Source organism: Streptomyces sp. NPDC056161, assembly GCF_042268025.1.
GTDB lineage: Bacteria > Actinomycetota > Actinomycetes > Streptomycetales > Streptomycetaceae > Streptomyces.
The window spans coordinates 113,484-169,623 of sequence record NZ_JBHJUV010000013.1 but is presented as its reverse complement, the minus strand read 5'-3'; the positions used below and the strand labels follow the sequence as shown (position 1 = coordinate 169,623).

Here is a 56,140-nt window from a genome sequence, read left to right as displayed (position 1 = left end):
AGGGAGGTGACGTCGCCGCGGTGACGGGCGGCCAGCTGATAGCCGATCACCGCTCCCCAGTCCTCGCCCACCACGGCGTACGTCTCGTGGCCGAGGCGGCTCATCAGCTCGGCGATGTCGTCGCTCATCGTCGCGGAGTCGTAGCCGTCCGCGGGGCGGGCGGAGTCGCCGAGACCGCGGAGGTCCGGTACGACGACGGTGTGGTGGGGCGTCAGCCGCGGGAGGAGGTGGCGCCAGTGGTAGCCGGTCTTGGGCACGCCGTGCAGCAGCACCACCGCGGGGCCGGACCCGGCCGTCCGGTAGTGCAGACTCGTTCCGTTGACGGGGGCACGGCCCGTGCGGACGGGCGTTCCGTCATGGTCGTACATCATGTTCTCTCCGGTTTGCCGGTGTCTTTCTGGAACGTTCGATACAGATTGCGGGCATGGAAAAGTCAGCCGAGGGCGGCCAGCGCGACCTCCACGAGGGGTTCGAGGGTGCGGGGGTCGGGTGTGATCTTCGACGAGACCAGAAGTCCGTTGAGGAAGGTGACGAGGAAGGCGGCGGTGGTGTGCGGGTCGTGGCGGGCCGCGATCTCGCCCCGCTCCACCGCGGCGCGCAGTATCTCGGTGAGTGCGTCCCGGCCGGCGTCCTGCATGTCCCGCACGATGCGCCGGATCGACGGGTCGTGCGGCAGCCGTTCGCACGCGGCGTTGACCGCGAGGCAGCCCCGGCCGCCCTGCCCGACGGCGATGCGGACGCGTTCCGTCAGCAGCGCGCGGATCGCGGAGCGGGCGTCCGTCCCCTCCTCCAGGCTGCGCAGGGCCGCCGCCGCGAGGGTGGCGCGGTAGTGCTCCAGTGCGGCCCGGTACAGGCCGTCCTTGTCGCCGAACGCGGCGTACAACGACCCCTGTCCGATCCCCAGGTGCTGGGTCAGGTCGCGTACCGAGGTCGCCTCGTAGCCGTTCGCCCAGAACAGGTCCATGGCGCGGCTCACCGCCGCCTCGGTGTCGAATTCCCGGGTCCTTGCCATGACCTCACCGTACCTTATCTGGATCGATCGCTCAAGAAATGTAGGTCGCGGACCGACGGGGCGTTGAGCCGCAGGTGTGTCTCACGGGCCTCGTCGCCGGTTTCCTCCTCGGGCCGCCGTGGCGGATCGCGCGGGCGTGGCGCCGACGGAACTCCTGCACGGTGAGCTGCCGGTTCGTCGAACGCCGGTAGCTGTCGTGGACCGGGTCGGCCGGCGGGAGCACGTGTGCAGGTGCGCGAGTGCGCACACCTCGGCGCGCCTCGGGCTCCCTTCCTGGCCCGGGGGGACTACGAGGGCGTCGACGCCGCGGGCAGGGCCGCCGTCGTCCGCTGGGACTCCGACGACGAGGACACCGCCGACGAACAGATCAGAGCCGCACAGCGGGCCGGTGTGAAGCTGCTGCTGTTCGTCAACGACCTCGACGTCGTGCGGCCCCGCATCAACGACGCCGTGGCGCCCCCGGTCCGCACCGGTGACGAGATCGACGTGACCCTGCCGTCCTGGGGCGACTCCGGCGGCAACCACGCCAACTGGACGCCCTTCGGCAGCGGCGGCACCACCCAGGAGACCCGTCTCTGCCGTGACCGGACCTTGGTCGCCGAGGGCGGCAGCGCACTGACCGCGACCGTACCGTCCCCGAAGGAAACCTACCGTCTGGTGCACGAGGCGACCCGCACCGCCACGGCCGCCTTCCCCTGTTCGACGGCCACCCGCACGGAGTGGACCTTCACCTCGGCCCGGCCCCGCACCGTGCAGGACAGCGAGCAACTTCCCCTGGTCCAGCTCGACTACACCCTGCCCACGTCCGACGACGGCAAGGCGGCCGCCGACGCGCCACTGCTCGTCCCGCCGGCGCACCTGACCGGCGGCCCGGACTCCGCGCCGCGCGTCGCCAAGGTCGAGGTGTCCTACGACGACGGCGCCACCTGGACCACCGCACGGTTGCAGGACCGGGGCCACGGCACAGCGGGCGTCGCACTGCACGCCCCCGCCTCGGCCCAGTACCTCACGCTGCGCGTGCAGGCCGGTGACGGCCGCGGCAACACGGTCACGCAGACCGTCGTACACGCCGTGGGAATCACCGGATGACCCGGCCCTGACGGCAGCCGACCGCCCGACCGCCCGGCGATCCTCCAAGGTCGCCGGGCATCCTGCGGGCCGCCGGACGGCTGGTCGGGGGAGTGGCCGCCGCGACTCCGGCGGCCGGTGATCCGGAGTCCGCGGGCTACGAACTGGTGGCCGAGACCGTGGCCAGCCTGCCCCCGCTGATCGAACGCGGCACCATCGCCACCCGGGCGGAGATCGACCCGGACACGCTGCTCGACCGGATGCGTGCGGAGGCCCGTCGCACCGGCGGCGTGTACACCTCCCGTGCAGGTGGTAACACCTGCTACCATCACCGTATGCCGAAGACTCAATGGGGTGCCCGCGTCGACGATTCGGTCAAGGAACTCGCCGCGATCCGGGCGAAGGAGCGCGGTCTGAGCATCGGCGACTACATCGCCGAGCTGGTCCGGGAGGACGTCGCCGGACTGCGCGGGCGCGGCCTGGACGCGGCCCGGACCTTCCTCGACGAGTACCAGAGCGTCTTCGACGAGGCCGAGGAAGCCGACCGGCGGGCGGAGCCCAGGGGGGCGCACGCCGCGTAATGGATCTGCACATCGACGTCCCCTGGATCCTTCAGGTCGCGGAGATCGCCGGCGCCGCGGACCCCGCCCCCGAGGACTACGGCATCCCGGTCGCCGCGGTCGCCTGCCACCGGGCGGAACTGCTCGAACAACGCGTCTACGACGGCGCCTACGAGCGGGCCGCCGCCCTGGTCCACGTACTCGGCCGGTGCCGCTGGCTGGAGCGGTCCAACCTGGCCGTCGCCGCGGCGACGGGTGTGATGTACCTGGAGGCGTCCGGCATCCCGGTCAAACCCGGTTACCACGACGCCGTCGCCCTGCGCGACCTGCTGCGTGACCCCTCCTGCACCGCGGCGCGCATCGCCGCACTGCTGCGCGGCTGGCCGCGCTCCGCCTGACCGGCGGCCCGTCCGGCGGTCAGGTGCCGCCGTGGTCCGGGGTCTTCATGAAGTCGCCGGGTTTGTACTTGCGGTCGAAGAACGCCTGTTCCGGGCCGTACCAGCGGATGAGGGCGAACCAGCCGCGGCCCGGGACGGTCCTGATCCAGTTCCCGGCGCCGTGGGGCGCTTCGGGTCCGGTGTGGATGGTGATCGATCCGTCCTGGTTGAGGGCGATGTCGTTCATGCCGTTGAGGGAGGGGCCTGGATGAAGGCGTCGAGGGTGCGGAAGTAGGACAGATCGCGCGGGTACAGGGCGTCGGCCGGGATGTCGGAGGCGTGCACGAAGCGCATCGGGGCGGCGTCGCCGTGCAGCGGGCGGATGCGGATGCCCTCGATCGCCGCGACACCCGGTGACAGGTCGTCGACCGAGTGGAAGAAGCCGCGCAGCAGGAAGAAGATGCCGTCGGTGCGGCTGCGGTAGACGAAGTGGCCGTCGTACTCGCCTGCTCGCTCCGGCCGATGGCCGTCGGGGACGATGAGGTAGGTGCCGCCCTGCCCCCGGTCGGGGCCGGGCAGGCCGATGTCCCCGCGGTACTGCACGCCGTTGATGACCGGTCCCTCAAGAGGCCGGTGCCAGAAGTCGTCCACCAGGCCCTGGATGCCCGGCGGGGCCTCGACGACGAGCGGACCGGTCCGGCTCAGGTCGGCGAACGCCAGCCCGTAGATCACGTCGCAGTTCGGGGTGGTGATGAGGGTCCTGGGTTTCAGTCGTTTCTCGAACACCGCCACCACCTGGTAGCCGTGGCCGAACTCGGCGCCGAGGCCGTCCCGCATCGCGCACATGTTCACCGTCGGCAGCGCCCACAGGTACGCCTGCACGGCACGCTGGAAGAACAACTCGTCCCGCAGTGTGCGTGCGCTCTCATCCGTGGGGTGCCCGCCGGTGAACGGCAGTGAGGCGAGGTCCTGGTAGTGCTCGACGGCGGACGGCATGGGTGTGCACCTCCGGTGCTGGTGGGAAGCCGGGCAAACCGGGCAGGCGGGGCATGGGCGAGCAGTCGGCACAGGCGGGGGAGAGAGACGGTGGGGTCAGTGCGGTGTTCTGACGACTGCCGGGGGCTGCCAAGTCCCGTCCAGGGCCGCCGGGCCGGGCCAGTACGCGCGCAGGTACAGCGAGAAGCGGCCGGCGGGGGCCGGAAGCCAGTTGGGCAGATCGTCGCGCGCGGGCGGGCGGGCCCCGGCATGCAGGGTCAGGGAGCCGTCGTCGGCCCGGCGCAGGTTCGTGTTCTTGGTGCCCAGCGAGTAGCGGTGCAACTCGTTGGGGTGGAAGAAGTGGTGCTCGTCGTAGAGCGTCACCGACCAGAAGCCCCGCACCGGGGGAAGCGCGTCGGCGGGGAAGGTGAGCGTATAGCTGTGTTCCCCGATGAGAAGTTCCCCGGTGTCGTCCTGGTCCTGATAGAAGTACGCGGTCTCGGAGGGCGGGTTGACGAAGATGTTGGCCTTGCCCATGGCGGTACGGCTGAGGTAGTCGCCGCCGAAGGCCGCGCCGTTGCGCTGGGTGCTCCAGTGGTGGTCGAGAGGCACGCCGATGTTGCGGAACTCGAACAGCTTCCGTACCAGCGTGGCGTCCGCGTCGGCCGCGGTCTCCCGCAGCACCGTGGCTGCCCGAGGGCTGCGGCCGGCCTCGTCCAGGAGCGAGCGGAGCACCCCGTACAGGGCCTCTTCGCCGGGGCGTGGCGGGACCTCGTCCAGGACCACCGGGAGGGTGTCGAAGAAGACGGCCGGGTCCACCCACCGGGTCTCCCGCTGCCCCGTGGTGGCATCCCCCGCCGGGTGGACCGGAGCCTGCGACCAGTCGGTCGTGCGCAGTTCACCGGTGTACTCGTCGAGGGGGTAGGCCATGATCCGGTTCACCAGTGGCTGGATCGCGGCACGGTCCTCTTCGGTGTCGTTCATGAAGACCCGCGGGATGCACGCGGCGATCCGGGTGTCGAACCGGAAGACCGCTTGGACACCGTCCGGCACCAGGCCGTCCCACCCGGTGGGCGCGAGCAGGTAGCAGCCCGGCTTCGTGTCGTACATCGCGCCGAGCCGCGCGAACGCCTCCGTACGCTGGTCGACTGCCTGGTAGACCCAGAACCGGCCGCCGAAGTCCGGGACCTGTACCACCGACGGCCCGCGCCGCGCGTCCAGGATGCCCAGACCGTAGACCACGTCCTGGTTCGGGCAGGCCACGACCCGTTCCTGCGGCAGGATGTAGTCGTGCAGCATCCCCAGCGAGCCCGGCGGGGCGGCCGGGACCACACCGCCCAACAGCCCGGGAGCGGGCACCCGCTCCATGACGGCGAGCCGGTTGTGCATGTTCACCAGTGGCCAGCCCCACAGGTAGGCGACCTGGCCCAGGGCGCGCAGGTACTCACCGGTCATCCGTGACCCCGGGACCGGAGGCGCGAGGCCGGCAGGGTCGGCGGAGGTGAAGGGTGGCATGTGCCGACCATAAGGACGCCGGACCGTCGGCACCCCGCGAGCTACGCCATCCGGCTCCCCCGCACTCACGTTCCGGCCGGTCCCCCGCGCATCCGGGTGTCCGGCGGTTCGGTGGTCGCGCACGGGCACGAACATCCCGACGACGTCTCAGGCGAGCCAACAGGGCCGCAGCGGATTCGCCGGGCGAGTACGTGGGTTCGCCGGGCGAGTACCGGCGACGGGCTCGGTGGCTCAGTGATGCCGTGGTCCTCGCCCCTGCCGTGCAACCGTGCAACCGAACAACAATGCGTTGTCCGGTTGCACGGCGGGGATAGAGTGACGACATGGCTCACGACGCGCAGGACGACGCCCGCGGGCGGCTGTCCGCACTGGAGGACGGGCCCGTCGCCGAGCGGGGCGCGGCCCGCCGGCTGGAGGAGGACGTGGCGCTGCTGGGGCGGCTGCTGACGGCCGCCGCCGGACACCGGCGGCACGACGGCCCGCCCGCCGACGTCACGGTCGACGACATCGGCGCCGGGCTGAGCCTGTTCGAGGACATGCGCGTGGCGCTGGACCGGCTGGAGACGCAGGTGGTCATCGAGGCCCGGCGGCGCAGCATGGACTGGCGGCAGATCGCCCGGCACCAGGGGCTGAACTCCTCCCAGGCCGCGTCGCAGCGCTACCAGCGACTGATGACCCGCCTGGAAGAGATCCGCCAGGGCGTCCGGTAGGGAAGGGGAACACCGGTGACGGACCAGCCGCAGGAGTTGTTCGCCGCGGTCGACTCGCTGCTCGCCGCGGTCGACGGTGGCACCGTGCTGCCCGCCCCGGCCGAGCGGGTCAGGCTGCGTGAGGCGGCCGGGCTGACCGAGGCGGCCGTCGCACAGGCCCTCGGGGTGCGGGTGCCGAGCATCCAGGCGTGGGAGGCGGGCCGCGCCGAGCCCAGGGGCGAGCGCCGCGACGCGTATCGACGGCTCCTCGAAGGGCTCGCCCGGCGCTATCCCGCGCCTTCCGCCACTCCTTCCGCCGAGCCTCCCGCCACTCCTCCTGCCACTCCTTCCGACGCGCTTTCCGACGCGCCTCGCCCCGCGCCGCAGTGGAACACGTATGCGCCGGTGGTCGGCGGGGCCGGGCCGCAGACGGCCGACGGAGCCGTCGCCCGCCCGGCGGCGCGCACCACCGGAACCTCCCCGCACCCCGGGCACTCGGTGGCGGCGGACGCCGTCCCGACGCACTCCGTCCCGCGCCCCGGCGGCGATCCCGCCGCCCCGGGTGCGGCCGACGCCGACCCGGACCCCGCCCGGACGCACGCCACCGCGCCGCACTCCGGCGGGAAGCAGCTTGCCGAGAGGCCCACGGCCCCGGGTTCGGCGGCCGCCGGTTCGGCCGGCTCGCACTCCGCCCGGACGAGGCCCGCGCCGCGTCCCGGTGCGAAGAAGACCGCGGCGAAGTACACGGCGAAGTACACGGAGAAGTACACGGAGAAGGCCGCCGCCCCGGGTGCGGCCGACGCCGATCCGCGGTTCGAGAACGGGCCGCTCGCGGTCGTGGACGCCGACGCGGACGGGAAGGTCGTGGCGTACTGCGTAGGCGGCCTGATCCTGGACGTACCCGCGAAGTCCCTCCCGGCCCTGGTCGACTGGACGCTGAAGGAGGCGCGGCTGGGCCAGCCGAAGCTGTCCGGTCCGGGCAAGGACGCCGACCCCCTGCTCGTGCTCACCGACACCGCGCTCCAGCGCTACGGCCTGCCGGTGACCCTCACCGAGGAGGAACGGCTCGCCGGCCGGCTGCCCGAGAACCACCGGGCCGTCAGGCAACTGGCGCGCGCCGAGTGGAAGTTGACGAAGCGCGGGTTCGGGCCGTGGGCGCGGATCTACCGCCCGGCACGTGGCGCGGAGCGTTCGTGCGTGCAGTTGTGCGTCCCGTCCTGGCACGCGCTGGACGCCCGGCACTGGGACGGCGCCGCCGGGCTTCCGCCGGCCGACCTCGCCCGGCTCCTGGGCGTGTACGCGACGCGGGTCATGACGCCGCGCGGCTCGACCGCGGTGACCGGCCTGGAGCTGATGACGGCCCTGCACCCGCCGACCCGTGCGTCCGAACCGGACGCGGACGGCAAGCGGCACAGCGAGCACAACCCCGGCTCGCTGGGCACGGACCCGGTCGACCCGGCGCCCTGCGAGGTCCCCGACGGCCACCCGCTGCTGGCCGGCCTGCCCCGCTTCCACCGCCGTACCCCGGCGGAGGTCCTGGCGGAGGAGGCGTACGACTGGGCGCGTCCGCTCACCGACGCCGAATGCATGAAGCGGTTCCTGGTCGGCATCGACGTCAACATGGCCTTCGCCGCGGGTGCCAACGGCGTGATCGTCGGTCTCGGCGCGCCGGCACACGTCCGACAGCCGGTCTTCGACGCGAAGCTGCCCGGTTCGTGGCTGGTCGACCTGTCCCACGTCGACCTGTCCCGGGTGAAGGCCGGCAAGGAGTGGGCGGACCTGGACTCGGGCCTGCTGCCCAGCCCGTTCACCCCGTCCGGTGAACGGCCGACGGGACCTGCCTGGTACGCGACGCCGACGGTGGCGTACGCGGTGGAGCTGGGGTTCGACGTCGATCCCGTCGAGGCGTACGTCCGCGAGGAGAACGGCCGTTACCTGGACGCCTGGTACAACCGGCTGCGTGACGCGTACGTGGCGACGATGGCCGACCTCGGGGTGCCGGCCGACGTGCCGCCGGAGGAGTTCCTGAAGGCGATGGACGGCCACAGACTGCGCGACCCGCACCTGGCGGTCGTGGTGGCCGCGGTCAAGGCGACGGTTAAGGGCGGCATCGGCAAGCTGCGCGAGCGGCCCCGCGGCGAGGGCTGGAAGCCGGGGCAGCCGTGGCGGGCCCTGGCACGCCCGACCTGGCGCCCGGACATCCGGGCCGCGGTCATCTCCCGCACCCGGGTCAACATGCACCGCAAGATCGTCAAGCATGCGGCGTTCACCGGCCAGTACCCGGTGGCGGTCCTGTCCGACTGCGCGGTGTACGCCGCCGACGGGCCGGGTCCGCTGGACTTCCTGCCGTACCGGGCGGGCAAACCGCTGCCGGGCGGCTGGCGGCTCGGTGTCTCACCCGGCATGGTCAAGCACGAGGGCACCCAGACCGTGCTGTGGGGCGAGGGGGTCCGGGAGCAGTTCGAGTCACCGGAACTCAATCTCGCCCGGTACATCAAGACCGGCGAGGTCACCACCAAGGACACCGGGGAGTAGACCGCGATGACCATGTTCGGGGACGGCCTGGACCAGGCGGTGCAGCGCTCGTTCACCCGCCCCGTCCCCAAGTCGGCCGGTGCGCAGATGCGTTACCTGGTCAAGCAGCTCAAGGGCACGAGGGCGGTCGCCCGACTGCTGGGGATCTCCCAGCGCACCGTCGAACGGTACGTGAAGAACCAGATCAAGAAGCCGCGCCCGGACCTCGCCGCACGCCTGGAGAACGAGGTGCGGAAGAGGTGGCAGCCGCAGGTCCGGGCGAGGGCGCGGCAGCGGGCGGTGACGACCGACGGCATCGTCATCGACACCCGGGCCCGGATCGGCTACACCGCGCCGATCGGCTCCACCGACGACGCCCGCATCCGGCACCTGACCGTCGCGCTGCCACCGCGGTACGCGGCCCGCCTCTTCGACGCCCAGCAGACCGGTGCCGGCGACCAGCAGTTGCAGCAGATCGCGGCCGAAGGGCTCAAGGAGGTCTACTTCCAGGACAGCGGCCGCCGCGCCGGCAGCCTGGAGGAGGTCCGCTTCACGGATGTGGAGCACGTGGAGTTCGACCTGTAGGGGGTCCTTGCGGTCGCGTACGCCTGAGTCGTGTGAGGCGTCGCGTGCAGGGCCGCATGCTGCGACGGCGTGCAGGGCCGCATGCCGTGGTCTGCTCGGTGAGCGTCCTGGCGAGGCCGTCGCGCGACACTCCGGCGTGAACAGCCGTAGTCCTCCAGCCACTTGCGCGGCCCTTAATCGCCTTTCGCGCCTCGCAGAGCGGGAGGTACTGTTCGCGCAGCGAGGACTCACGAGGAGCGAAGACATGGTCGGTCGTCCGAGCACGCGTTGACGTTCGAGGCCGTGCGCGGCCTGTCATCGCGTGCTGCCCTTGACGCGGCACAGCGAGCCTTCCCTTCCCGCTGCCCGAATGGGCCGGTGCGCCTGTCGTGCGCCGGTTGGCGGGTCTCGTCCTAGGTCGTCCCAGGGGTCCCCGTGCCGTCTTCGTCCACCGCTGTGTCCGATTCCGGTCGGCCTTTTCCGTCAAGCCTGTGGCGGGACGGCGACTTCCGCCGGCTCTGGGTGGGCCAGACCGCCTCCCAACTGGGCGAACACGCGAGTCTGGTGGTTCTGCCGCTCTTCGCCGTCCTGACGCTCGACGCCGGCGCCGGCCAGTTGGGCGCCCTGCGTGCGGTGGGGCAGGCGCCGATCCTGCTGCTGTCCCTCTTCGCCGGCGCGTGGGTGGACAGGTGGCGGACCCGCACGCTGATGGTGCTGTCGGACGCCGGTCGGGCCCTGGCACTGGGCGCCGCCGCCGTGGCCGGCCTCCTCGGTGGGCTCGGCCTGCCGGCGCTGCTCGTGGTCGCCTTCGCCGTCGGGGCCCTGTCCGTGTTCTTCGACGTGGCGTACCAGGCGTCCTCGGTACGGCTGGTGAGACGCGATCAGTTGGTGCGGGCCAACAGCGCGCTCGAAGGCAGTCGGTCCGCTGCGCAGATCGGCGGTCCCGCCCTCGGCGGCGCGTTGGTGTCCGTGCTGTCGGCGCCGGTCGCCGCCGCCTCCGCCGCGGTGTTCTTCGCGCTGTCGTTCCTGTCGATCCGACGGATCGGTCGCCGCGAATCCATCCCGGAACACCCGGAACACCCGGAACACCCGGAACGTGCTCCCCGGGTCTGGCGGCGGATCCACGAGGGCCTCCGTTTCGTCGCCGGCGACACCTCGTTGCGTACCGTGTGCCTCGCGTCAGCCGCCTTCCAGTTCTTCTTCGCGGCGGTGATGACCGTCTATCTGCTGTTCCTGCCGCGGGACCTGCACCTGTCGGGCACCGCCGTCGGGCTGGCGCTCGCGGCGACCGGGCCGGGCGCGCTCCTCGGCTCGCTGCTGGCCGCTCGCCTGCCGGGCCGCTTCGGACACGGCGCTGTGCTCGTGACCGCGGCGGTACTCGGCGACGGCGTGTTCCTGTTCGTGCCCGCACTGCACGGCTCCTCCGCGGTGACCGTTCCCGCGCTTCTCACGGTCAACTTCGTCTTCGGGACCTTCAGCCAACTGGTGAACGTCACGATCATGGCCGTCCGGCAGACCGTCACTCCGGACGGGATGCAGGGCCGCGCGGCCGCGACGATCAACTTCGTCGGCATGGGGCTGACCCCGCTCGGCTCGCTGCTCGGCGGCTTCGTCGCGGAAGCGTGGGGGACACGCACCAGCCTCCTGGTGACGGCCGTCGGCATGCTGCTGTCGCCGGCGCTGATGGCCCTGTCCCCGCTCGCCCGCCTGGGACGGACGCTTCCCGCCCCGCGGCAGACCCCGGTCCCGTCGGCGGCCGTCACCCGCCTCGGCCAAGGGGATCCGCGTCGGCTCAGCCTGCGCTGCCCGCGCCGAACCGCAGGCCGTCGAAGAGGATCGCCGTGATCTGCACGGCTTCGTCCTGCCAGCCCTCCGTGGTGTGCATCCCGCAGATGCCCCCCAGCGCGCGCAGCACCGTGCGGCCGCTGACGTCGCCGCGGATGGTGCCGGCCGCCGTGCCCGCCTTGAGCAGGCGATCGAGGGCCGCTGCCATCTGCGTACGGGCGTCGTCGAAGATCGGTGAGTCCGTCGCCATGATGCTCTCCAGCGCGACCGCCATCCCCTTGCTCACGGCCGCGTGCTCCACGAGCAGCAGCAGGAAGTGCCGCAGTGCCTCGTCCGGGGCGTTCTGGTCGAGGAGCTGCGCGGGTGCGGCGCACAGTTCGTCGGCCTCCTGGCGATAGACCTCCTCGACCAGGGCTTCACGGGTCTCGAAGTGCCGGTAGAGCGTCCCGACCGCCACTCCGGCCCGCCGGGCGATCTCTTCCACGTGGGCGTCGGCCTCGCCGGTGAGGAACGCCTCCCGGGCCGCGGCCAGCAGCGCCTCGCGGTTGCGCCGCGCGTCAGCGCGCAGCGGACGTGACGATGGCAACAGTCCTCCATAAGGTGAATCGGACTCCGTTTATGTATGGTTTCCGGAGTCGGGTTCACCTTACTTGAGGAGCACTTCCATGACGGTTCCGGAAGAGGGGCTCAGCGGCCTCCGTGTGCTGGTCACCGGCGGCAGCCGCGGCCTGGGCGAGGCGACCGCCCGCCGCTTCGCCGCCGCGGGCGCGACGGTGCTGACCGCCTCGCGCAGCACACCTCCGGAGGATCTGCCGGCCACCTTCATCCCCGCGGACCTCGCCACGGAACAAGGAGTGGCGGAGCTCGGCCGACGGGTCCTCGACAGCGTGGGCGGGGTGGACGTCCTGGTCGACAACGCGGGCGCCGCGACCGCCCAGGCGCCGACCCTGGAGCGGTCCGACGAGTCGTGGCGTGCGGACCTGGAGATGAACCTGCTCAGCGCCGTGCGGCTGGACCGGGTTCTGGTCCCGGGGATGGTCGAGCGCGGCTCGGGCGTGGTCGTGCACGTCTCGTCGATCGCGAGCCGTCTGCCGCAGCGCACCGAAGTGTCCTACGCGGCGGCGAAGTCGGCGCTCAACACCTACAGCCGGGAACTGGCGACCGAGGTGGGCGAGCACGGGGTGCGTGTGGTGTGTGTCCTGCCGGGCTTCGTGGCCACCCAGGGCGCCGTCGAGCACCTTCGGCGTGTCGCCGACCGGCAGGGCGTCGGTGTGGCCGAGGTGCGGCAGCAGATCCTGGATCACCTGCAAGTGCCGATGGGCCGGCCCGGCGATCCCGAGGACGTGGCCGAGATGATCGCGTTCCTCGCGTCCAGCCGTGCGAAGTGGCTCACGGGAGCCGAGTTCCGGGTCGACGGCGGCATCATCCCGGTGGTGTGACGTCGATGGCGACGCCGATGTCGATACCGGGCAGGGGAGAACGGAGAACCAGCATGAACGTCAACCTCGGAGCGGTGGTCGTCGACGCTGCGGAACTGGAACCCGAGAGCGCGTTCTGGCACCGGCTGCTGGGCGGCACGATCGCGAAGACCGCGACCCATCACTTCCTGCGGACCGACGGGTTCCCGGTGTTCGTGATCCAACTGGCCGACGGGCAGGTGCCGCCGCGATGGCCGGAGGACGCCTCGCAGCAGATGCACGTCGATCTGACGACGGACGACCTCGTGGCCGCGGACCGGCTGGCGCTTGCGGCAGGTGCGCGTCGGCTGCGGCCCACGGACGACGTCGACCCTGCCGCGCACAAGGGCGGCCGGGTCTATGCCAGCCCGGCCGGACACCCCTTCTGCCTGCGATCGGCCTGAGCCGCATCGCGTACCGGTGCCGGTACCGGTACCGGCACCGGGACCGGTGAGGGTACCGGGCACCGGTTCTTGTGCTCGTACCTGCACCTGCACCTGCACCTGTGCCGGTGCCTGTGCCTGTGCCTGTGCCTGCCGCGGCGCAGGCGGGCGCCCGGCAACTGCTCATCCTCAACGACGGCTTCGGGAAACTGGACGCCTGGGCCGACCTCGCCGGCGCCGCCCCGCTGCCGGTCGCCTCGCTCGGCACCGACGACAGCACCCGGCTGCTCAGCCGGATCAGCAAGCCCGGCCAGGCGACGCTGACAGTGGTGTCCCACCCGCACCCGCGCTACCTGTACGACCTTCTCCAGCACCACGAAGGCGCCGTCCCGCGCGATCCGTCCTACCGCCCCGACACCGGTGAACTGGCGCGGATCGACGAGTCGTTCCGCGACACCCGGCAGTCGGAGGCCCGCGAAGTCCGCGCGGACCTGGCCGTCGGCTCCGACGTCGCGCTGGCCGCCCTGTCGACACCGGTCCCGGCCCAGGGGAGCCTCACCTCGTGGGTCACGGCGGATCCCGGCGCGCGGTGGGCGGCACAGACATCCGTCGCCGACCTCGGCGAGCGTGGCGCGGTCCGCTCGTACGCGCCGCGCAGCGTCACGGCGGAGACCTGGCTGTCTCCCCTCCACCACCCGCGGATGCTCAACGACGGTGCCCACCAGGCTCCCTTCAGGACCGGCGACATCATCAGCACCTCCACGATGGCCGCCTGGGGCGACTCGGGCGGCCACGCGGGCGTGGTGTGGGCCGACGGCGACACCTCGAAGATCTCCCTCTACCAGGGTGACGAACTCCTCGGCGAGGACGCCAACGAACGGATCGTCACCGTGGAGGGACTGTCCCCGCAACCGCGGCCGTACCGGCTCGTCGTGGCGGGCGAGCGGGATCTGCCGGGCAGGCCGTACTCGACGCGGACCCGCACCGAATGGGGATTCACCTCCGGCACCACCGACTGCACCACCCTCGCGCCGCTGCCGCTCATCCAGCTCGACTACGCGGCGGCGACCGACCTGTCCGGCCGGGCGCACCGGCGGACCGAGCTGACCGTCACCGCGTCCCACCTGAAGGGTGCCACCGGCGCCGCCCCGGTCCGCACCGTCGCGGTGGACGTCTCCTACGACGACGGGACCACCTGGCACCCGGCGCCGCTGCACGGCACGGACGGCAGCCGGCGGGCACTGCTCGACGCACCGTCCGGCGCCCGGTACGCGAGTCTGCGCACGACCGCGCGGGACACCGCAGGAAACACCGTGAGCCAGACCCTGATCCGGGCCTTCGGTCTCCAGTAGTCCCCAGTAGTCCCCAGTAAGTCCCCAGTAAGTCCCCAGTAGTCTCCAGTGGTACGGAACACATCTCGCCGGCGGGGACGGCACATGTCACATGTGCCGCCGTCCACCAGGTCGGCACACATACCGGGGCCCTGTTCGCGCGGAACCGCGAACAGAGCCCTGCCCGTACCCCTTGCCCGCACGCCCGCCGTGCGGGGGTCAACCACGCGCCGAGGCGGGTTCCCGCGTCGGCGCCTCGTCGAGCGAGGCCGGACACGACGTGGCATCCGGGTGCGTGGCGAGACCGATCACCAGGTCGAGCCGGCGGCCCGCCTCCTGTAGTTCGGCGGCCTTCTGCTGGATGCGGGCGCGTTCGTCGAGCAGACGTTGCAGCAGTTCGGGGCCGACCTGGCGGGCGTCGACGGCGGGCAGGAAGGCCGCGATCAGGCGACTGCCGAGACCGGCCGTGTAGAGCTGCCGGATGAGTTCCACGCGCCGCACGGCCGACTCCGGGTAGACCCGCTGACCGCTGCTCGTGCGCTCGGGATGCAGCAGGCCCTGCTCCTCGTAGTAGCGCAGCGCACGCGTACTGACCCCGGCTTCGTCGGCCAGCTCTCCGATCCGCATCGTGACTCCTCTCACCGGTGGTGCCGCACTTCTCGACTTGCCCTTGACGTCAACGTCAACTCTTAGCTTAGGCGGCGCGGGGCGGAAGCGACCCGAGCCGCCCGCTGAGAGGAATGATCATGAACATTTCCGGTTCCACCGCGCTCGTGACCGGAGCCAACCGCGGGATCGGCCGGCACTTCGTCGACGAGCTGCTGGCCCGCGGGGCCAGGAAGGTCTATGCCGCCGCTCGCCGCCCCGAGCTGGTCGACACCCTCGACCCGCGGGTCACGCCGCTCCACCTGGACCTGCTGGACGAGAAGTCGATCACGGACGCGGCCGCGGCGGCGCAGGACGTCACGCTGCTGATCAACAACGCCGGCATCGCGACCCGGGCGCGGCTCCTGACCGATGACCTGGACGAGATCAGGCGGGACCTGGAGACACACCTCTTCGGCACGCTCCGGGTCATCCGCGCCTTCGCCCCGCACCTCGCCTCGCACGGCGGCGGAGCGATCGTGAACATCCTGTCCGTACTGTCGTGGGTCGCCACCCCCCAGGGATCGGGCTCCTACTCCGTGGCCAAGGCCGCGGAGTGGAACATGACCAATGGCGTACGGGTGGAACTCGCCGGCCGGAACATCCTCGTCCAGGGGGTGCACCTGGCCGCGGCGGACACCGACATGATGGCCGGGCAGGACGCGCCCAAGATCGACCCGGTCGAGGTCGCACGAGCCGGCCTCGACGGTGTGCAGGCCGGAGCCATCGAGGTGCTGGTCGACGACCCCAGCCGCTTCGTCAAGGCCGCGCTCTCCGGCGACCCCGCACAGCTCTACGGCCCGCCGCCCGCCGGCTGATCTGCCCCGGGTGGCCGCGCGACGCGTGATCGTCCGGTTGAACACCGAGCATGGAACCGTGCTCGGTGTTCAACCCTCTTTCGTATGGTGGGTGTTCACTCGTCAGCTCCGGCCTTTCCATCCGCGGATCCGCCGGGCGCTGTGTGATGGCAGCCATGAGCAGACCTTCCACTCGCTCTGGTTAGATGATGTAACGGGCGCGATTGACTGTCGCGGAGCATGTGTGTTACAACTTCTAACGTACGCAAGGAGCACTAATGAAAGGAGGGCGGCGGTGAGCAGCCATCCCCACGTCCAGGCCGCTCCGCCCGGCGTCGTGGCCCCGCAGCGGCCCGTACTGAAGATCGTCGCCCGCGCCTCGATCTGGAACAACACCCTGCCCAGGGCGCGCCGAGCCCTCTTCTGCGACAGCTGGGCCGGCGGCGGACTCCGCAAGGACCGCTTCCGTGCCCGGCGGCACACCGACCTCGCGGAGATCCTCGCCGCCCTCGGCGTCGTCCTGACCCCCCTGGCCCCCTGAGGGTGCGACCTGCTGACTCCCCCCGACTTCTCGACCCTCCGACCCGCGGGGTCCTCGGACCGGTACTGTCCGGCCGCGTTCCCGTGCCGCCCCGGCACGGCCGGACCTCGAAGCAGGTTCACCCTGACCGGGCGGGCCGCGTGCCGGGAAACCCGGTGACGCTCCCGCACTTCGGCACCGCGAGGGGCGATGCCGGCACTCCGAGGGGCGGCGATGGAAACCACCGCCGCCCCTCGGCCGCCGCCTCAGGCGGCGTACTTTCTTCGTGCCCCGGTGCGCCTCGTCCGGTGGCGTCGGGGGATCAGCCGACCGGCGGGATCGGAACGGTGGTGCCGATGGGGGAGGAGCCGTTGATCATTTTGGTGGCCGCGCCGGCCAGGCGCAGGTAGAAGTTGGACGAGACGTGGGTGCCGTCGGCGTCGAGGGTCAGGAAGTACTGGTTCGCGGGAATCTGCGAGGCGTCCGTCGCGGCCGGTGCGATGGCGGTGGCCTCGTCGTACTCGTCGAACATCGCGATGAAGGCGGAGGTGGTGCCGCAGCGGGCGACGGCGACGGCCTGCTGCCACATGAAGTTCCCCGCCTTGCGCGGGATCTCGTTCTTCGGGGATCCGGCCTTCCAGTTGGACCAGGCGAAGCCCGGGTAGATGACCGGCTGGTACGCCTGTCCGTTCGCCTTGAGCTTGGCCATGTCGTCGTTGAACAGCTGCTGGTCGACGGTGGAGTTGCCGACGTTCCACGGGGAGACCATGTCGAGCGCCGCGTACACGGGGCCGAAGCCGGGCTTGGCGTTGGAGTCGGTGCGCCAGCCGCGCGGCACCCCGCCGATGACGTAGCAGCCCTTGCTCTTGAACCAGTTGATGAGTTGCAGGCAACCGTCCACGGTGCCGGGCCGGTTGCTCACGCCGAGGCCCCACAGGTGGACCACGGGCTTGCCGCCCTCGCGTGTGTACGACGCCGAGTTGGTCAGTCCCAGGGACCCGGTGATGGTGTTCGTCCAGTCGTTCTGGAGCGTCGCGACGAGGTTGGTGTCGCTGAGGCCGCTGATGTCGTACTCGACGTAGAAGCCGCGTCCGTACTTCTGCGCGGCGTCCCGTGCCTTCGACTGGATGTCGTTGCGCTGCTGGAAGCGCGGCTGGTCGGTGGCGACGATGTCGCTGCCGAAACGCTGGAGGGCCGCGCCGTCGATGCCGTACTGCTGCATCCACTTGAAGTGCTGGTCGACCACGGCGGTCGAGTACGAACTGAACAGCTTGGCCGGACTGCCGTTGCCGAGATTCGCATAACCCGTCTGGTACAGGCCCGACGCCGGGTAGAGCGAGATGTCCGGGTACAGCTCGAAGGTCTGGTTGCCCGGGGACGGCGCGGTGCCCGCGGCCCAGTGCGTCCACTTGTTGATGGGGGAGTTGTCACCGGTGCAGGCGAACCAGCCCTGGTAGCCGACGTAGACCTTGCCCTTCACCCCGGCCGCCGCCGCGGTGCGGGAGCCGGCGGCGGCGACGGGCTCCGCGCCGGCCTGGGAGAGGCTGCCCGCCCCGGCCCATACCGCCGTGCCGACGCCTACGGCGCCCGCACCACGCAGGAATGTCCGTCGGGAGTGGTTTCGTTCGCTCATGCGAGTCCTCTGTCTGATCGGACCGGGCGGTCGGGGAGGGGCCCGGCGGAGGCGGTCGGATCCGGGCCGCCGGCCTGATGTCATGGAAGGCCGGGGCCGTCGGACGCCGGGAAGTGTGTGGTGCTGCGGGAAGTGTGCGGTGCCGCGGGAAGTGTGTGGTGCTGCGGGAAGTGTGCGGCGCTCAGCGTGCCGTCGTGTGCCTCGCCCGGAGCGGAGTGAGGGCGGAGGGCACCGCGCGGAGGGCGGCGTACCAGACGGCGGCCATCTTGTCGTAGCCGGCCTTGGTGGGGTGGATGCCGTCCGCGAGGTCGGCGGTGGTGAGCGCGTCGTACATCTTCACCAGGTGGACCCGGGGTCCCTTCGAGGACACCACCGAGGGAAGCTGGGCGTTGTACGCCCTGACCCGGCTTTCGAGGGTGGCGTTGGACTGCGGCGGGACGGTGGCCACGAACAGTTCGCTGCGCGGCTTCGCCGTCCGGATGTGGTCGATCAGCCCGGAGAGACGTCCGGGCGCGTTCGCGATGTCGTAGTTCTGGTTCAGGTCGTTCGTGCCGATGAGCAGCAGGACGGTGCGGGGGTCGCTCTGGGCGAGCCACGTGTCGATGTTCGCGTCGAGCTGGTCGATGCGCCAGCCGGAGTGACCCTCGTGATCGTGGTCGCCGAGTTCGGCCGGGCCGTTGGTCATGGATCCGACGAAGTCGACCGTGTAGCCGCCGGCGGCCAGGAGTTGCCAGAGTCTGACCCGGTAGCCCCCGGGGTAGGGGGTGAATCCATCGGTGATGGAGTCGCCGAGCGGCATGACGCGCACCCCTCCGTTGGACTCGCCGGGGACGGCTGCCGAGGCGGGGGTGCCGTTCAGTAGCAGTCCGGCGGCGACGAGGGCACCACTGACGATCGCTGAGCGTCTGGACAACTGCGCTTGCATGGGGAACTCCTCTGTGGGGGAACGGAGTCGACGGACGTGCGGCGGTACGGCAGGAACGGTCCCCGGGTACGAGGACCGCCGGCCCGGCGCTCCTCCGGCCGGCGCGAGAACATGTGCCGGGCCGGGGTGCCGGTTCCCGGAGCAAGCAAATGGAGCGGGCAGCGTCACGTCAATACTTTCGGACTGCCCGGCCCGCGCGTGCCGTTGACTGGAAACGTTGTTTTCTTCCAGGGACACCGACGTTTCAGGGGTGTGAACTGGCGGCGTCCGCGGCCCGACGGCGTCGTGCGACGCCCCAGGACCGCCGTTCCTCACCGGGTGGGCGGGGCGTAAATACTTTTACAGTCCGGGACAGGTCTTCGGCCGCGTGCGCCGCCGGACGACGGGACAGTCCGCGGCGCGCGACGGGTACGCGTATTGACCGTTCGTCAGGAAGACAGCGGCTGGGCCGTCAGCCGGTGCCGGCCCTCGGCCGCGGGCCGGCGGGCGGTGAGGACCAGCCGGTGGACCGCGGGTCCCCACACCCTGGTGAACGCGGGGTCCGTGAGCGGGACGGTCTCCGTCTCGGCGGTGAACGCGCAGGAGTCCCAGCGCAGGTGGAGTCCGCGTCCGTCCGGCGGGGTGACGACGGCGCCGCCCTCCGGGCCGACCGTCAGACTGCCGCCGACGAGCAGGTGCAGGGCCAGGGAGCCGGGCGGGGTGCGGCACTGCCAGCTGTCGTCGATCTCCACGCGCTCATCGGTGCCGCGCACCAGCCGGACGGTGCGCACCCAGTGCCGCAGACCGGCCTGCGGCGGGTAGGCCGGGGCGATGTCACAGGTCAGCTCGCCCATGGCGGGGCTGTGGCGGGCCGCGACGGACACGGCCCGGAAGCGGGACCCCGGCTGCTGACCGATGCCGTCGACGTGCGGCACGTTGTGGTACTCGCTGGTCATCGACCAGATTCCGTAACGCTCCGCGTTGAACGTCTCCCTGCGGTAGGTGCCCACTCCGGCGTCGATGAGCAGCGGGCGGGCGTCGAGGGCGACGATGAAGGTACCGACGTCGTTGTGGTTGTGGCTCTCGTCGTTGTGGCCGCCCTTGGCCGCCACCAGCAGGCCCCGCGTGGTGCCCGGACGCGCGCGGGAGACCAGGACCTCGGTGTCCGGCAGCCAGGTGTGTTCGGGCAGCGGGGACCGTGCGGACGGTTCCGCGTACCAGTCGGTGTCCAGCAGGGCGTCCGCGACGCGCCGCAGGTCGAACGGCGCACCGGACGCCGGGAGCGCCGCGTCGCCGTCCGCGCGCAGCGCGCGGGCGTGCGCGCTGACCTCCGGCTGACCGGTGCGGCGGCCGTACCGGTACAGCAGCGCGGGCGTCGTCTCGCGTGGCCGGGCCGGGCCGTCCGCGAAGTTGACGGCCCATCCGTCGCCGATCCAGGTGGCCACGGGGTACCGGGCCATGGCGCGGACCAGCGGATGGCGGAAGACGCCGTCGTCGGTGCCCAGCAGCGAGGTGAGGGTCTCCAGACACTCGAAGAGGCTGGCGCCCGCGCGCCACCAGTAGTGCGGCCCTTCGTCGCAGCCGCCGTCCCGCGGGTGCGCGCGGAGATAGTTCTCCAGTCCCTGGAGGATGCGGCACACCAGGGCGGTACGGCGCTGGTCGGACTCCTCGGTCAGCGCGGTGGCCAGCAGCAACTCGGAGTGGATCCATGGGTTCCAGTTGTTGAGCTTGGCTGTCGTGCCGTCGTACCAGCCCCATTCGTCCCGCTCCAGATACGGCCGCAGGACGCGGGCGGAGACCTCCCGGCGCAGCCGTCGGCGCACCAGCGGATCCCGCCGGTCCAGTTCGTCGCCCGCGATGGCGTCCGTGAGGGCGAGCAGGACGGCCGTCCCCGAGGCACCGAGGTCCAGGGTGGGCCGGTCGGGGTCGGGCAGCAACCCGTGCTGCGGGCCGAGGACCCGGAAGTCGTGGGCGGGGAGGGACCACGTCGTCTCCTCGCACAGGGCCCAGACGCCGTCCATCACCTCGTCGGCGAACGCGTCCTTGCGGTCCTCCTCGTGGGCCAGCGCGGTGGCCAGGACGGCCCACCCGAGCCGCGCGCGCCGCGCGAAGGACCCGGCCTGGTACTCGGAGCGGTCGCCGTCGCGGGCGAACCGGGCGAACAACGAGGCGGGAAGCGCGGGCCAGGGCCGGCCGAGCGAGGCCGTGGCCGCCGCCAGGACCCGCTGCCGCGGCCCCTGGCCGACCGCCCGCCACCGGGGGTCCGCCGCCGGCGGTACGGGACTCCACTCCCCGATCCTGGGCATGCGGGCGGCGACCGACGACGGCGGGAACAGCCGGGTCAGGCGCGGATGGCCCGGGTCGCCCAGGTCACCCGGGTCACCCGGGTCACCGTCGGGTTCCGAGGGCGGGGCGGCGGGCGTTGCGGGCATGGGGCGCGGCGAAGTCATCGCGTCGTCTCCCTCGTCGGGGTGGGGTGAAAGAAAGTGGTGAACGGTGCGGTCGTCAGCGGCCGGTGCGGGACTCCGGCGCCGGCCGTCGTGGTCGGGCGGGCCGGAGCGGGTGCGCCGCCGCTGTGTGTGCGCAGACGGGGGGCGAGGGTCGTGTGGAAGACGCCCGCCGCGGCGCCCACGGCGGCCGCGGAGGCACTGAGCGTGGAGTACGTCACCCGTACGGTGCGGACCCGGCGGGCCATCGGGAAACGATTGACCGCGGTGGAAATCTCCGACAGGTACAGCTCGGCGACTTCGGGCGGGACCGCGGGACCGCCGACGATCATCAGGTCGGTGTCGTACAGATCCGTCATGGCGACCGCGCCCCGGGCCACGATCCCCGCCACGTCGCGGATCGCGCCGACGGCGCGGGCGTCGCCCTGCGCCGCCGCCCGGCACACCGCGTCGTACCTGGCGGCGCCGTCCGGCAGGGGGAGCCCCGCCGCCAGGGCCCGCGCGACCACCGCGGACATCGGGGCGCATTCGGGCACCATCTCGGGGCCGCCGTCGGGTGTCACCCGCTTGAGGGCGTAGGCGGTCAGCTCGCCGAACTCACCGGCGTTGCCGGACGCACCGCGGTACACGTCCCCGTTGAGGAACGCCCCGCTGCCCGCCCCCGCTCCGAGATAGAGGTAGACGAAGTCGGTCGCGCTCTCCCCGGCGCCGAGCCACTGCTCGCCGATGGTGGCCGCCGTCGCGTCCTTCTCCAGGAGCACGGGCAGGTTCAGCATCCGGCTCAGCTCGGTACGCAGCGGGACCTCGCCCCAGCCAGCCCACAGCGGCGGGTCGAGGAGGACCCCCGCGTGCACGTCCAGCGGCCCCGGCGCGGCGATCCCGACGCCGAGGAGCTTCGCCCCGATCGGGCCCGCCGTGTCGATGGTCTGTGCCGTCGCCGTCTTCATCCACTCCAGGCACGAGTGCGGGTCGCTCCGCTCCGTGATGTCCAGGGACCGTCTGGCCCGTACGCTGCCGCACAAGTCCACCAGGACAAGGGTGATCTTCTCGGGGTCGACGTGGATGCCGATGGCGCAGGCCGCGTCCGGCCGCAGCATCAGCGGTATCCGCGGCTTGCCCTTGCCCGTCGTGCGGCGCGGTTCCTCCAGCAGGAAGCCGGTGGTGAGCAGGTTGCGGGTGATCCGGGAGACCGCCTGCGGGGTCAGCCCGGTGCGCTCCGCGATCTCGACCCGGCTCAGGGACCTGTTGACCCGGACGGACTCGATCACCAGCTTCTCGTTGAAGGAGCCCAACGCCATCTGGTCGAACGCGCGGTGCACGGGACGCCGGCCGGCCGGTGCCTCCCGCCGGGCCTCGCGCACCCACCGGAACGGCGCGCCCGGCGACCCCTTGGACAGCTCCCGGGCCGCGTCGGCCAGCGAGTCCAGGGCTATGCGTGCCGCGTGCGGATGGTGCTGGAGTTCGAGCTGTGCCATCAGACAGATCGTCGCGACCCAACTCATGGCGGCAGGCGCGGTGTGCTGCCGCACGCCCACCGGCAGCCCGGCGGGAACCGGTGCGTCGCCCCAGGTGATGAGGTGCAGCCGGCGCGCGGCCCAGTGCACGGCGACCGCCGGCGGCAACGCCGGGACGAGCGCTGCCGCGGGCCCGGCCGTCCCGGGCGGCCCTCCTGACGGTGCGCCGGTGCCGAGCGGCGGCCCTCCTGACGGTGCGCCGGTGCCGAGTCGCGGCCCTCTGGCCTGGTCCGTTTCGCCCGGCTGGGTCCGGCGCATGACGGCGGTCAGCGCCGCGTAGCGCATCTGCCGCTCCTCGGCCGTCGCGCCGCCGAACCGCGGCTGGCCCGTGGGCACGGCCTCGGCGATCACCACGAAGGCCGCGCCCTTCGCCGCCGACCCCGCCGCGAGCAACTCCGCACGCCTGCACGGCAGGGGCGGGTCGACCGGCAGCAGCAGGGACACGTCACCGGCACCGGGCCGGATCCGCCAGCGCTGCCACACCTTGCCCAGCGCGGTGTGCGAGAGCCCCAGGTGGTCGGCGAGCGCGCGGGCCGACCAGGTGGCCTGGGGCGCGGGCGGACCGGCCAGCGTCGCGGCGATGACGTCGGCCTCGTCGATACGCGCCGGGCGTCCGCTGCGCGGCCGGTGTTCCAGCCCGGCCAGGCCGTGCGCGGCATAACGCCGCCGCCAGGCCGTCACCGTCGGGCGTGAGATGCCGAGTCTGCGGGCGCTCTGCGAGACGGACAGGCCCGCCGCCGCGTCGTGCACGATTCCGAGCCGGACAACCCGGTCCTTCCTGCCCTCCGCCCACGCACCGAGTTCGGTGAAATCCTCGTCCGTCAGGGTGAGTCGGCTCGATCTACGCATGGCCCTCTCTTACGTCCTCGGAGGTAAAAGTACTTAGTGGCCATTCGGTCCGCCTCGGGTGCCCGTGCGCCAGGACACTCTTGACGCTCGCCGTCGGAACGGCGACCCGCATGAACGCGCTTTCTAAGCCCCCATCTGTACACGGCCGAGAAACGGCTGGCAACAGTCGGCCGGGCATCTTCGCTGAACAGAGCGCTGGCATCGAGTTGTCCAGGTGATTTGCGCAGCCCGATGGTCCAGGTGCGGACGAGCCCGCTCGCGTTTCCGAGGGAAAGGGTTTGCCCATCGTGGCGGCTGGCTGTCACGAGGTGGCACACCCCGACATGAGTAAGCACAATATTGACGGTCGGCAGGGAGATGTCTAATGTTCGATGTCTGGTGTCTGCCCTGTCGGCATGATCCCGCCGTGACGCTTCGGGATCTGTGGGGCGCACCAGACGGTTGCAGCGCACCGGGTGGTCGAGGCGCACCCGACGGTGCGGCGCCTCCGCCCCGGAACAACCGCGTCGCGGCAGATCGTCAGGCACAGCCCAGCGCCCTGGACATCCGGAGCCCCGCCCCGTACGACGCCGACCCCAGGAGCCGGATCATGACCACCTACTGCGCACCGGTGCAGGACACCGCCTTCGTCCTGTTCGACGTGCTCCACATCGACCGCTTCGCCGACCTGCCCGGCTTCGCCGGACTGACCAGGGAAACGGTCCATGACCTGCTGACGCAGGTCGGCGAGTTCAGCGAGCGCACCCTCCATCCGCTCAACCAGGTCGGCGACCGGCTGGGATGCGTGCGCCACCCCGACGGCACCGTCACCACGCCTCCCGGCTTCCCCGAGGCGTACCGCAGGCTGGTCGCCGACGGCTGGCCCGGCGCGGCGGGCCCCACCGAGCTGGGCGGCGGCGGACTTCCGCACGTGCTGGGGTTCGCGTTCCTCGAATACCTCTGGGCGGCCAATCCGGCGTTCACGATGCACGCCAGCCATCTCGGCCATGCCTCCGTGCTCATGGCCCACGGCGACCCGACGCTGCGCGCGACGTACGGTCCGCATCTCGTCGCCGGCGACTGGAGCGGTGCCATGGCGCTCACCGAGCCCCAGGCGGGCACCGACCTCGGCCTCATCCGCACCACGGCGGCCGACGCCGGCGACGGCACGTACCGGATCCGCGGCGACAAGATCTTTATCTCGGGCGGCGAGAGCGATCTCGCCGAGAACATCGTGCACTTCGTGCTGGCGCGGCTGCCCGGGGCGCCGTCGGGGGCCAAGGGGCTCTCCCTGTTCCTGGTCCCCAAGTACCTGGTCGGCGCGGACGGCTCGCTCGGCGCCCGCAACGGGTTCACCTGTACGGGGATCGAGGAGAAGGCGGGGATCCACGCCAGCCCCACGTGCGCCATGCGCTACGACGACGCGACCGGCCATCTCGTCGGCGAGCCGCACCGCGGTCTGGCCGAGATGTTCGTGCTCATGAACCACATGCGGCTGATGACCGCCGTCCAGGGCCTCGGGATCTCGGAGATCGCCTACCAGAACGCCGCCCAGTACGCACGCGAGCGCCGCCAGGGCAGGCGGCCCGGCGGCGACCCGCACACCGCTCCCGATCCGATCATCGAGCAGCCGGACGTCCGCAGGCTGCTGTGGCGGATCCGCTCGTTCAACGAAGCGGCCCGCGCCCTCGTCCTGTTCCTCGCCCTACAGGTGGACCTCGCCGAACGGGCCGCCGACCCCGGTCAGCGCCGGGCCGCGGGCCAGCTCGCCGCACTGCTCGGGCCGGTCGTGAAGGGCGTGACCGCCGAGCGCTCGTACGACAACACCGTGGACGCCCAGCGCGTCTTCGGCGGTCACGGCTATGTGCGGGACACCGGAGCGGAACAGTTCGTACGGGACGTGCGGGTCGCCGCGATCGGTGAGGGCGTCACACCCGTCCAGGCCGCCGATCTCGTCAAGCGCAAGCTGCGCCTGGACGACGGCCGCACGGTCGCCGACCTCTTCGCCCGGATCGCGGCCGACGCGGCGGGTGCCCGGACGGACGTGGCGGATCTCCGGACGGGCGCGGCGGATGCCCGGACGGACGTGGCGGATCTACGGACGGACGTGGCGGATCCCCGGACGGACGCGGCGGCCGGAAGGCAACTGGAGCAGGCGCTGCGGGAGTTGACCGACGCGACGGACTGGATCAGCCGGGCCGTGGCGGAGGAACCCGCTCGGGCCGACTCGGCGGCCGTGGACTACCTGCACCTGTTCGGTGCGGTCGTCCTCGGCTGGATGGCGCTGCGCATCACCCGTGCCGTCGGTGAAGCCGCCGCGTCCGCGCCGGGGCGGGAGACGGGCACGCGCCCGAGCACCAGGCTGGCGCTCGCACGCCACTGCCTCGACCGGCTGCCGGGCGAGGCGTCCTTCCTGGCGGGCCGGATGCGCGAGGATCCCGCCACCTACCTCTCGATCGGTCCGGCGGACTTCTGAACACGTGGCGGTGGCGGGCGTACGACGGGGACGGGGCGGGGCGTGCTCGTCCGGTGCGTGCGGACGACCGGCGGCAGGGGTGTGACTGTCCGGTGGTCCGGTGACGGCGGCCGAAGCCGATGTCACCCGACGGACCCAGGACCGGTGTCGATCAGCCGGGTACGGCTCGCGCACTCCTGCCTGGCCTGCGGTTCCAAGTCGTCGTGCAGCTTGTGGTACAGGCGGAAGGCCGAGGTCGCCGGCCAGTCCGGCGGCAGGTGCGAGACGGGCAACCGCGGGTCCGCGCGGGCGATCTGGGCCCACTCGCTCTGTAGCAGCAGTATGCGGGTGAGTGTGCTCGCCCCCGCGACATCGGCCGGGTCGGGTTTCTCCCAGCGGGCGATGAACGTCCGGTACCTGGACGCGATCGCCTCAAGATCGAAAGCGTCGCTGATGAGCTGTGCGTTGTCGGTCGGCGGGACCGGCGTGGCCGTGAAGGCCCGGATGGCCGGGTCGATCCGCAGGTCGGAGAGCAGTTCCTCCACATCGACCTGGCCCGGCGCGATCCACATGCCGTTGCGCAGGAGGCCGAAGCCCCGCCAGGTCAGCCGTGAGCGCAGTTGATGACGCACGGCCCGCTGGTCCTCGGGCACCGTGAACCCCAGGACCGTCCAGGACCCGTCCCACTCCCGGTCGGGCGGCTCATGGGCGGCCGCGTGGCCGTCGGCCAGGACGGCGGACCCGTGCGCGGTGAGCGCGTAGAACACTTCGCGACTGCGCTTGACCCGGGTCAGCAGGCCGCGGTCGGTCATGCGGTTGAGTGTCGCGCGCACCGCGTGGCTGGAGATGTCGAAGTCGGCCAGGACGCCGATGACCGAGCCCGTCGCCATCGCCAAGGGCCGCTGGTAGACGGTGAATCCCAGCAGCATGAGCGCGAGGAACTGGGGGCGGTGGGCCCGGGCCAGCTCGGCCGGATCCTCGGGCTCGTCGGACGGGCGCAGCGCACGGGACACGAAATCGATACTAATCCAACACCCGGCACCCGATGATCTGTCCCGGCGCCTTCGCCGTCGTGGCCGTCATGGCCGTCGTAGCCGTGGGTCCCCGTCGGCCGGGCGGCCGGGGTGCACACCTTCGCCGGCGCCTCGCGTGCCGAGACCACCGCACCCCCGGCAGGTGCGGCGGCCCGCGTCCCCTCCAATCCGCTCCCACCTGCTGTTCTGCCGCCCGATCGCGGGTCCGGCCGATGTCGCCGGCCTGGCCTGGCAGCACCACGACGGACGACATTAAACATAGTCTTGACGGTCGACACGAATGTGCCTAACGTTTGCAAGTGAAGAAGGACGTGTCGGACGAGGGAGGAAATCAGGATGGTGACGAGTTCGCTTTCCGGTGCGCCGGACCCGGCGGGACCACCTGACGCGGAGCCGGGTGGCCGGCCGCTCGGCGACTGGAAGACCGTGATCGCGACCGAGCAGTCCGGTATAGCATGGGTTGTGCTGAATCGCCCCGACAAGCGGAACGCCATGAGCCCGACCCTCAACGACGAGATGGTCGAGGTCCTGGACGCCGTAGCCGTCGACGACCGCAGCCAGGTACTGGTCCTCACGGGCGCGGGCAACTCCTTCACGGCGGGCATGGACCTCAAGGAGTACTTCCGCGAGGTCGACGCGCTGCCACCGGTCCAGCAGGAGATCCGCCGCCGCACCGCCCACCTGTGGCAGGGCCCGCGCCTGCGCGGATTCCCCAAGCCGACCATCGCGATGGTGAACGGGTACTGCTTCGGCGGCGGGTTCACACCCCTGGTGTCGTGCGACATCGCCGTCGCCGCCGGGGACGCGATGTTCGGACTGTCGGAAGTCAACTGGGGCATCATTCCCGGCGGCAACGTGCCCCAGGCGATCGTGCACACCATGAGCCTGCGCGACGCCCTCTACTACGGCATGACCGGCGAGACCTTCGACGGCCGCAAGGCCGCCGAGATGCGCCTGGTGACGGAGGCGGTTCCGGCCGGCCGGCTGCGCGAGCGGGTGATCGAGATCGCGGAGCTGCTGAAGGCGAAGAACCCGACGGTCGTACGCGGCACCAAGGAAGCTGTGCGGCACATCAGGTCGATGGGCTGGACGGAGGCCGAGGACTACATCAACACCAAGCTCGCGGCGGCGGTCAACACCGACCCGGAACAGGGACGGGCCCGCGGGCTGACCCAGTTCCTGGACGAGAAGTCGATCAAGCCGGGCCTACAGGCGTACAGCCGCCCGGCGGGCGAGTCCGAGGGCCACGGACGATGACCGCCTCGCACGCCGACCCGGACCCGACCCGCCCGGCCGGCACACCCCCGGCCGCCGACGCCTCGCGGGACGAGGACGGGTCGCCGATCGCCAGGATGGTCGCCCCGGCGTCGATCGCGGTCATCGGGGTGTCGACCCGGCCCGGTCCGTCCGTGTCGCACGCCGTGGTGCACAACCTGCTCGACAACGGGTACGAAGGCCGGCTCCACCTGGTCGGCCGACGGGCCGGCGAGCTGGCCGGACGACCGGTGCTGGCCGGGACGGACACGCTGCCCGAGCCGGTCGACCTCGCCGTCCTCGCGGTGCCGGCGAAGGCCGTGCCCGACAGCATCACGGAACTGGCCGGCCGCGCCACGGGCGCGGTGTGCTTCGCCTCGGGGTTCGCGGAGGCGGGGCCGGCGGGCCGGGCGGCACAACGGCAGTTGGCCGAGGCGGCGCGGGCGAGCGGCATCCGGCTCCTCGGGCCGAACTGTCTCGGTTTCTTCAACTACCTCGACGGTGTCCACATCAAGATGACACCGATGGCCACGCAACGGCCGATGCCGCGCGACCGCGGACCGGCGGTGGCGGTGGCCGCGCAGAGCGGCTCGCTGGCCGCCCACGTGGTCGGCTCGCTGATGCAGCGGGGCGTGCCGATCGCCTACTCCATGACCACCGGCAACGAGGCCGACCTGGACCTGGCCGACTTCGTCGCGTTCTTCCGCCACGAATCCCTGATCGGCACCATCGCCGTCTACGCCGAGCAGATCCGCCGGCCGGACCGCTTCGTCGCCGCCGTGGCCGAGGCCCGCGCCGCGGGCAAGTCGGTCGTCGTGCTCCACCCCGGTCGGAGCGAGGCGTCCCAGGCCGCCGCGCAGTCCCATACAGGAGCCCTGAGCGGAGACCACGCGCTGATCAGCACCGTCCTGACCGACGCCGGCGGGGTGGTGGCCCGGACCCTCGAAGAATTCATCGACGTGGTCGAACTCCTGCGGCTCGAACCCGAGTTGAGCGACGCCGGACTGGTGTCGGTCAACGGCTCCGGCGCCGTGGGCGTCCTCCTCCAGGACTACGCGGACGACCTCGGCCTGCCGCTGGCCGAACTGTCCGAACCGACCCGCGCCGCCCTGGCCGAGCAGTCACCGGACTACCTGACGCCGCGCAATCCGCTGGACCTCGGAACCAGCCTCGCCGTGGACGAGAAGGTGGTGCCCGCCGCGATCCGGGCAGTGGTCGACGATCCTGCCACGGGCAGCCTGCTGCTCAACCTGCCGTACCTCAACCAGGCGTCGATGCACGCGGCCCTCGCGGGCTTCATCGCCGAGACGACCCGCGAGCGCCGGATCCCGGCCATTTTCAGCGTGGCCGAGGAGGACCGGCCGCTCTGGCCCGACGCCGTCGACCTCGCACACCGCAGCGGTGCCGTGCTCAGCCGCTCACCCGAGCGCTCGTTGCGGGCGTTGGCCCGGCTACGGGAGGTCGCCGACGTCGCTCGGCGCCGCCGACGCGCGGTGGGGCACCGGGCGGACCCGCTCGAACTGCCGCCCGGACCGCAGGCCGAATGGCGGACCAAGGCGCTGCTGCGCGCGATCGGGGTTCCGGTCCCGGACGGCAGCCTGGCCGGCTCGGCCGAGGAGGCCGTCGCCATCGCCGACGTCCTGGGCTATCCGGTGGCGGTCAAGGCACAGTCGGCCTCGTTGACGCACAAGAGTGATCTCGGCGCGGTGGTCCTGGGGCTCGGCGATCCCACGGCCGTCCGCCAGGGATACGAACGGGTGCGCGGCGCGGTGACCGCCCCGCACACCACGCTCCCCCTGGACGGCGTCCTCGTCGAGTCGATGGCCGCACCGGGCGTGGAACTCGTGATCGGTGCGCGCCGCGATCCCACCTGGGGCCCGGTGCTGCTGGTCGGGCTGGGCGGCGTGTGGATCGAGACCCTGCACGACGTCAGACTGCTGCCACCGGACCTGTGCGCGGACGACATCGCCGCCGAACTGCTGCGCCTCAAGGGCGCCGCGTTGCTGACCGGCGCCCGCGGCGCCGATCCGGTCGATGTCACGGCGGTCGCCCGCATCGCGTCCGCCGTCGGCGAGTTCGTCATCACCCACCCGGAGGTGAGCGAGATCGATCTGAACCCCGTGATCGCCGGCCGCCACGGCGCCTGTGTCGCGGACGCACTGATGGTGACGGCGCGTGACGCCGCCGCCTACGGGTGACGGCGTAGGACGCTTTCGCCTGAGGGTGACGGCGCGGGGCGCCTCCGCCCGCGGAGCCGGACGGCCGTCGGCCGGCGCCCCGGCACCGGCCGGGACCGTGACCGCACACCGCGCTCACCACCGACACGCCGCCGGGCGGGACACCCGTCCGCAAGGACGGAACGGCACCCGGACGCCCCCTGCCGCCAAGGCGGTTCCGCGCTGACCGCGGCACGTCACCAGTCGCTCCCAGCGACTCGACGGAGAAACCGAGAAGGAGAGCAGAGCCATGATCTCAACGATCCTCGGCAGGACCATCCGCTGGCACCAGAGCGGGGACTGGGTCTTCGACCCGTTCCAGATCCGCGCCGACCGCGTCGAGTACACCCTGGCGCAGGGCCCGCACACCGGGCGGCACGCCACCCAGCTGTTCGACTACCAGCGGGTGGCACCCGGCGTCGAGACCACCGCCTGGTACGAGGAGACCGGCGCGGTCGTGCACATCACCTGGTACCTCGAAACGCAGACCACCCACCGTTTCGCGGCCCTGCCCGCCTGGCTGGGCCAGGACATGTCCATCAGCGCGGGCGACAACGCGGATCCGGCCTTTCTGGAGAAGATGCGCGAACTCGACGCCACCCACCCCGACGCCCCTCGCCGCATCCTCAACGACCAGGGGTACTTCGAGGTGCTGGACACACCCGGCCGCTGACCAGGCCGGGACCCACCCGGCCGGTGACCTGGCGCCGCCCTGCCCCACCGTCCTGCCCCACCGTCCTGCCCCACCGTCCCGCCCCACTGTCCTGCCCCACCACGGGGTTCGCGGGCGCGCGGCCCGACCCGGCCGGTGCCCTCCAGACGGTCACCGCCGACAAAGACACCTCCCTATGCGAAGGGACTCCTGATGACACTCCTATCCGCCGACACCTGGCAGGGCCGTATCTACGACGGCAGTTGGCGACTCGGCGCGGGCACGACCGACGTGCTCGCCCCGGCCACCGGCCACCGGCTGGTCACGGCCGGCCTGGCCGGTGCCGAGGACATCGGACCGATCGTCCGCACCGCGAGCGAGGCGCAGCGGGCCTGGGCGGCGGCACCCCCCGCGGAACGGGCCGAGGTGCTGCTGCGCGCGGCGTCGCTCTGGGACGAGCACGGCGACGAGATCCGGTCCTGGCTGATCCAGGAGACGGGGGCGACCCGGCGCAAGGCGGTCTACGAAGTACGCGGGGCGGTCGAGGAGTGCCGTGAGGCCGCGGCGCTGCCGACGCTGCCGAACGGCGAACTCCTGCCCACCGACCGGGCCCTGCTGAGCATGGCGCGGCGCGTCCCCGTGGGCGTGGTCGCCGTCATCACCCCGTTCAACGCGCCCCTGAAACTGGCCATCCGCTCGGTCGCGCCCGCGCTGGCCCTCGGCAATGCCGTGGTACTCAAACCCGACCCCCGCACCCCGGTGTCCGGCGGTGTCGTCCTGGCCAGGATCTTCGAACTGGCCGGCCTGCCCAGCGGGGTGCTGAGCGTGGTGCCGGGCGACGCCCGCGCCGGCGCGGCGCTGGTGAGCGATCCGCGGGTGCAGGCGGTGTCGTTCACCGGGTCGACGGCGGCGGGCCGCATCATCGGCGAACAGGCCGGCGGCCGGTTCCTGCACCAGCACCTCGAACTGGGCGGGAACTCGGCCCTGATGGTCCTCGCCGACACCGACCTCGAACGGGCCGTCGGCGCCGCCCTGCACGGCACCTTCTTCTCCCAGGGCCAGGTGTGCATGGCCAGCGGACGGCACCTGGTCCACGCCTCGCTCTACGACGACTTCGTCGAACTCCTCACCCGGCGCGCCTCGGCCCTGTCGGTGGGCGACCCGGCACGCGAGGACGTCGCGCTCGGCCCGCTCATCGACGAACGGCAGCGCGACAAGGTGCACGCCATCGTCACCGACAGCGTCACCGCGGGCGCGCGCCTGACGACCGGCGGACGCTACGACGGCCTGTTCTACGCGCCCACCGTGCTCGCCGAGGCCGGTCCGGGGACGCCGTGCTACGACAACGAGGTGTTCGGTCCCGTCGCCTCCGTCACGTCCTTCGACAGCGAGGAGAAAGCGGTCGAACTCGCCTGCGGCAGCTCCTACGGTCTCTCCCTCGGCATCCTCACCCGGGACGTCGGTCGGGGCCTGCGCCTTGCCGAACGCATTCCGACCGGCTGCGCCCACATCAACGACCAGCCGGTCAACGACGCCGCCAACGCGCCCATGGGCGGCATGCGCGACTCCGGGACACCGACCCGGTTCGGCGGACCGGCCGCGAACATCGATGCCTACACGACCACGCGGTGGATCACCGCGCGCACCGAGATTCCCGTATACGAGCTGTGAGCCACTCATGCGGACGGGGCGGGCGGGCCGCGTCCCGGACGGGGGCCCTGCCAGTACCCCTCACGGCACGGACTCCCCCGCCGCGGCCGTATCCCGTTGCATGGTGCCTGCCCCGGTCCTGCGGGGCCCGACCGGAACGCGGACGCACCCGGTCGGCCGACCGTCCGGTACCCGGTCCCGTACGAGGACCTGGGTCGGACAGCCCGAAGGGGACGGCACACAACATGAGCAACCAGACCGAAGACGCGACGCAGAGCCCCACGGACGCCGCGACGCAGAGCCCCGCGGACGTCGTGCGGGGGCTGTACGCCGCGCTGGGCACGGGCGACGTGCCGGGCGTTCTCGCCAGGCTCGCCCCCGAGGTGATCGTCGACGAGCCGAACCAGCTCCCCTACGGCGGTGTCCATCAAGGCCGCGAGGTGTTCGTGCAGTCGATCCTGGGCGCGATGATGGGGTACGCGGAGGTCGCCATCACCGCCGCCGAGGTGTTCGAGGGCCCGGCCGGCGTCGTCGGAACCCTCACCGGAACGCTCACCGCGCACACCACGCGCGAGGAGTTCCCGCTGACCATGGTCGAGCTGCACCAGGTCGAGGACGGGCTGGTGGTCAAGATCGACGTCTACACCAAGAACCCCGACGAACTCGCCGCGTTCTACGCACGCGCCGAGGCGGGCACCCGCTGACGACGACCGGGCGGCGATCCCTTCCGACGGATCGACGGCAGAACACCATCGGCCACACCCGGTCCACCCGGACCGCCTCACCTCCGAGGAAACGCATGACCACCACCTGGTTCATCACCGGCACCTCCTCCGGCTTCGGCCGGCTGCTCACCGAACACCTCCTGGCCCGGGGCGACCGTGTCGCCGCCACGCTCCGCCGGCCCGAAGTCCTCGACGGCCTCCGCGCCGAGCACGGCGACCGGCTGTGGACCGCGCGGCTCGACGTCACCGACACCGAGCGCGTGCGGCACATCGTGGACGAGGCGTTCGAGGCCCTGGGCACGGTCGACGTCGTCGTGAACAACGCCGGCCACGGCGTCCTCGCCTCCGTCGAGGAAGCGTCCGACGAACAGATCCGGCGCGTCATCGACACCGACCTGCTCGGCTCGATCCAGGTCATCCGCGCCGCCCTCCCGCACCTGCGCGCCCAGGGCCGGGGCCGCATCCTCCAGGTGTCCACCGCGGGCGGCCAGACGACCTATCCGGGCCTCGGCTACTACCACGCCGCCAAGTGGGGCATCGAGGGGTTCTGCGAGACCGTGGCCCGGGAGATCGCGCCGTTCGGCCTGTCCCTGACCATCGTCGAACCGGGCGCGACCCCCACCGGTTTCGGCAGCTCCCTCGACACCGCACCACCCCTGCCCGCGTACGAGAAGACCCCCGCGGGCGAGATGCGGAAGATGTTCCTGGAGGGGCGCTTCCCCGTGCCCAACAGCGCGGAGAAGATCGCGGACGCGATGATCGGTCTCGTCGACTCCGGCGCGACTCCGCTGCGCCTCCCACTCGGCCCCGACACCTACGACGACGTCCGCGCCGCCCTCACCAGCCGGCTCGCCGAGCACGAGGCGCAGCGCGACGTGGCCCACTCGGTCGCGGCCACCACCGCCGGGTGACCTCGGCGGACCCACCGGCCGGGGGACCGCCGCGAGGCACTGCCGGGGAGACACCGGCCCGACCGTCCCGGGAAGCACGACCGCACCGGCCCGGCTCGTCGAGTTCGCGGGTTCATGCTCGCCCGCTACGGGCAGAGCGACACCATGATCGGCGTCGCCCGCTGCCCGGCAGTCGGGTCGGTCCGCTCCGCGAGGTCACGCCGTCGCCCACGCATCGCGCGGGCGACGGGCGACAGTCTCCGGGGCGTGCCAGGCGCTCCGTCACGGTGAACAAGAGGTGGGAGTCGACAGTGGCCGGTTTCGGCGGGTATCAGGACGAGATCTATCTCGACGGGCTGCGTGGGGTGGTGCCGCGTTTCCCGATGACGTTCGAGGGGTGGGAGGAGGGGGCGCGTGCGGCCATGTCCGCGTCGGTGTGGTCGTACGTGGCGGGCGGGGCCGGTGACGAGCACACGCAGCGGGCGAACGCCGCCGCGTTCAACCGGTACGGGGTGATCCCGCGGATGTTCGTGGGAGCGAAGCAACGGGACCTGTCGGTCTCGATGTTCGGGATGTCCTTCCCCTCGCCGCTGCTGATGGCGCCGATCGGGGTTCTGGGGTTGTGCGCGCAGGACGGGCACGGCGACCTGGCCGCGGCGCGGGCCGCTGCCGCCACCGGTGTGCCGATGATCGCTTCCACGCTGTCGGTGGATCCGCTCGAACAGGTCGCTGCCGAGTTCGGTACGACGCCGGGGTTCTTCCAGCTCTACACGCCCACCGACCGGGACCTGGCCGCGAGTCTGGTGCGGCGCGCCGAGGACGCCGGGTTCCGCGGGATCGTGGTCACGCTCGACACATGGGTGACCGGGTGGCGTCCGCGGGATCTGTCGACGGGCAACTTCCCCCAGCTGCGGGGGCACTGTCTGGCGAACTACACCACCGACCCGGTGTTCCGCGCCGCCCTCGCCCGGCCCGTGGAGGAGGACATGACCGGCGCGGTGCTGCACTGGGCGGGCGTCTTCGGCAACCCCTTGACGTGGAACGACCTGCCGTGGCTGCGGTCGCTGACCTCGCTGCCGCTGATCGTGAAGGGCCTGTGCCACCCGGAGGACGTGCGCCGCGCCAGGGACGGGGGCGTGGACGGGATCTACTGCTCGAACCACGGCGGTCGGCAGGCCAACGGCGGTCTGGCCGCGCTGGACGCGCTGCCGGGGGTGGTGGAGGCGGCCGAGGGCCTGCCCGTCATCTTCGACTCGGGCGTACGTGGCGGCGCGGACGTCGTCAAGGCCCTCGCCCTCGGTGCGCGTGCGGTGGCCGTGGGCCGCCCCTACGCCTACGGGCTCGCGCTCGGCGGCGTCGACGGGCTGGTGCACGTCCTGCGCTCCCTGCTCGCCGAGGCGGATCTGCTGATGGCGGTCGACGGGTACCCCACCCTCGCGGACCTCACCCCGGACGCCCTGCGCCGCGTCGAGTGACCTGCCCGCGCCGACCGGTGCGCGCAGGTCACTCGACGCAGGTCACTCGACTCGCCGTTGGAGGCAGAGTCAGGGGCAGAGTGAGGGGCAGGGACAGAGGCGGAGCCGGAGCCATAGGCAGCGGCGTACGCGGTGGCGGAGGCGGAGGCGTGGTTCTGCCGCGTCACCGGCTCCGCACGCGGGTCGCACCGGTCGGCGACCGTGGCACGCAGCCCGCGGATTCCGGCCGCCCCCGCCCTATCGACATGTCATCAAGAGTCAATTCCTGTCGTGTGATGTCATGGAATCCGACGGTCCGCCTCCCAGACTGGGAGCATGACTCGCGCCACCAGCCCTCGCCGACCAGCGGTCGAGCACTTCGATGTCGTGATCGTGGGCGCCGGACTGTCCGGCATCGGTGCCGCGTACCGATTGCAGTCCGCCTGCCCGGACCGCTCCTACGCGATCCTGGAGGCCCGGGAAGCGATCGGTGGGACCTGGGATCTGTTCCGCTACCCCGGGGTGCGTTCCGACTCCGACATGTTCACCCTCGGCTACCCCTTCCGGCCCTGGACGGGAACGGCATCGCTGGCCGACGGCGAAGCGGTGCTGAGCTACATCCGGGACACCGCCACGGAGTCCGGCATCGATCGGCACATCCGCTGCCGGACCCGGCTGGTGCGCGCCGACTGGTCCACGCCCCGAGCCCGCTGGAGCCTGACCGCGCGGCGGACCGACGACGAAGGCACCACCAGCACGCAGACCCTGACGTGCACCTTCCTGTACTCGTGCAGCGGCTACTACGACCACGACCGGGGGCACGATCCCGACTTCCCCGGCCGTTCGGCCTTCACCGGTACCGTGGTCCACCCGCAGTTCTGGCCCGCGGACCTGGACCACACCGGCAAACGGGTCGTGGTCATCGGGAGCGGGGCGACCGCGGTCACCATCGTGCCGTCGATCGCCCGGGACGCCGCGCACGTGACGATGCTTCAGCGGACTCCCAGCTGGATCATCTCCCGGCCCCAGCGCGACAAGGCCGCCGACGCACTGCGCGCCCTGCTGCCCGGACGAGCGGCACATCACGCCGTCCGGGCCAAGAACATCCTGTTCACCACCGCCTTCTACCAGTACTGCCGGCGCCGGCCCGACGCCGCTCGCAGGCTGCTGACCCGGGCCACCGTGCGCGCCGTCGGCAGCGCGGAGGCGGTGAAGGAGAACTTCACCCCGCCGTACGCCCCCTGGGACCAGCGGCTGTGCGCAGTCCCTGACGCCGACCTGTTCAAGGCGCTGCACGAGGGAACCGTGGACGTCGTCACGGACCACATCCAGACCTTCGTCCCCGAGGGCATCCGCCTGGCGTCCGGGCGCACCCTGCCCGCCGACATCGTCATCACGGCGACTGGTCTACGGCTCCTGCCCCTGGGCGGTGTCACGTTCACCGTGGACGGTCGCACCGTGGACGTGTCCGAGCAGTTCGTCTGGCGTGGTGCCATGATGACCGGGACACCCAACCTGGCCTTCTGCATCGGCTACACGAACGCGTCCTGGACGCTGCGCGCCGACCTGAGTTCACGTCTGGTGTGCAAGGTCCTCAACCACATGCGCCGCCGCGGATACCGGGCGGTCGTGCCCGAACCCGCCGGACCACTGGGCGAGCGCCCCCTGATCGACCTGGCCTCCGGCTACGTACGGCGTTCCGTCACGGCCTTCCCGCGGCAGGGGGACCGGGTCCCGTGGAGGGTGCGGCAGAACTACGTCCTGGACTCGCTGACCACCCTGCGCTCGGGCTTCGACCGGGTGCTGCGCCCGGTCGAAGCCACCCCGGCCACCAGGCCGTCGGCCACGGGGACCAGCCGATGACCGGCAACGCCCCATGACCGCCGCATGACCGCGCCATGACCGCTCCAAGGCCGCCCCCTGACTGCCGCGGACACGGCCCGGGTCCTGGCCGACGGGCGTCCTGTACGACCGCCGGTCTCCGGCCCGGAGATCGACGGAGCCCGCGCCTCAGGCGTGCGGCCGGGCCCCGTACGCGACCGGGTGTCGTTGTTCGGGGGAGGGCGTGGGCCGGCCGGTCAGCCGAGGATCGGGATCAGGCCGAGGGCGAAGACCACGTAGAAGCCGGCCGCGACCGCGAGGCGGGCAGGGGTGAGCTTGTGGGCGCGCATGGTCGCCAGCAGGTAGACGATCGCGGCCATGGTGACGAGGCCGGACCACAGCAGGGCGCCGTCGAAGTGCCAGCGGGTGAACAGCAGGCCCAGGCCGGAGGGGACGGTCGCCTGGATCATCATCGCGCCGGAGATGTTCGCGAGGGCCAGCTTGGTCTTGCCCTGCCGTACCCAGATCACCGCGTTCATGATCTCCGGCAGCTCGGTGGCGATCGGGGACAGCAGCAGCGCGGTGACCGAGGCGGACAACCCGAGCATCGGGCCGATGGCGTCCAACTGCTTCACGAACAGCTGTGAGGCGAAGAAGATGACCACCAGGGTGACCAGCGTCTGGGCGGCGACGGCCCACGTGGCCGGGGAGGCGGCCGTGGGCTGGAACTTCAGCGGCTCCAGCTCCTCGCCCTCCTCGTTCTCGTCCTGGCCGCCGCGGATCTCGCGCCAGAAGTAGACCGCGTAGGCGGCGAAGAACAGCAGGCCGAGCGCGGGCTTGAAGGCGAAGGCGACCAGGCCGAGCGCCACCTTCACGAGGAAGATCGGCAGGAACCACTTCTGGTCCTTGGCCAGCCGCTTCATATCGTCCTCATCGCCCAGCGCCTGCTCCGTACCGGCGCCGGCGGAGGGCGGCGGGCCGAAAGAGCCTGGCCCGGCAGCGCTCGCCTCCACCAGCGCGGCCGTCCGCTCGTTGCCGCGGTCGGCAGCGGCGGCCCGGTCCTTGCGGCGCTTGACCAGCAGCATCGCGCCGGTGACGCCGTAGGCGACGGTGGCCAGCGCGAGGGGGCCGCCCATCGCGGCACCCACACCTATGTTCTTGGCTTCCTCGGTGCCGCCGGTGGTGACCGCGACCAGGGTGACCACGGACTCCGGCAGTGCGGTGCCAAAGGCGGCCAGGATGGTACCGACCGCCATCTTTCCCACGTTCAGACGTTCGCCGAGCCACTCCACGGCATTGACGAACCACTCGCAGGAGAGATAGATCGCCACCGCGCAGACGATCAACAGAATGAAATGGATCACGGGTCTGGTCCGGCTTTCCCGCACCGGCGGGACATCGAGGACGACCGCGCGAGGGGATACGGCGGCAGCTTCGACCCCGCCGACACGTATATACGTCGTCGACAACGGGCCGAAGGTCTCGCCCACCCGCACATGGACTGCGCGGGCCCGGCCACCGGGAACCCGGCAACGGGTTCCAGTATGTCGACGACCGGTATCGCGGGGCTACTCCCCTTCGCGGTCCTCAGGCTAACCGCTGCTTTCCTGTGTGCCAAGCCCGGTCAGGAGCATCCGCGCCGACACTCGCGTTGCCCAGGACCCGGACGCGGATCGGGCCGTCGCCCTGGTCGTCGACTTCGACATGGACGTGCGAGGTCTCCCACGCCGCCTTCACCACCGCCAGGCCGAGGCCGAGCAGGACTCCCTCGAACATGACCTTCCTGCGCCTGCCGCGCATCCTCGACGCCTTGGAGGACCTGCCCGCGCACCGGCCCGCCGAACTCGACCTCGCCGGGCTCCGCCATCTCGATCACGCGTGTATGAGCGCCCTACAGAACTGGGCCGACCAGCACAACGACGCGCACACCGTCCGCCCCGGCCGCGACGGCGTGCCGGCCTGAAACCGGGCCCGGGGCGGGCGGACCGCCACATCGCCGCTCGTGCGGGCCGGTGACCGTCCGAACCGCGTGTTCCCGGGCCGGCGATCACCCGAGGCGGGGCATACCGGGGGGCGGTGGGAAGACTGCCGCCCCCCGGCTGTACCCGGCGGCCGACTCGGACGCGGCGGCCGTACGTGACCTGACGTACGACATGGCTCCGCGTCTCGCCCGGCGGCACGGCATGCCATCCGCCACCGGCGGAGAACAAGGTGAAATCGGGGCGCGGTCGGCGACGCTGGCAGGATGAGTGAAGCGATCTCCTGTACGTGGCGCGACCCCATCACCGACGAGGAGATGGTCGGTCTCGTCCAGGCGCACGGCGGTAACGCCACCGCCGGCTGGTGGGACAGGATCAAGGGCCACAGCCTCGGCTGGGTGGGCGCCCGTGCCGGCGACGGCCTCCTCGTGGGATTCGTCAACGTGGCATGGGACGGCGGAGCCCACGCCTTCTTGCTGGACACGAAGACCCGGAGTTCGCACCAGCACCGCGGGATCGGAACGGCGGTCGTCGCTCTGGCGGCTGCCAACGCGCGGGCGGCGGGCTGCGAGTGGCTGCACGTCGATTTCGAGTCCCGGCTGCGAGGCTTCTATTACGACGCCTGCGGTTTCCGTCCGACGGACGCGGGGCTGATCCACCTGCCCACTGCGAAGTGAGCAGCGGGCGCGGTCGCAGAACGGGCGGCCGGTGGGGTGCCCGCCGATGAGCGGCGCCCCGGCGTCGGCCGCGACGTCATGGGGGAGCGCGCGTCCCGGGACCGGACCGGACTTCACTCCGCTGCCACGCCGAATCACCCCGATGGACGGGGTGGCCGAGCCCGTACGCGCCAGGGTGCTGATGCTTTTGGGTTACAGGCCCCGAACGGAAGTGAGGGCGGCATGACCGCACCCGCCATACGCACCTCCCGGCAGCGCGCCAAGCAGCATCGACTCATGGCGGCGGGAGGTGCGGTTGCCGCCCTGTGCGCGGTGACCGTGGCTCCGGCCACGGCGGAGAGCAGGACGGAGAGCAGGACGAGCGCCGGGACACCGACCATCGTCCTGGTGCACGGCGCCTTCGCGGACGCCTCCAGCTGGAACGGGGTGATCGAACGGCTGGAGAGCCGCGGCTACCAGGTCATGGCCCCGGCCAACCCGCTGCGCGGACTGCACAGCGACTCCGCGTACCTCGCCTCGGTACTGAAGTCGGTCAAGGGCCCTGTCGTCCTGGCCGGCCACTCCTACGGCGGTGCCGTCATCAGCACGGCCGCCGCGGGCAACGCGCAGGTGAAGGCCCTGGTCTATGTGTCCGCGCTGATGCCCGACGTCGGCGAGAGCGGCATGTCACTGGCCGCCCGGTTCCCCAGCGCCCTCGCCACCGCCACCGACTCCGTGCCCTACCGGACCGGCACCGCGAGCGGCACCGACCTGTACCTCAAACGGGACAAGGTGCACTCCGTGTTCGCGGCCTGCCTGCCGGAGGGCCAGGCGAACCGGCTGGGGGTCACCCAACGTCCGGCCGCCACGACCGCGTTCTCCGAGAAGGCCGAGGTCGCGGCGTGGAAGGACATACCGTCCTGGGCGCTCGTGGGCCGACAGGACATGACCGTCAACCCCGAGCAGGAACGCTTCGAGGCCAAGCGTGCCCACTCGCACACCGTGGAGATCGACACCTGCCATGTGTCTCTCATCGCGCGGCCCGACGCCGTGGCCGACCTGATCCTCCAGGGCGCGGCCGCCGCCGGATCCGCACCGCAACTGGCGAAGACCGGCACCGGCGGACGCGGCGGACGGGTCGTCGCACTCGGTGCCGTCACCGCGTTCGTTCTCACGGGCGGCGGGATGCTCGCCCTGGGCCGACGGCAGCGCCGCCGCATGCGCTGAAGCCGAAGGGGTGAAGGCCGGCCCGGTGGTCGCCGGGTCCCTGACCGGGACCCGGCGCGATCCGGTCGGTCACGGCCACGGTCGCCGCGCGGCTCAGGGAGCCGCCGGGAGAAACGCAGCCAGTAGTTCGGCGGTCCGGGCGGGGGCTTCTTCGGGGACGTAGTGATCGCACGGCAGCGCCTGGCCGCGTACGTCCTCGGCGTATGCGCGCCAGACGTCGAGGACGTCGTAGTGGCGGCCCACGAAGCTGTGTTCGCCCCACAGGGCCAGGAGGGGGCAGGTGACGCGCCGGCCCTGGGCGGCGTCCGCGTCGTCGTGGACGAGGTCGATGCTCGCGGCGGCCCGGTAGTCCTCACACGTGGCGTGGATGGCCGCCGGGTCGGAGAAACAGCGTACGTACTCGTCCAGTGCCTGCGGGCTGAACGGGGTTCCATCCTGGTGGCGGGCGCCCATGCGGGTGCGGACCCAGAAGGCGGGGTCGGCGCCGATGAGGTGTTCGGGGATGCCGTCGCCGGCGGCGAGGAAGTACCAGTGGTAGTAGCCGAGCCCGAAGTCGGCGTCGGCGTGCCGGAAGGCGTGACGGGTGGGCACGATGTCCAGGACGGCCAGCGCCGTGACGGCGCCCGGGTGGTCCAGGGCGAGGCGGTGTCCGACCCTGCCGCCGCGGTCGTGACCGACGACCGCGAAACGGTCGAAACCCAGTTCCCGCATCACCAGGACCTGGTCGCGGGCCATCGAGCGCTTGGCGTAGGCGGCGTGGTCGGGGCCGGAGCGAGGCTTGTCGCTGTCACCGTAGCCGCGCAGGTCGGTCAGGACGACGGTGTGTCCGGCGGCGAGCAGCGGAGCCACGTGGTGCCAGATCAGATGCGTCTGCGGATAGCCGTGCAGCAGCAGCACGGGAGGCCCGTCTCCGCCGATGCGGGCATGGATGCGCACTCCCTCGGCGTCCACGGTACGACGGTCGAACTCGGGCGGGAGAAGATCGGTCATACCCCGATCACAGCAGGTGGTGGTGGCGCCGGTCCAAGACCGTTCGGCGACAATGCTTATAGGGGCCACCGTATCGCCCTCATCCCCGGCGACGGGATCGGCACCGAGGTGCTGCCTGCCGCCCGCCGGGTCCTGGACGCCGTCGGCGCCCGCTACGGCGTCGCCTTCTCCTACGACGAGTTCGGCTGGTCCTGCGAGCGCTACCTGCGAGAGGGCGCGATGATGCCCGAGGACGGCCTGGACCGACTGCGTGACCACGACGCCATCCTGCTGGGCGCCGTCGGGTACCCCGGCGTCCCGGACCACGTCTCGCTGTGGGGACTGCTGATCCCCATCCGCCGCGGCTTCCGGCAGTACGTCAACCTGCGGCCGATCCGCCGCCGTACGCGCGGCCGTGGTGGGGGCAGGGGCTTCAGGAGTGGTGCAGTTCCAGGACCTCGCCGAAGCCCATGCGGCGGACGAATTCCGTGCGGGCCTCGGTGACGGCGGCGTTGGCCTGCTCGACCTTCGAGTTCGTCAGGTCCACCACGCTGCGGAAGGGCCGTGCGCCGTACGGGAGCGCGAGGATCCGGGTGATCTCCTGCGCGACGACCACGGGGTCGGCCTCGGTGCCCGGTGTGAACAGGCTCTCGGTGGCCTGCTCGTTGCGTGCGACGAGCGGATCGAGGATCTTGTATGCTTCGGCGACCGCGGTGTCGGAGGCCCGGCTGGCCTTGGGGAAGTGGTCGGTGCCCTGGGTGAAGGGGCCGGGCATGACGATCACCGACTCGATGCCCAGCTGCGAGACCTCGTAGGAGGTCACCAGTGCCAGGGCGTCCATGGCCGCCTTGGAGACCACGTAGGGCCCGAGGAAGGGCGGCGTGGTGACCGGGGTGGTGCTGCCGACGTAGAGCAGGGTTCCCCGGCCGCGTGCCCTCATGTGGGGGAGGACGGCGCGGTTGAGCCGCTGCACGCCCAACGTGTTCACGTCGACGAGGTGGGCGATCTCCTCGGCGGTGAACGCCTCGACGTAGCCGGCCACGAGATGGCCCGCGTTGTGGATGACCACGTCCAGCTCGTCGACGTCCCCGAGCACGGTGCGTACGGCGTTGTCGGCCGACTCCTGTGAGGCGACGTCGAGTTCGATCACACGGATGTCGGCCTCCTCGGCGGCGGCCAGGTCGCGCAACTCCCGGGCGGGTTGGGCGTTGCGCCCTTCGGGGGCGCGCATCGAGGCGTAGACGCGGTGACCTGCTCGGGCGAGCGCCTTGGCCGTGAGGTTGCCGATGCCGGTGGCGGCGCCGGTGATGAGAACAGTGGACATGGGGACTCTCCTGCCGTGTGGTTCGTGGTCTGTTCGGGCCTGTTCCGGTCTGCCGGCCCACCGGTCCGCTGGTGGTCGGCGGTCAGGCGATACCGCCGTTGGCGAACAGGACCTGCCCGTTCACCCACCGGCCGTTGGCGCCGGCCAGGAAGGCGACGCTGTGCGCGATGTCCTCGGGGGTGCCGAGCCGCTCCAGGGGAGAGGCGGTGGCGAGCCGGTCGATCAGTTGCTCGCTCTTTCCCTCCAGGAACAGCGGGGTCGCGGTCGGCCCCGGGGCCACGGCGTTCACCGTGATGTCCCGGCCGCGCAGCTCGCGGGCGAGGACGAGGGTCATGGCCTCGACGGCACCCTTGGTCGCCGCGTAGGCGCCGTAGGTCGGCTGCTGCAACCGCGTGACGGACGTGGAGATGTTGATCAGCGCCCCGCCGCCGCGCAGCCGCCGCGCGGCCTGCTGGGACACCACGAACGTGCCGCGCACGTTGACCCGGTGCATCCGGTCGAACGCGTCGAGGTCCATCTCGGCCAGCGGCGCCAGCAGCATGATCCCGGCGGTGTTGACCACCACGTCGACCCCGCCGAAGCGCTCCTCGGCGGCGTCGAACAGGGCGGCCATGTCCGCGGCGTCCGCGACGTCGCCACGTACCGCGACGGCGGCGCCGCCGGTGGCCGCGATCGAGGCCACGACCTCCTCGGCGCGCCGGGCGCTGCCCGAGTAGTGCACGACCACGGACATGCCGTCGGCGGCCAGCGCGCGGGCGACGGCGCCGCCGATCCCTCCTGAACCCCCGGTCACGATGGCGACCCGGGTGGCTGTCTGGTCAACGGTGGTCATGGCGAATCTCCCTCTCGTCTATGTGGACAGTGAGTACACTAATTCATATGTAGACTGCTTGTCCATATAGTCTTTCGAGAACACCGCACCGACCGTGTCCCCACACTGGTGAATGAGGAGTACGCATATGGAGCGATCGGACACCGGGGCGCCCGCCGGCGCCCTCAAACCGGGCCGTGGCCGTCGCCGCGCCGAGGACGTCCGCCGAGCCACCCTGGCCGCGGCGGGCGACATGCTGTTCTCCGAGGGTGTGCACAGCGTGACCTTCTCCAAGGTCGCCGCCCGCGCCGGCGTCAGCAAGATGACGCTCTACAAGTGGTGGCCCTCGCCCGGCGCCCTCGCCTTCGACGCCTACTACAACGCCCTGGAGGACACCCTCGCCTTTCCCGACACCGGCGACATCAGGCGCGACCTCACCACCCAACTGCACGCGTTCGTCGACCTGCTGCGCGGCCGCGGCTCCGTGGTCGCCGAGATCATCGGGGTCGCCCAGAGCGACCCGGACGTGGCGGAGGCACTGTCGACGCACTACACCCAGCAGCGCCGCAGACTCGCCGTCGAACGCCTCGGACACGCCCGGCAGGAGGGGCAGATCCGCGAGGACGTCGACCTGGAGTCGATCGTCGACCAGCTCTGGGGCGCCTGCTACCACCGGCTGCTGCTCCCCGCGCAACCCCTGACCAGGGAGTTCGCCGATCAGCTGATCGCCAACCTGTTCCAGAGCATCACCCCGCACCGCGAGCCTCGCGCCTGAGCCCACACATCACCAGCCCCGCCGAACCCACCCGCCGAACCCACCCGCCGAACCCGCCCCACTCGCCCCGGCCGCCCCGCACGGGGCAGGTCGGGGCAGACCGGGGCGGGTCGGGACCGGCGTGGTGGCGGTGCCGGCGAGTCAGGGTCGGGTCGCCCGCTCCAGCTCGATCAGGACCGAGTGGTACGAACGCCCCGTCGCCCGGTCCATCCCGATCTCGCACATGCGGTTGGCGGAGAGATAGGCCCCGTACTCGCGGGAGTTGACCTCCGCCGCCTCCTTCGCCGTCGCCGACTCCGTCAGCTCCTTGTGGAGCATCCCGCGGTCGCCGGCGAACGCGCAGCACGCGGCGTCGTCGGGCACGACGACCTCCTCGGCGCAGGCCGCGGCGACCGTACGCAACTGGTCCACGTCACCGAGGTGTTGCATCGAACACGTCGGGTGGAGGACCGCCGAGGCGATTCGCCGCAGGACGGTCAGTTCCGGCAGCAGTTCCTCGGCCGCCCAGACGACCGAGTCGACGACGGTCAGCCGCCGGTGCCGTTCCCGGTTGGCGTCGGTGAGATACGGGACCACCTCGTGGGCGATGCCCAGCGTGCACGACGAGGCGTCGACGATCAGCGGAAGCCGGCCCGCCTCGGTCCAGTCCCAGGCGGCCGCCACGATGCGGTTGGCCATCACCGTGTTGCCGTCGGCGTACCCCTTGGAGTGCCAGATCGTCGCGCAGCACGTTCCCGCCACGTCCTCGGGGATCCACACCGGCTTGCCCGCGCGGGCCGAGACGTCGACGACGGCCCTGTGCAGCGAGGCGGTCCCGTCGCCGTGGGACTCGCCGAAGATCCGGTTGACGCAGGCCGGGTAGTAGACAGCGCTCGCTCCCGTCCGCGAGGTGCGCGGCGGTCTGCGGGCGGCGGCCGACGGGATCTCCGGCAGCCACTCGGGGACCAGATCGGGGTTCACCGCCTTGCGGGCGAGCCCGGTGACGCTCTCCAACAGCCGGTCACTGATCCTGTCGGCCGCCGCGACGGCCAGCCGCGCCGAGTTCTCCACGGTCCTGAACCGCTTCGCGGTGTGCGCCGCGACCCGCTCCTCGCGCGCGGAGTGCCGCAGATGGCGGAAGTCCCTCATCATGGCGCCGGTGTCGATGCCGACCGGACAGGCGAGTTTGCAGGTGGAGTCACCCGCGCAGGTGTCGACGGCGTCGTAGCCGTAGGAGTCGAGCAGTTCGCTCTCCACCGGCGAACCGCTGTGCTGCCGCATCATCTCCCGCCGCAGCACGATCCGCTGGCGAGGCGTGGTGGTCAGGTCCTGGCTGGGGCAGGTCGGTTCGCAGAAACCGCATTCGATGCACGGGTCGGCGACCAGTTCGACCTTGGGGATGGTCTTCAGTCCGCGCAGATGCGCCGCGGGGTCGCGGTCGAGGACGATCCGGGGGGCCAGTACCCCGTCGGGGTCGATGACCTGCTTCGTGCGCCACATCAACTCGGTGGCCCTGGGACCCCACTCCAGTTCCAGGAACGGGGCGATGTTGCGGCCGGTGGCGTGTTCCGCCTTGAGCGATCCGTCGAAACGCTCCACGGTCATCCGGCAGAAGTCGTCCATGAACGCGGCGTACCGGTCGACGTCGGACGGCTTCGACGCGTCGAAGGCGAGCAGGAAGTGCAGATTGCCGTGGGCGGCGTGGCCCGCGACGGCGGCGTCGAAACCGTGCTCCGCCTGGAGCCGCAGGAGGTCCCGGCAGGCTTCGGCGAGCCGGGACGGCGGAACCGCGAAGTCCTCCGTGATGAGCGTCGTACCCGGCGGGCGGGAGCCGCCGACGGCGGTGACGAACGCCTTGCGGGCCTTCCAGTATCCGGAGACGACCTTGGCGTCACGGGTGAACGCGTTGGTCACCGACGCGACCGGCGCGACCAGGTCCAGCCTTTCGACGACCGCGGCCGCCGCCCGCTCGTACGCCTCCCGCCCCGGTTCGTCCGGGGCCCGGAACTCCACCAGCAGCGCCGCGGTCTCCCCGGGCAGCTCGGACCAGTCCGCCGGCACGCCCTGGACGCGCACCGAGGCGCGCAGCGTGTTGCCGTCCATCAGTTCGACGGCGATCGCTCCCGCCGCGTTGAACAGCGGCACGGCAGCCGCGGCGGCAGTCAGCGAGGGGAAGAAGAGCAGCGCGGAGGAGACCATCCGGTCCAGCGGAAGGGTGTCGAAGACGACGTCGGAGATGAACCCGAAGGTGCCCTCGGAGCCGATCATCAGCCCGCGCAGGATCTGCACGGGCGTGGCACCGTCGAGGAAGGCGTCGAGCCGGTACCCGTTGGTGTTCTTGATCTCGTACTTGGCGCGGATCCTGGCGGTGAGCGCCGGGTCCGCCTCGATCTCCGCCTTGAGGGCGAGCAGCCCCTCGCACAGCTCCGGTTCGGCCCGCGCCAGCGACTCGTCCGCCCCCGGATCGGCCGTGTCGACGACGGTGCCGCTGGGCAGCACGAAGGTCAGCGAGGCGACGGTGCGGTACGCGTTGCGGGTGGTGCCGGCCGTCATCCCGGAGGCGTTGTTGGCGACGACCCCGCCGACCGTGCAGGCGATGGCGCTCGCCGGATCGGGGCCCAGCAGCCGGCCGTACCGGGCGAGGGTGGCATTGGCACGCATGATCGTGGTTCCGGGGCGGACCCGGGCCCGCGCGCCGTCGTCCAGGACCTCGATGCCCGTCCAGTGGTGGCGGACGTCGACGAGGATGTCCTCGCCCTGCGCCTGGCCGTTCAGACTGGTGCCGGCCGCCCGGAAGACGACCTCGCGCCCGTTGCGGCGCGCGTACGACAGGACCGCCGAGACGTCGTCGATGCTCTCCGGGACCACGACGACCTGCGGGACGAACCGGTAGGGGCTCGCGTCGGAGGCGTACTTCACCAGGTCGGAGACCTTCCACCGGACCTTGTCGGCACCCAGCAGGGCGGTCAGTCCGTCGCGCAGCGGGCCGGGCGTGCCCGCCGCCCGGCCGTCGGGGAGCCGGTCGGGGGCCGCGGCCCGGTCGGCATCGGGACGGAGGGCTTCTGGCCTGGGCTCCAGCAGCGGCATGACGTGGGTCTCCTCGGTGGACGGGTGTGCCCCTCGGGCAGGGGCGCTCGGTGGGGGCCCGGCCGGGTGCCCGGTGCCGGGCGGCGCGGTCCGACAGGCACGGCGCGCCGCCCGGCACCGGTACGGCCGCGGCAGGTCAGTCGCTTTCGGTGCGATCGTGCAGCACGGCCACCACATCGATCTCGACGAGGATGTCCATCAGGTCGGACCCGACCGTGGTCCGCACCGGGTAGGGCTCGGTGAAGAACTCCCGGTAGGCCGCGTCGTACTCGGCGAAGTCCCGTTTCAGGTGCTGTAGGTGTGCGGTGACCTTGACGACGTCCTGCTGGGTCAGACCGCGCTCGGCGAGTACGGCGCGGAGGGTGCGCAGCACCTGCGCGGTCTGTGCGCCGACCCCTTCCGGTACCGCGCCGGTGTCCGGGTCCTGCGGTCCGAACCCGGCCGTGTACAGGAACCCGCCCGCCACCACGCCCTGGGAGTAGGCCCCGGCAGGACGGGGAGCACCGGCGGTGCGCACGGCTTCCTTGCCCGTACGTCCTCCCACACGTCCTCCCTCGCGACCCTCCGTACGTCCTCCCTCGCGTCCCTCCATATGCCCTTCCCCACGTTCTCCAGGACGTCGTTCCACCGGCCCTCCGACACGTCCCGTGCTTCCCATGCTTCCTACGCCTCCCACGCCTGTGCCGCCTCCCCCCTGTGTACCGTCTCGTCTCCCGTGCCGCCGCTCATCCCGTCAGGTCGCCTTCCCGCTCGTTGACCGCGGCGTAGTGCGTGAGCTTGTCCTCGTCCACGGTCACCCCCAGGCCGGCTCCGGTCGGCACCCGCAGCCTGCCGTTCTCCAGGTGCAGCGGCTCGATGATGTCGTCCGCGTGCAGGTAGTACATGCTGTCGATGGCCCGGGACAGCACCGGTGTGCTGGCGACGACGGCCAGATGCGCGGCGGTCGCGATGCCGAGTTCGCCGCCGCTGTGCAGGTTCATGCCGAGGCCGAAGGTCTCGCAGTGCGCGGCGAGCGCCTTCGTGGCCGAGATTCCGCCCCACTTGTAGACGTCACCGTGGATGACGTCCACCGCGTTCAGCCGCACGGCCGGTGCGAAGTCCTCGAAGCGGACGACACACATGTTGGTGCACAGCGGGATGCGCACCTTCGCCTTCACCTGGCTCATGCCCTCGATGCCGACGCACGGGTCCTCCAGGTACTCCAGGTCCAGGGCTTCGAGGGCGATCCCGGCGCGTACCGAATCGGGAACGGACCAGGCCGCGTTCGGATCGACCCGCAGGTTCACCTCGGGCAGCGCCTCGCGCAGCGCACGCAGGATGGCGACATCGCCGGCCGCGTCCCTCGTGCCCTTGAGCTTGACGGCCTCGAAGCCGCCCTCCGTCACGACCCGCAGGGCGTGTGCGGCCAGTGCCTCGGGCAGCGCCGCCCCCTCGGCGCCGGGCGCGTCCGCCCGGGTGATGAGCGCGGTGATCGGGACCTCGTCGCGCACGGCGCCGCCCAGCAGATCGGTGACCGACTGCTCGGTGGCCTTGCCCATCGCGTCCCAGCAGGCGACGTCGACGGCCGCGATGGCGGCGTAGCCGAGGTAGCCGTGGAAGAACGGCACCATGTGCTGTTTGCGGTGGAACGCCTCCAGCGCGAACGGGCTGGTGCCGATCAGGTCGGCGGCCATCGACCGGACGATCGCGGCGACCGGCCTGCCCCACATCGTCTCGCCCCAGCCCTCGACGCCCTCGTCGGTACGGATGCGCACGACGGTACGGGTCTCACCCGTCTTGGTCTCGAACGAACTGGTGAAGGGATTGACCAGGGGGAGGTTGACGACCCATACGTCGACGTCGGTGATCTTCATGTCTGCTCCTCGAATCGTGGGACGGCCCCTTCGCGCGGGGCGGCGGCCGTCGGGGGAGGCCGTTGTCGCCGGCCTCACTGCGTCGCGGCGTCGAATGCCCGGATCGCGCGGGCCAGTCCTCGTGCCCTGTCGTCCAGCAGCGCACCGCCGGGTGCGGCGTCCGCGCCGGACGGGTCGTCCGTCGAGCCGCCCACCCGCGCCCACTCCCCGTGGCGCTCCACGGTCAGGCCCGGGTAGGGCGGTGTGTCGAACAGGGGAGGCGGTACGACGGGTGCGCGGGCGGGTACGGGAGTGCGGACCAGCTCCGGACGGGCCGCCAGCATCAGCGACGTCTCGAACCAGCCGGCGTGGCCCGGCGTGACGTCCGGCCGGCCCGCCTCGCTCTCACCCGAGGTGAGCGTCCAGTACGAGCAGGCGGCGACGGAGACCTCGGCGCGCAGCGCGAACCGCTTCACGGCCAGGCGCATGATCTCGTCGTTGCCGCCGTGCCCGTTCACGATCATGACGCGGCGGTGTCCGCTGGTCACGAGCGAGTCCAGGACGTCGTCGAGGACGGCGCCCAGCGTGGCGGCGGAGAGCGAGACGGCCGCGGCGAACAGGTGGTGGGGGCTGTGCCCGAAGGGCAGGGCGGGCAGCCGTACCACGTCGGGGCCCGCCGCCTCCCGCGCGAACAGGTCCAGTGCCCGGTCGACGACCGCCTCGACCAGGAGGGTGTCGGTCCCCATCGGGAGGTGCGAGGCGTGCTGCTCCTGCGAACCGATGGGCAGCAGGGCGATGCCGTTCTCACCGGCCTGCCGCACCTCGCGCCAGGTCAGTTCGTTCAGTCTCAGTTGACTCACGGTGCTACCTCTCCGAAACGGGTACGTGGCAAAGTCGGCGCATGGTCCACAAACGTTCTCCGTTGCGACTGGTGCCCGAGCCCGCGCCGCAACGGACCGCACCCCGTGCCCCGCAGCGGCTGGGGGCCGTCGAGCTGGTACCGGGCCGGGTCAGGGCGGCGGTGCTGTCCGTCGCGGGGCAGATCCTGCACCGCGTCGAGACGTCGTACGACGCGGCCACCGCGACCGCGGCGGACATCGACGCGGCCCTGACCGGGGCCACCGCGTTCTTCGCCGACCACGACCTCAGGGGCATCGGGGTGGCCGCCGCCGGGCTCGTGGATCCCCCGACCGGTCTGATCCTGGAAGTCAACGACGTACCCGCGCTGCACGGATATCCGGTGAGGGAGCGGCTCGGCGCGCTCACCGGAAGGAGCGTGCGGGTGGAGCACCGGGCGAGACTCCAGGTCCTCGGCGACCGCTGGTTCGGCGCGGGCCGCGGACGGCGCACCTTCGCCTCGGTCTCGACGGGCGAGGTGCTCGGGGTGGGCGTCCTCTACGACGGCGAGGTGCTGGCTCCGCCCGGTGGCCGCAGCGGCGCGCACATGACCGTGGCGGCCAGCGGTGAGCCGTGCACCTGCGGCAGCCGCGGCTGCTGGAAGACCCTCGCCACCAGCGGCTGGCTGCGGGCCCGCGCGCAGGCCGCGGGACTCGGGGCCGGCCTGTCGCTGGAGGCGCTGGTCAGGCGCGGGGACGGGCCCGCCGGGCGGGTGGTGGAGGAGTACGCGCACAACCTCGCTCTGGGCCTGGTCAACGTGCAGCAGTTGTTCGCGCCCGGCCTCTTCATCCTGCACGGTGAGGCACGCGAGGGCGGTGCGGGATTCCGCACGGTGGTCGAGGAACGGCTGCGTGCCGCCGTCGCCTTCGGGGGCGCCGAGCAGCCGCGGGTGCTGGTGAGCGAGGCCGCCGTGGACGACGTGGCGCTGCTCGGCGGCGCCGGACTCGTCCTCTCGCAGCCGTAGCGCGTGGCCCGTCATCGGCCGTCTTCGCCGGTGCGGGGCGTGCGGTCGGCGGCCCGGCGGCCCCGGCGCGGGTCCAGGACCGGTACCGCGTCCAGCAGTTGCCGCGTGTAGGGGTGCTGGGGACTGCGGAACACCTGTGCCGCCTCGCCCACCTCGACCAGGCGGCCGCGGCGCATCACCGCGACCCGGTCGGCCACCTGCCGTACGACGGCCAGGTTGTGCGATACGAAGACGTAGGTCAGGCGAAGCCGCTGCTGCAACTCCGCCAGCAGGTCGAGGACGGTGGCCTGCACGGACACGTCCAGTGCGCTGGTGGGTTCGTCGAGGACCAGGAGGCGGGGCTCCAGCGCGAGTGCGCGGGCGATCGAGACGCGCTGGCGCTGGCCGCCCGAGAACTCGTGCGGGTAGCGGTCCTGGACGCCCGCGTCCAGGCCGACGGCATCGAGGAGTTCCCCGACCCGTTGCCTGGTCCGTGCCCTGCCGCGCCGCCCGCGGGCCGCCGGGTCATGGGTGACCAGCGGCTCGGCGACGATGTCGGTGATCCGCATGCGCGGGTTCATGCTGGAGTACGGATCCTGGAACACGACCTGCATCTGGCGGCGTACGGCGCGCAGCTCGGCCGCGGAGAGCCCGGCGAGGTCCCGTCCGTCGAAGCGGACGCTGCCCGCGGTGGGTTCGAGGAGCTTCAGCAGCAGCCGGGTCAGGGTGGTCTTGCCGCAGCCGGACTCGCCGACCAGCGCCAGGGTCTCGCCCTCGTGGACGTCGAGTGACACGTCGTCGACCGCCACGTGCACCGTCCTGCCGCCGAACTCCTTGCGGAGGCCGCTCAGTTGCAGCAGGGGGCGACCGGTGGGCGTCGGGGGCGCGGTTTCGGTGCTCACACCGCCTCCAATCGTGGGGTGGCGGCCAGCAGCCTGCGGGTGTAGTCGTCGGCCGGCCGGTCGAAGACGTCCACGACATCGCCGCTCTCGACGACTTCGCCCTTGTTCATGACCACGGCCCGGTCAGCGGTCTCGGCCACCACCGCGAGGTCGTGGGTGATCAGCACGACCGCCATGTCGTGCTTGTGCTGAAGGGTGACGAGCAGGTCGAGGATCTGGCGCTGCACGGTGACGTCCAGCGCGGTGGTCGGTTCGTCGGCGATGAGCACCCGGGGGCGCGCCACCAGGGCCGTCGCGATCATCACGCGCTGGCGCAGTCCGCCGGAGAGTTCGTGCGGGTACTGCCGGTAGCGCTGGGCGGGGTCGGGGATGCCCACCTCGTCCAACGCGGCGAGCGCGGCCTCCTTCGCCGCGGCGCGGGACATGTCCGTGTGGTGCCTGAGCACCTCGGCGACCTGCGTGCCGACGCGCTGGAGCGGGTCGAGACTCGTCATCGGGTCCTGGAAGACCATGGCGATGTCATGACCTCTGATCCCGCCGAGTTGCTTCTCGGAGAGCTTCAGCAGGTCACGGCCGTCGAAGAGGATCTCGCCGCCCGCGTAGACGCACGGCGGGGTCGGGTTGAGGCCGAGGACGGAGAGCGCGGTGGCGGTCTTCCCGCTGCCCGACTCCCCGACGACGGCCAGGGTCTCGCCGGCGTGGACGTGGAGGGACACGTCCCGGACGGCGTGCACGACGGAGGTGTCGAGCCTGAAGTCGACGCTGAGGTGTCTGATCTCCAGCAGCGGCTGGGCGTCCGCCGGTCGGCGGGACGGTTCGCTTGCCGGTCGGTTCTTGGTCATCGGCGGTATGCCTTCGGGTCCGCGACGTCCCGCAGGGCGTCGCCGGTGATGTTGACGGCGAGTGAGGTGAGCATGAGCGCGATGCCGGGGAACACGGCGACCCACCAGGAGGTGCCCAGGTAGAGCTGCCCGTCGGCGAGCATGGAGCCCCAGGTGACGGTCTCCTTCGGCACGCCGAGGCCCAGATAGCTCAGGGACGCCTCCGCGACGATCGCGGCGGCCACGTGCAGGGTCCCGATGGTGGCGAGGGGCGCCAGCACGTTCGGCAGCAGGTGGCGGCGCATGATGGTGACGTCGGTGACGCCGATCGCCCGTGCCTCGGTGACGAAGTCGCGTGAGCGCAACGACATCACCTCGGACCGTACGACGCGGGCGTAGGAGACCCAGCCGGTGAAGCCGAGGACGAGGATCACGTACCAGAGCCCGGAGCCGAGGAATCCGACGATGGCGAGGGCCAGGAGGAGTGCGGGAAAGGCGAGTTGGATGTCGGCCAGCCGCATCAGCACCCGGTCGGCCCAGCCGCCGAAGTAGCCGGAGGCCAGTCCCACGGCGGTGCCGATGACTCCGGCGAGCAGTGCCGCGCCGGCCCCGACGAGCAGGGAGACACGCGCTCCGTAGATGACGCGGGAGAGTATGTCGCGGCCGAGCTGGTCGGTGCCGAGCGGATGGGCCGTGCTGCCGCCGCTCTGCCAGGCGGGCGGTCGCAGCCGCAGCAGGAGGTTCTGCGCGTTGGGGTCGTGGGGCGCGAGGAACGGGGCGAACAGGGCGGCTGCCAGCAGGAGCGCGAGCACCGCGAGTGCCGGTACGGCGGGCTTGTTGCGCAGCAGCGCCCGCAGGACGGGGGATCCGGAGCCGGCGGTCGGAGCCCCGGCAGGGGCCTGATCGGCCGCGGCGGCCGGTGACATGAGGGTCATCGTGACGTCCTCACCCTCGGGTCGAGGAAGCTGTAGGAGAGGTCGACGAGCAGGTTCACCACGACGAAGGTGGCGGCGAAGAACAGGACGGTCGCCTGGACGAGGGGGAAATCGCGGTTGGAGATCGCCTGGATGGTCAGCTGTCCGACTCCGGGCCAGGAGAAGACCTGTTCGGTGAGGATCGCACCGCCCAGCAGGCTGCCCACTTCGAGTCCGATGACGGTCACCACCGGCAGCGAGGCGTTGCGCAGTCCGTGGGTGAGCACCACCTTCAGCGGCCCGAACCCCTTGGCGCGGGCGCTGCGGATGTGATCGGAGGACAGCACGTCGATCAACGAGGAGCGCAGCAGACGCGCGACGACCGCGACGGAGTAGACGGCGAGGGTGACGGCGGGCAGGACCAGGTTGGCGAAGGTCCCGTAGCCGGAGGCGGGCAGGGCGTGCAGGCCGACGGCGAAGACCAGGACGAGCAGGATCCCGACCCAGAACGGCGGGGTGGACTGGCCGAGCAGTACGCCGGTCATCACGGCCCGGTCGGAGCCGCGCCCGCGGCGCATCGCGGCGAAGACACCCGCGGGGACGGCGATGACGAGGGTCACCGCCAGGGCCGCGGCGGCGAGTTCGAGCGTGGCGGGCAGCCGGTCGGCGAGGATCCGGCTGACGGGCTGGCCGTAGACGAGCGAGTTGCCGAAGTCGAGGCGGGGCAGCCCCCAGAGGAAATCGAGGTACTGCGTGAACAGCGGCCGGTCGAGGCCGAGGGAGGCGCGGAGCGCGCTCTCCTGTGCCGCGGTGGCGTCGGGGGGCAGCAGGATCTTCACGGGGTCGCCGGAGAGCCGTACGAGGAAGAAGGAGACGGTCGCCGTGCACAGCAGGACGAACACGGCGGTGCCGAGGCGCCGCAGGACGAACAGGGCCGGCCGTGCCGCCCGGGAGTCGCGTCGCGGCTCGGCCGCCGGGGCGGGCGGTCGGTCCAGGGTGAGGTCGCTCATCGGGAGACTACCGCGCTCTCCATGGTCAGGACACCGGCGGAGCCCGGTTTCCAGCGGGGCCGGTCGTTGCGGGCGAAGATGTTGTCGATCTGGTAGAGGAAGACGAAGGGTGCCTCCTCGCGCATCAGCCGTTGCAGGTCGGAGAAGGCCCGCTCGCGCTCCGCGGGGTCCTCGGAGAGTTCCTCGATGTCGATGAGGCGGTCGGCTTCCGCCGAGTGCCAGCGGCTCTGACGGCGGTCCCGGCGCACGTTCGACTGGACCATGCTCTCGCCGTCCAGCGTCCAGACGGTGCTGGCCGCCAGGTAGATCGGGCCCAGTGCTCCCCGGTTGTCGGAGGTGAGCCGC

Annotated in this window: 51 protein-coding genes and 2 pseudogenes (2 of these 53 only partly in view); 27 read left to right on the top strand and 26 right to left on the bottom strand. The window is 71.8% G+C overall.

Going from position 1 to position 56,140, the window contains the following annotated elements; all coding sequences use genetic code 11:
- Positions 1-371, bottom strand: partial view of an alpha/beta fold hydrolase gene (locus tag ACFC09_RS14860; protein ID WP_376527534.1) — the 5' end (the start) only. It extends 511 nt beyond the left edge of the window; only the first 371 of its 882 coding nucleotides appear in the window; it begins with the start codon at positions 369-371; the stop codon falls past the left edge of the window.
- A gap of 62 nt (positions 372-433) precedes the next feature.
- Positions 434-1,012, bottom strand: a complete 579-nt coding sequence (locus ACFC09_RS14855; RefSeq protein WP_376527532.1) for a TetR/AcrR family transcriptional regulator — start codon at positions 1,010-1,012, stop codon at positions 434-436.
- A 225-nt stretch (positions 1,013-1,237) separates the two neighbouring features.
- On the opposite strand from ACFC09_RS14855, the gene ACFC09_RS14850 reads away from it, so the two are divergent.
- From ACFC09_RS14850 to ACFC09_RS14840, 3 genes are all read left to right on the top strand, one after another.
- Positions 1,238-2,101: a hypothetical protein gene (locus ACFC09_RS14850; RefSeq protein WP_376527529.1), complete on the top strand. Its 864-nt coding sequence runs from the start codon at positions 1,238-1,240 to the stop codon at positions 2,099-2,101.
- A gap of 92 nt (positions 2,102-2,193) precedes the next feature.
- Complete coding sequence (locus tag ACFC09_RS14845; protein WP_376527526.1) at positions 2,194-2,661, top strand: hypothetical protein; 468 nt, start codon at positions 2,194-2,196, stop codon at positions 2,659-2,661.
- Entirely contained in the window at positions 2,661-3,038 is a 378-nt protein-coding gene (locus ACFC09_RS14840) for a fic family toxin-antitoxin system, toxin component (protein WP_376527524.1), read from the top strand. The genes ACFC09_RS14845 and ACFC09_RS14840 overlap by 1 nt, the downstream gene beginning before the upstream one ends.
- A gap of 19 nt (positions 3,039-3,057) precedes the next feature.
- Here the strand turns inward: ACFC09_RS14840 and ACFC09_RS14835 are convergent, their stop codons facing one another.
- The 3 genes from ACFC09_RS14835 to ACFC09_RS14825 all read right to left on the bottom strand — a co-directional run bounded on the left by ACFC09_RS14835 (position 3,058) and on the right by ACFC09_RS14825 (position 5,507).
- Entirely contained in the window at positions 3,058-3,264 is a 207-nt protein-coding gene (locus ACFC09_RS14835) for a DUF1214 domain-containing protein (RefSeq protein ID WP_376527518.1), read from the bottom strand.
- Complete coding sequence (locus ACFC09_RS14830; protein ID WP_376527515.1) at positions 3,261-4,013, bottom strand: DUF1254 domain-containing protein; 753 nt, start codon at positions 4,011-4,013, stop codon at positions 3,261-3,263. Before ACFC09_RS14830 ends, ACFC09_RS14835 begins: the two co-directional genes overlap by 4 nt.
- Before the next feature lie 96 nt (positions 4,014-4,109).
- Positions 4,110-5,507, bottom strand: a complete 1,398-nt coding sequence (locus tag ACFC09_RS14825; protein ID WP_376527512.1) for a DUF1254 domain-containing protein — start codon at positions 5,505-5,507, stop codon at positions 4,110-4,112.
- A gap of 323 nt (positions 5,508-5,830) precedes the next feature.
- On the opposite strand from ACFC09_RS14825, the gene ACFC09_RS14820 reads away from it, so the two are divergent.
- From ACFC09_RS14820 to ACFC09_RS14805, 4 genes are all read left to right on the top strand, one after another.
- Positions 5,831-6,217, top strand: coding sequence for a hypothetical protein (locus tag ACFC09_RS14820; RefSeq protein WP_376527511.1), 387 nt, complete (start codon positions 5,831-5,833; stop codon positions 6,215-6,217).
- Positions 6,218-6,232: 15 nt separating this feature from the next.
- Complete coding sequence (tap, locus tag ACFC09_RS14815; protein WP_376527508.1) at positions 6,233-8,731, top strand: telomere-associated protein Tap; 2,499 nt, start codon at positions 6,233-6,235, stop codon at positions 8,729-8,731.
- A gap of 6 nt (positions 8,732-8,737) precedes the next feature.
- Positions 8,738-9,295: a telomere-protecting terminal protein Tpg gene (tpg, locus tag ACFC09_RS14810; RefSeq protein ID WP_376527506.1), complete on the top strand. Its 558-nt coding sequence runs from the start codon at positions 8,738-8,740 to the stop codon at positions 9,293-9,295.
- A gap of 414 nt (positions 9,296-9,709) precedes the next feature.
- A complete protein-coding gene (locus tag ACFC09_RS14805; RefSeq protein WP_376527503.1) occupies positions 9,710-11,119 on the top strand; it encodes an MFS transporter in 1,410 nt (469 codons plus the stop codon).
- On the opposite strand, the gene ACFC09_RS14800 is transcribed toward ACFC09_RS14805, so the two are convergent.
- On the bottom strand, positions 11,067-11,645 hold the full coding sequence (locus tag ACFC09_RS14800; protein ID WP_376527500.1) for a TetR/AcrR family transcriptional regulator: 579 nt from the start codon (positions 11,643-11,645) through the stop codon (positions 11,067-11,069). The two genes, ACFC09_RS14805 and ACFC09_RS14800, sit on opposite strands and share 53 nt — an antisense overlap.
- 79 nt (positions 11,646-11,724) lie before the next feature.
- On the opposite strand from ACFC09_RS14800, the gene ACFC09_RS14795 reads away from it, so the two are divergent.
- The 3 genes from ACFC09_RS14795 to ACFC09_RS14785 all read left to right on the top strand — a co-directional run bounded on the left by ACFC09_RS14795 (position 11,725) and on the right by ACFC09_RS14785 (position 14,251).
- The gene (locus ACFC09_RS14795; protein ID WP_376527497.1) at positions 11,725-12,498 is read left to right on the top strand and encodes an oxidoreductase; all 774 of its coding nucleotides are present in this window, start codon (positions 11,725-11,727) and stop codon (positions 12,496-12,498) included.
- Between the two features lie 53 nt (positions 12,499-12,551).
- Complete coding sequence (locus ACFC09_RS14790; protein WP_376527494.1) at positions 12,552-12,920, top strand: VOC family protein; 369 nt, start codon at positions 12,552-12,554, stop codon at positions 12,918-12,920.
- Between the two features lie 119 nt (positions 12,921-13,039).
- A complete protein-coding gene (locus ACFC09_RS14785; RefSeq protein ID WP_376527491.1) occupies positions 13,040-14,251 on the top strand; it encodes a hypothetical protein in 1,212 nt (403 codons plus the stop codon).
- 198 nt (positions 14,252-14,449) lie between these two features.
- Here ACFC09_RS14785 and ACFC09_RS14780 read toward each other — a convergent pair whose 3' ends face one another.
- On the bottom strand, positions 14,450-14,857 hold the full coding sequence (locus tag ACFC09_RS14780; protein ID WP_376527488.1) for a MerR family transcriptional regulator: 408 nt from the start codon (positions 14,855-14,857) through the stop codon (positions 14,450-14,452).
- A gap of 119 nt (positions 14,858-14,976) precedes the next feature.
- Here ACFC09_RS14780 and ACFC09_RS14775 point away from each other — a divergent pair, with 119 nt between their 5' ends.
- Positions 14,977-15,693, top strand: coding sequence for an SDR family oxidoreductase (locus ACFC09_RS14775; protein ID WP_376527485.1), 717 nt, complete (start codon positions 14,977-14,979; stop codon positions 15,691-15,693).
- A gap of 274 nt (positions 15,694-15,967) precedes the next feature.
- A complete protein-coding gene (locus ACFC09_RS14770) occupies positions 15,968-16,213 on the top strand; it encodes a hypothetical protein (protein WP_376527482.1) in 246 nt (81 codons plus the stop codon).
- 301 nt (positions 16,214-16,514) lie between these two features.
- Here the strand turns inward: ACFC09_RS14770 and ACFC09_RS14765 are convergent, their stop codons facing one another.
- The 4 genes from ACFC09_RS14765 to ACFC09_RS14750 form a co-directional block, all read right to left on the bottom strand.
- Complete coding sequence (locus ACFC09_RS14765) at positions 16,515-17,825, bottom strand: xylosidase/arabinosidase (protein WP_376527479.1); 1,311 nt, start codon at positions 17,823-17,825, stop codon at positions 16,515-16,517.
- 181 nt (positions 17,826-18,006) lie between these two features.
- Complete coding sequence (locus ACFC09_RS14760; protein ID WP_376527477.1) at positions 18,007-18,750, bottom strand: SGNH/GDSL hydrolase family protein; 744 nt, start codon at positions 18,748-18,750, stop codon at positions 18,007-18,009.
- Between the two features lie 428 nt (positions 18,751-19,178).
- Entirely contained in the window at positions 19,179-21,179 is a 2,001-nt protein-coding gene (locus tag ACFC09_RS14755; RefSeq protein WP_376527474.1) for a heparinase II/III family protein, read from the bottom strand.
- Positions 21,176-23,539: an ROK family protein gene (locus tag ACFC09_RS14750; protein WP_376527471.1), complete on the bottom strand. Its 2,364-nt coding sequence runs from the start codon at positions 23,537-23,539 to the stop codon at positions 21,176-21,178. The genes ACFC09_RS14755 and ACFC09_RS14750 overlap by 4 nt, the downstream gene beginning before the upstream one ends.
- Positions 23,540-24,128: 589 nt before the next feature.
- Here ACFC09_RS14750 and ACFC09_RS14745 point away from each other — a divergent pair.
- Complete coding sequence (locus ACFC09_RS14745) at positions 24,129-25,994, top strand: acyl-CoA dehydrogenase (RefSeq protein WP_376527468.1); 1,866 nt, start codon at positions 24,129-24,131, stop codon at positions 25,992-25,994.
- A gap of 122 nt (positions 25,995-26,116) precedes the next feature.
- Here ACFC09_RS14745 and ACFC09_RS14740 read toward each other — a convergent pair whose 3' ends face one another.
- Positions 26,117-26,986 (bottom strand): PaaX family transcriptional regulator C-terminal domain-containing protein, encoded by an 870-nt coding sequence (locus ACFC09_RS14740; protein WP_376527465.1) that lies wholly within the window; start codon positions 26,984-26,986, stop codon positions 26,117-26,119.
- Between the two features lie 447 nt (positions 26,987-27,433).
- Between ACFC09_RS14740 and ACFC09_RS14735 the strand changes: the two genes are divergently transcribed.
- From ACFC09_RS14735 to ACFC09_RS14700, 8 genes are all read left to right on the top strand, one after another.
- Positions 27,434-28,264 (top strand): p-hydroxycinnamoyl CoA hydratase/lyase, encoded by an 831-nt coding sequence (locus ACFC09_RS14735; RefSeq protein ID WP_376527582.1) that lies wholly within the window; start codon positions 27,434-27,436, stop codon positions 28,262-28,264.
- The gene (locus tag ACFC09_RS14730; RefSeq protein WP_376527462.1) at positions 28,261-30,459 is read left to right on the top strand and encodes an acetate--CoA ligase family protein; all 2,199 of its coding nucleotides are present in this window, start codon (positions 28,261-28,263) and stop codon (positions 30,457-30,459) included. Before ACFC09_RS14735 ends, ACFC09_RS14730 begins: the two co-directional genes overlap by 4 nt.
- Positions 30,460-30,727: 268 nt before the next feature.
- On the top strand, positions 30,728-31,150 hold the full coding sequence (locus ACFC09_RS14725; RefSeq protein ID WP_376527460.1) for a phenolic acid decarboxylase: 423 nt from the start codon (positions 30,728-30,730) through the stop codon (positions 31,148-31,150).
- A gap of 192 nt (positions 31,151-31,342) precedes the next feature.
- The gene (locus tag ACFC09_RS14720) at positions 31,343-32,800 is read left to right on the top strand and encodes an aldehyde dehydrogenase family protein (protein ID WP_376527457.1); all 1,458 of its coding nucleotides are present in this window, start codon (positions 31,343-31,345) and stop codon (positions 32,798-32,800) included.
- A 224-nt stretch (positions 32,801-33,024) separates the two neighbouring features.
- Positions 33,025-33,483 carry a nuclear transport factor 2 family protein gene (locus ACFC09_RS14715; protein ID WP_376527454.1) on the top strand — a complete coding sequence of 153 codons (459 nt, stop codon included), beginning with the start codon at positions 33,025-33,027 and terminating at the stop codon, positions 33,481-33,483.
- A gap of 95 nt (positions 33,484-33,578) precedes the next feature.
- Positions 33,579-34,415: an SDR family oxidoreductase gene (locus ACFC09_RS14710; protein WP_376527452.1), complete on the top strand. Its 837-nt coding sequence runs from the start codon at positions 33,579-33,581 to the stop codon at positions 34,413-34,415.
- 266 nt (positions 34,416-34,681) lie between these two features.
- Positions 34,682-35,869 (top strand): alpha-hydroxy-acid oxidizing protein, encoded by a 1,188-nt coding sequence (locus ACFC09_RS14705; protein ID WP_376527449.1) that lies wholly within the window; start codon positions 34,682-34,684, stop codon positions 35,867-35,869.
- Positions 35,870-36,184: 315 nt separating this feature from the next.
- On the top strand, positions 36,185-37,711 hold the full coding sequence (locus ACFC09_RS14700; protein ID WP_376527446.1) for a flavin-containing monooxygenase: 1,527 nt from the start codon (positions 36,185-36,187) through the stop codon (positions 37,709-37,711).
- A gap of 215 nt (positions 37,712-37,926) precedes the next feature.
- On the opposite strand, the gene ACFC09_RS14695 is transcribed toward ACFC09_RS14700, so the two are convergent.
- Both ACFC09_RS14695 and ACFC09_RS14690 read right to left on the bottom strand, forming a co-directional pair.
- Positions 37,927-39,033 carry a sodium:calcium antiporter gene (locus tag ACFC09_RS14695; protein ID WP_376527444.1) on the bottom strand — a complete coding sequence of 369 codons (1,107 nt, stop codon included), beginning with the start codon at positions 39,031-39,033 and terminating at the stop codon, positions 37,927-37,929.
- A gap of 223 nt (positions 39,034-39,256) precedes the next feature.
- Positions 39,257-39,445 carry a hypothetical protein gene (locus ACFC09_RS14690; protein ID WP_376527589.1) on the bottom strand — a complete coding sequence of 63 codons (189 nt, stop codon included), beginning with the start codon at positions 39,443-39,445 and terminating at the stop codon, positions 39,257-39,259.
- On the opposite strand from ACFC09_RS14690, the pseudogene ACFC09_RS14685 reads away from it, so the two are divergent.
- The 3 genes and pseudogenes from ACFC09_RS14685 to ACFC09_RS14675 all read left to right on the top strand — a co-directional run.
- Positions 39,441-39,632: pseudogene (locus ACFC09_RS14685) on the top strand (SulP family inorganic anion transporter); the annotation flags it as partial. The gene ACFC09_RS14690 and the pseudogene ACFC09_RS14685 sit on opposite strands and share 5 nt — an antisense overlap.
- A 282-nt stretch (positions 39,633-39,914) precedes the next feature.
- Positions 39,915-40,325 (top strand): GNAT family N-acetyltransferase, encoded by a 411-nt coding sequence (locus tag ACFC09_RS14680; protein ID WP_376527441.1) that lies wholly within the window; start codon positions 39,915-39,917, stop codon positions 40,323-40,325.
- Between the two features lie 222 nt (positions 40,326-40,547).
- On the top strand, positions 40,548-41,531 hold the full coding sequence (locus ACFC09_RS14675) for an alpha/beta fold hydrolase (protein ID WP_376527439.1): 984 nt from the start codon (positions 40,548-40,550) through the stop codon (positions 41,529-41,531).
- A gap of 93 nt (positions 41,532-41,624) precedes the next feature.
- On the opposite strand, the gene ACFC09_RS14670 is transcribed toward ACFC09_RS14675, so the two are convergent.
- Positions 41,625-42,521: an alpha/beta fold hydrolase gene (locus ACFC09_RS14670; protein ID WP_376527437.1), complete on the bottom strand. Its 897-nt coding sequence runs from the start codon at positions 42,519-42,521 to the stop codon at positions 41,625-41,627.
- Between the two features lie 6 nt (positions 42,522-42,527).
- On the opposite strand from ACFC09_RS14670, the pseudogene ACFC09_RS14665 reads away from it, so the two are divergent.
- A pseudogene (locus tag ACFC09_RS14665) lies at positions 42,528-42,899 on the top strand (isocitrate/isopropylmalate family dehydrogenase); the annotation flags it as partial.
- A 34-nt stretch (positions 42,900-42,933) separates the two neighbouring features.
- Here ACFC09_RS14665 and ACFC09_RS14660 read toward each other — a convergent pair.
- Both ACFC09_RS14660 and ACFC09_RS14655 read right to left on the bottom strand, forming a co-directional pair.
- Entirely contained in the window at positions 42,934-43,824 is an 891-nt protein-coding gene (locus ACFC09_RS14660; RefSeq protein ID WP_376527434.1) for an SDR family NAD(P)-dependent oxidoreductase, read from the bottom strand.
- Positions 43,825-43,906: 82 nt separating this feature from the next.
- Positions 43,907-44,656: an SDR family oxidoreductase gene (locus tag ACFC09_RS14655; protein ID WP_376527431.1), complete on the bottom strand. Its 750-nt coding sequence runs from the start codon at positions 44,654-44,656 to the stop codon at positions 43,907-43,909.
- Between the two features lie 127 nt (positions 44,657-44,783).
- Here ACFC09_RS14655 and ACFC09_RS14650 point away from each other — a divergent pair, with 127 nt between their 5' ends.
- The gene (locus ACFC09_RS14650; protein ID WP_376527428.1) at positions 44,784-45,410 is read left to right on the top strand and encodes a TetR/AcrR family transcriptional regulator C-terminal ligand-binding domain-containing protein; all 627 of its coding nucleotides are present in this window, start codon (positions 44,784-44,786) and stop codon (positions 45,408-45,410) included.
- Positions 45,411-45,551: 141 nt separating this feature from the next.
- On the opposite strand, the gene ACFC09_RS14645 is transcribed toward ACFC09_RS14650, so the two are convergent.
- The 4 genes from ACFC09_RS14645 to ACFC09_RS14630 form a co-directional block, all read right to left on the bottom strand.
- Complete coding sequence (locus tag ACFC09_RS14645; RefSeq protein WP_376527425.1) at positions 45,552-48,476, bottom strand: FAD-binding and (Fe-S)-binding domain-containing protein; 2,925 nt, start codon at positions 48,474-48,476, stop codon at positions 45,552-45,554.
- A gap of 136 nt (positions 48,477-48,612) precedes the next feature.
- Positions 48,613-49,068 (bottom strand): RidA family protein, encoded by a 456-nt coding sequence (locus ACFC09_RS14640; RefSeq protein ID WP_376527422.1) that lies wholly within the window; start codon positions 49,066-49,068, stop codon positions 48,613-48,615.
- Between the two features lie 133 nt (positions 49,069-49,201).
- The gene (locus tag ACFC09_RS14635) at positions 49,202-50,329 is read right to left on the bottom strand and encodes a mandelate racemase/muconate lactonizing enzyme family protein (protein ID WP_376527420.1); all 1,128 of its coding nucleotides are present in this window, start codon (positions 50,327-50,329) and stop codon (positions 49,202-49,204) included.
- A 74-nt stretch (positions 50,330-50,403) separates the two neighbouring features.
- Positions 50,404-51,168 (bottom strand): creatininase family protein, encoded by a 765-nt coding sequence (locus tag ACFC09_RS14630; protein WP_376527417.1) that lies wholly within the window; start codon positions 51,166-51,168, stop codon positions 50,404-50,406.
- A gap of 41 nt (positions 51,169-51,209) precedes the next feature.
- On the opposite strand from ACFC09_RS14630, the gene ACFC09_RS14625 reads away from it, so the two are divergent.
- On the top strand, positions 51,210-52,169 hold the full coding sequence (locus tag ACFC09_RS14625) for an ROK family protein (RefSeq protein ID WP_376527415.1): 960 nt from the start codon (positions 51,210-51,212) through the stop codon (positions 52,167-52,169).
- Positions 52,170-52,180: 11 nt separating this feature from the next.
- On the opposite strand, the gene ACFC09_RS14620 is transcribed toward ACFC09_RS14625, so the two are convergent.
- The 5 genes in view from ACFC09_RS14620 to ACFC09_RS14600 are tightly spaced (each overlapping or abutting the next) and all read right to left on the bottom strand, a layout consistent with a single transcriptional unit that may run on beyond the window.
- Complete coding sequence (locus ACFC09_RS14620; RefSeq protein WP_376527412.1) at positions 52,181-53,050, bottom strand: ATP-binding cassette domain-containing protein; 870 nt, start codon at positions 53,048-53,050, stop codon at positions 52,181-52,183.
- Complete coding sequence (locus ACFC09_RS14615) at positions 53,047-53,892, bottom strand: ATP-binding cassette domain-containing protein (protein WP_376527409.1); 846 nt, start codon at positions 53,890-53,892, stop codon at positions 53,047-53,049. Before ACFC09_RS14615 ends, ACFC09_RS14620 begins: the two co-directional genes overlap by 4 nt.
- Positions 53,889-54,806, bottom strand: coding sequence for an ABC transporter permease (locus ACFC09_RS14610; RefSeq protein ID WP_376527406.1), 918 nt, complete (start codon positions 54,804-54,806; stop codon positions 53,889-53,891). The genes ACFC09_RS14615 and ACFC09_RS14610 overlap by 4 nt, the downstream gene beginning before the upstream one ends.
- Positions 54,803-55,795: an ABC transporter permease gene (locus ACFC09_RS14605; protein ID WP_376527403.1), complete on the bottom strand. Its 993-nt coding sequence runs from the start codon at positions 55,793-55,795 to the stop codon at positions 54,803-54,805. The genes ACFC09_RS14610 and ACFC09_RS14605 overlap by 4 nt, the downstream gene beginning before the upstream one ends.
- Positions 55,792-56,140: the 3' portion of an ABC transporter substrate-binding protein gene (locus ACFC09_RS14600; RefSeq protein ID WP_376527400.1), read on the bottom strand. The gene runs 1,223 nt beyond the window's last position; only the last 349 of its 1,572 coding nucleotides appear in the window; its start codon lies off the right edge, out of view; its stop codon occupies positions 55,792-55,794. Before ACFC09_RS14600 ends, ACFC09_RS14605 begins: the two co-directional genes overlap by 4 nt.

Excerpts from the sequence above, each read along its gene's own strand:
- ACFC09_RS14610 (WP_376527406.1), bottom strand. The coding sequence starts at position 54,806 with ATGACCCTCATGTCACCGGCCGCCGCGGCCGATCAGGCCCCTGCCGGG.
- ACFC09_RS14820 (WP_376527511.1), top strand. The coding sequence starts at position 5,831 with ATGGCTCACGACGCGCAGGACGACGCCCGCGGGCGGCTGTCCGCACTG.
- ACFC09_RS14720 (WP_376527457.1), top strand. The coding sequence starts at position 31,343 with ATGACACTCCTATCCGCCGACACCTGGCAGGGCCGTATCTACGACGGC.
- ACFC09_RS14700 (WP_376527446.1), top strand. The coding sequence starts at position 36,185 with ATGACTCGCGCCACCAGCCCTCGCCGACCAGCGGTCGAGCACTTCGAT.
- ACFC09_RS14625 (WP_376527415.1), top strand. The coding sequence starts at position 51,210 with ATGGTCCACAAACGTTCTCCGTTGCGACTGGTGCCCGAGCCCGCGCCG.
- ACFC09_RS14790 (WP_376527494.1), top strand. The coding sequence starts at position 12,552 with ATGAACGTCAACCTCGGAGCGGTGGTCGTCGACGCTGCGGAACTGGAA.
- tpg (WP_376527506.1), top strand. The coding sequence starts at position 8,738 with ATGACCATGTTCGGGGACGGCCTGGACCAGGCGGTGCAGCGCTCGTTC.
- ACFC09_RS14615 (WP_376527409.1), bottom strand. The coding sequence starts at position 53,892 with ATGACCAAGAACCGACCGGCAAGCGAACCGTCCCGCCGACCGGCGGAC.
- ACFC09_RS14690 (WP_376527589.1), bottom strand. The coding sequence starts at position 39,445 with ATGTTCGAGGGAGTCCTGCTCGGCCTCGGCCTGGCGGTGGTGAAGGCG.
- ACFC09_RS14725 (WP_376527460.1), top strand. The coding sequence starts at position 30,728 with ATGATCTCAACGATCCTCGGCAGGACCATCCGCTGGCACCAGAGCGGG.
- ACFC09_RS14750 (WP_376527471.1), bottom strand. The coding sequence starts at position 23,539 with ATGCGTAGATCGAGCCGACTCACCCTGACGGACGAGGATTTCACCGAA.
- ACFC09_RS14660 (WP_376527434.1), bottom strand. The coding sequence starts at position 43,824 with ATGTCCACTGTTCTCATCACCGGCGCCGCCACCGGCATCGGCAACCTC.
- ACFC09_RS14645 (WP_376527425.1), bottom strand. The coding sequence starts at position 48,476 with ATGCCGCTGCTGGAGCCCAGGCCAGAAGCCCTCCGTCCCGATGCCGAC.
- ACFC09_RS14635 (WP_376527420.1), bottom strand. The coding sequence starts at position 50,329 with ATGAAGATCACCGACGTCGACGTATGGGTCGTCAACCTCCCCCTGGTC.
- ACFC09_RS14605 (WP_376527403.1), bottom strand. The coding sequence starts at position 55,795 with ATGAGCGACCTCACCCTGGACCGACCGCCCGCCCCGGCGGCCGAGCCG.
- ACFC09_RS14775 (WP_376527485.1), top strand. The coding sequence starts at position 14,977 with ATGAACATTTCCGGTTCCACCGCGCTCGTGACCGGAGCCAACCGCGGG.
- ACFC09_RS14830 (WP_376527515.1), bottom strand. The coding sequence starts at position 4,013 with ATGCCGTCCGCCGTCGAGCACTACCAGGACCTCGCCTCACTGCCGTTC.
- ACFC09_RS14825 (WP_376527512.1), bottom strand. The coding sequence starts at position 5,507 with ATGCCACCCTTCACCTCCGCCGACCCTGCCGGCCTCGCGCCTCCGGTC.
- ACFC09_RS14795 (WP_376527497.1), top strand. The coding sequence starts at position 11,725 with ATGACGGTTCCGGAAGAGGGGCTCAGCGGCCTCCGTGTGCTGGTCACC.
- ACFC09_RS14760 (WP_376527477.1), bottom strand. The coding sequence starts at position 18,750 with ATGCAAGCGCAGTTGTCCAGACGCTCAGCGATCGTCAGTGGTGCCCTC.
- ACFC09_RS14655 (WP_376527431.1), bottom strand. The coding sequence starts at position 44,656 with ATGACCACCGTTGACCAGACAGCCACCCGGGTCGCCATCGTGACCGGG.
- ACFC09_RS14730 (WP_376527462.1), top strand. The coding sequence starts at position 28,261 with ATGACCGCCTCGCACGCCGACCCGGACCCGACCCGCCCGGCCGGCACA.
- ACFC09_RS14765 (WP_376527479.1), bottom strand. The coding sequence starts at position 17,825 with ATGAGCGAACGAAACCACTCCCGACGGACATTCCTGCGTGGTGCGGGC.
- ACFC09_RS14640 (WP_376527422.1), bottom strand. The coding sequence starts at position 49,068 with ATGGAGGGACGCGAGGGAGGACGTACGGAGGGTCGCGAGGGAGGACGT.
- ACFC09_RS14680 (WP_376527441.1), top strand. The coding sequence starts at position 39,915 with ATGAGTGAAGCGATCTCCTGTACGTGGCGCGACCCCATCACCGACGAG.
- ACFC09_RS14755 (WP_376527474.1), bottom strand. The coding sequence starts at position 21,179 with ATGACTTCGCCGCGCCCCATGCCCGCAACGCCCGCCGCCCCGCCCTCG.
- ACFC09_RS14835 (WP_376527518.1), bottom strand. The coding sequence starts at position 3,264 with ATGAACGACATCGCCCTCAACCAGGACGGATCGATCACCATCCACACC.
- ACFC09_RS14780 (WP_376527488.1), bottom strand. The coding sequence starts at position 14,857 with ATGCGGATCGGAGAGCTGGCCGACGAAGCCGGGGTCAGTACGCGTGCG.
- ACFC09_RS14670 (WP_376527437.1), bottom strand. The coding sequence starts at position 42,521 with ATGACCGATCTTCTCCCGCCCGAGTTCGACCGTCGTACCGTGGACGCC.
- ACFC09_RS14840 (WP_376527524.1), top strand. The coding sequence starts at position 2,661 with ATGGATCTGCACATCGACGTCCCCTGGATCCTTCAGGTCGCGGAGATC.
- ACFC09_RS14710 (WP_376527452.1), top strand. The coding sequence starts at position 33,579 with ATGACCACCACCTGGTTCATCACCGGCACCTCCTCCGGCTTCGGCCGG.
- ACFC09_RS14675 (WP_376527439.1), top strand. The coding sequence starts at position 40,548 with ATGACCGCACCCGCCATACGCACCTCCCGGCAGCGCGCCAAGCAGCAT.
- ACFC09_RS14650 (WP_376527428.1), top strand. The coding sequence starts at position 44,784 with ATGGAGCGATCGGACACCGGGGCGCCCGCCGGCGCCCTCAAACCGGGC.
- ACFC09_RS14715 (WP_376527454.1), top strand. The coding sequence starts at position 33,025 with ATGAGCAACCAGACCGAAGACGCGACGCAGAGCCCCACGGACGCCGCG.
- ACFC09_RS14745 (WP_376527468.1), top strand. The coding sequence starts at position 24,129 with ATGACCACCTACTGCGCACCGGTGCAGGACACCGCCTTCGTCCTGTTC.
- ACFC09_RS14855 (WP_376527532.1), bottom strand. The coding sequence starts at position 1,012 with ATGGCAAGGACCCGGGAATTCGACACCGAGGCGGCGGTGAGCCGCGCC.